This window comes from Fulvimonas soli, from assembly GCF_003148905.1.
GTDB classification, from domain to species: Bacteria; Pseudomonadota; Gammaproteobacteria; order Xanthomonadales; family Rhodanobacteraceae; genus Fulvimonas; species Fulvimonas soli.
The window spans coordinates 112,405-170,075 of the sequence record NZ_QGHC01000005.1 but is presented as its reverse complement, the minus strand read 5'-3'; the positions used below and the strand labels follow the sequence as shown (position 1 = coordinate 170,075).

Below are 57,671 nucleotides of genomic sequence, written 5' to 3'. Positions count from 1 at the left end.
TGGCGCGCGGCGAGCTGCGCGCGATCGGCGCGGGCCGGCTGGACGTGCCGCTGTACTGGCAGCACTGGTCGATCCGCTCGGCCGCGCTCGCGCAGCTGACCGCGGCGCTGCGGGCGGCCGCCGCGCAGGGCGGCCTGCGCGCGGCGCGCGCTCAGTCCTGAGCGGCGCGGCGCACCCGCCCGCCGTGGCGCTCCATCCACTGCGCCAGCCCGGCCAGCGGGTCGCGCAGCGTGGCGCCCAGCGCGGTGATGCGGTACTCCACCCGCGGCGGCACCTCCGGGTAGACCGTGCGCGAGACCAGGCCATTGGCCTCGAAGGCGCGCAGCTGGCGGGTCAGCTCCTTCTGCGTGATCGGCGCCACCGCGCGCTGCAGCTCGCTGAAGCGCACCGACTCGCCGATCAGGATCAGCCGGTACAGGATCGGGATCGCCCACTTGCCGGCGATCAGGTCGACGAAGCGCACCATCGAGCAGCGCTCCGCCGGCCCGGAGCAGCGGATCGCGGCGAGCGCGGCGGCGGCGGGACTGGCGGTGCGGCGCATGGCTTACCTCGTCGTCTCTCGGTATCCTATCGGTGCCTACTATACTTTGGATACTCATGCGACAACCATGGGGTTCCCTCCACGCGCGGGAACATCCCATGGCACGACTGCAAGGCAAGCACACCCTGATCACCGGCGGCAGCACCGGCATCGGCCTGGAGACCGCCAGGCAGTTCCTGGCCGAGGGCGCCCGCGTCGCCATCACCGGGCGCGACCCGGAGCGCCTCGCCGCCGCGCAGGCGCAGCTGGGCCCCGAGGTGCTGGCGATCGCCAGCGACGCCGGCGACCCCGCCGCGCAGCGCGCGCTGGCCGGGCAGCTGGGGCGCGCATGGGGCCGGCTCGACGCCGTGTTCGTCAATGCCGGCGACGTCACGCACGGCCCGTTCGAGGGCTGGGACGAGGCCGCCTACGACCGGCTGATGGCGACCAACCTGAAGGGGCCGTTCTTCCTGCTGCAGGCGCTGCTGCCGCTGCTGGCCGATCCGTCCTCGGTGATCCTGTGCGGCTCGGTCAGCGCGCACATCGGCCTGCCCGGCAGCGCGGCCTACGCGGCCAGCAAGGCGGGGCTGCTGTCGCTGGCGCGCACGCTGTCGGGCGAGCTGCACGGGCGCGGCATCCGCGTCAACGGCCTGAGCCCCGGCCCGGTGCATACGCCGGCCTTCGGCAAGCTCGGCGTGCCGGCCGGGGAACAGGCCGGCCTGCTCGAGCGCATCGCCGCCCTGGTGCCGATCGGCCGCGTGGGCGAGCCGCGCGAGATCGCCGCCGCGGCGGTGTTCCTCGCCTCGGACGAGTCCAGCTTCGTGGTCGGCAGCGAGCTGCTGGTGGACGGCGGCGTCGGCAACATCTGAGCGCGCACAAGGAAAGGGCCGCATCGCTGCGGCCCTTTCGCTGCGCTCGCCGGCCGGCGCTTACTTCCTCATCAGCTTGGCGAGGGTCTTGCCGAGGTCGGCCGGCGACTTCACCGTGGTGACGCCCGCCTTCTCCAGCGCGGCGAACTTCGCCGCCGCGGTGCCCTTGCCGCCGGAGATGATCGCGCCGGCATGGCCCATGCGCTTGCCGGCCGGGGCCGAGGCGCCGGCGATGAAGGAGACCACCGGCTTCTTCACGTACTCGCCGATGAACTCGGCGGCGTCCTCCTCGGCGCTGCCGCCGATCTCGCCGACCATGATGATGCCCTCGGTCTGCGGATCGTCCTGGAACAGCTTCAGGCAGTCGATGAAGTTCAGGCCGTTGATCGGGTCGCCGCCGATGCCGATGCAGGTGGACTGGCCCAGGCCCTCGTTGGTGGTCTGGAACACGGCTTCGTAGGTGAGCGTGCCCGAGCGCGACACGATGCCGACCTTGCCCGGCTGGTGGATGTGGCCCGGCATGATGCCGATCTTGCACTCGCCCGGGGTGATGATGCCGGGGCAGTTCGGGCCGATCAGCACGGTCTCCGGGTGCTGCGCCAGCACGTTCTTCACGCGCAGCATGTCCAGCACCGGGATGCCCTCGGTGATCGCCACGATCACGCGGATGCCGGCGTCGATGGCCTCCAGGATGGAGTCGGCCGCGAACGGCGGCGGCACGAAGATGACCGAGGCGTCGGCGCCGGTCTCGTCGACCGCTTCCGCCACGCTGTTGAAGACCGGCAGGCCGATGTGCTCGCTGCCGCCCTTGCCCGGGGTGACGCCGCCGACGACCTTGGTGCCGTAGTCCAGCGCCTGCTGCGCGTGGAAGGTGCCCTGCTGGCCGGTGAAGCCCTGCACGAGGACCTTGGTGTTCTTGTTGACCAGAACGCTCATGTCTTATTCGCTCCTCACTTCGCGGCGGCCACGGCCTTCTGCGCCGCGTCGTTGAGATCGTCGGCCGGCGTGATCGCCAGGCCGGAGTTGGCCAGCAGCGCGCGGCCCTGCTCCACGTTGGTGCCCTGCAGGCGCACCACCACCGGGATGGTCAGGCCCACTTCCTTCACCGCGGCGATGATGCCCTCGGCGATCAGGTCGCAGCGCACGATGCCGCCGAAGATGTTGACCAGGATGGCCTTCACCTTGTCGGAGGAGAGGATCAGCTTGAACGCCTCGGTGACGCGCTCCTTGGTGGCGCCGCCGCCCACGTCGAGGAAGTTGGCCGGCTCGCCGCCCGCCAGCTTGATCACGTCCATGGTGGCCATCGCCAGGCCCGCGCCGTTGACCATGCAGCCGATGTTGCCGTCCATGGTCACGTAGTTGAGGTTGTGCTGCACCGCGGCCGCCTCGGCGGCGTCCTCCTGGGTGAGGTCGCGCATGGCGACCAGCTCGGGATGGCGGAAGTCGGCGTTGTCGTCGGAGTTGACCTTGCCGTCGAGCGCGGCGAGGTTGCCGTCCTCGAGGATGGCCAGCGGGTTCAGCTCGACCAGCGAGAGGTCCTTCTCGTTGAACAGCTTGTACAGGCCCAGCATGATCTTGGTCAGCTGCGCCACCTGCTTGGCGTTGAGCCCCATCGCGAAGCCGAGCTGGCGGCACTGGTAGGGCTGCAGGCCCTCGACGAAGTCCACCACGATGGTGTGGATGTCCTCCGGCGTCTCCCTGGCGACCTGCTCGATGTCCATGCCGCCGTGCTGCGAGGCGATGAAGGTGACCGCCTTGGCGTCGCGGTCGACCAGCACCGACAGGTACAGCTCCTTGGCGATGTCGGTGGCGTCGGTGACCAGCACCAGGTTCACCGGCAGCGCGCGGCCGGCCGACTGGTAGGTCGCCATGCGGGTGCCGAGCATGCCCTTGGCGGCCTCGCGCACCTCGTCGAAGCTCTTGCAGAACTTCACGCCGCCGGCCTTGCCGCGGCCGCCTGCGTGGATCTGCGCCTTGACCATCCACTGGCTGCCGCCCAGCGCCTTGGCGGCGTCGACGGCGGCGTCGGGGGAATTGGCGACCTTGCCCGGCGGCACGGCGATGCCGTACTGCGCGAACAGCTCTTTGGCCTGGTACTCGTGGAAATTCATTCGATACCTCGAGTGAACGGGAGAACGTGACAGCCGCACGCGAGTAGGGAACCGTGCGTGGGCGGAGGGAGTCGGACGGCGGTCCGGGACGCGCTGCCGGCGTGCAGTGCGCCGCCGCCATGACCGTGCATGGCAGAAACCGCGCAATACGGCCGCCTATTTTCGCGGAAGCGGCCTTCGTTGGAAAGGGGAGCGGCCGGGAACGCCGCGTTCCGGCCCCGATGGCGGGCGCCGCGCGGCTGTCTATACTGGGCCCGATCCCGCCGTGGAGAGCCCAGTCCGTGGCCAACAGCGCTGCCTCCAACCCTTCCGGCCATCGCCCGGCGCCGATGCCCGCGGCCGTCCGCCACGAGCTGTACTTCCTCAACTACTTCCGCATGGCCCAGGCGCTGGTCTACCTGGGCCTGGCCTTCAGCCCGCCGGGGCTGGAGTGGCCCAAGCTGACCCGGCCGGACTTCGCGCACGGGCTCACCCTGCTCTACCTGCTGTTCGCGCTGGTCCTGCTGCTGCTCACCCGCAGCCTGATGCCGCGGGCCAAGCTGGTGGTGTCGGCCAGCCTGGTGGCGGACATCGGCGCCGCCGTGCTGGCGGCCAGCGCGATGCACGACGCGCGCATCGGCATCGCGATGATGCTGGCGGTGAACCTGTCCGCCGGCGCGCTGCTGCTGCCGCTCAGGCTGTCGTGCTTCTTCGCCGCGCTGGCCACGCTGGGCATGCTGGCGCACACCCTGGTGGACCCGCGCGGCGCGGACGACTCGCACGAGCTGCTCGAGTCGGGCCTGTTCGGCCTGGCCTACTTCGCCAGCACCACGCTGTGCCACGTGCTCGGCCGCCAGCTGCGCGCCACCGAGGCGCTGGCCGAGCAGCGCGGCGTGGACCTGGCCAACCTGGCGCAGGTCAACGAGCTGATCATCCGCCGCATGAAGACCGGCGTGCTGCTGGTGGACGACGCCAACCGCATCCACCAGATGAACGAGTCGGCCTGGATGCTGCTGGGCAGCCCGCCGGCCGACCAGCGCGACCTGGGCCGGCTGGCGCCGGAGCTGTCGCGCCGGCTGTACCACTGGATCACCTCCGGCAAGCTGGACGAGACCGCCACCCAGCTCGCCGACGGCGTGCCCGAGGTGGTGCCGCGCTTCTCGCGGCTGGCGCCCAACGACGACTCGCTGGTGCTGATCTTCCTCGACGACACCTCGCTGGTCTCGCGCCGCGCGGAGGAGCTGACGCTGTCCTCGCTGGGCCGGCTGTCGGCCTCGATCGCGCACGAGATCCGCAACCCGCTGGCAGCGATCCGCTACTCGGCGCAGCTGCTGGCCGAGTCGCGCGACCTCAGCCCCAGCGACGAGCGCATGGTGGAGATCATCAACAACCACTGCGTGCGGCTCAACGAGATCATCGAGAACATCCTGCAGCTGTCGCGGCGCGAGCGCTCGCGCCCGGAGACGCTGGACCTGGGCCGCTGGGCGCACGCCTTCGTCGAGGACTACAAGCTCGGCAACGACCTGGGCAACGACTCGCTGCGCGTGATCGCCAACGGCCACGTGCCGGTGGCGGCGCTGGCCGACCCGCAGCAGCTGCAGCAGGTGGTGTGGAACCTGGTGCAGAACGCGCTGCGCTACGGCCGCCTGCCCGGCGAGCCGGCGCGGGTGATGGTGGTGGTGCGCCACGGCGAGCACGGCGTGCCGATCCTGGAGGTGATCGACCGCGGCCCCGGCATCGCGCCCAAGGTGGCCGCGCAGATCTTCGAGCCGTTCTACACCACCCACGAGTACGGCACCGGGCTGGGGCTGTACCTGGCGCGGCAGATGGCCGAGGCCAACCAGGCCTCGCTGGAGTACGTGCGCGTGGCCGGCGGCGGCAGCTGCTTCCGGCTCACCCTCACCCCCGCGCAGATGGCGCGCGTGGCCGGCGAGGAAGCCGACGCCGGCGACCCGCTCAGGTGGAGCGAACGACCAGGCTGACCGGCAGCATCTCCGAGCGCGCCGGCTCGCCGCGGATCAGCGCCAGCATCTTCCGCGCCAGCCGCACGCCGCCCTCCTGCCAGTCCTGGTGCACCGAGCTCAGCGGCGGCAGGAAGCTCGCCGCCAGCGGCATGTCGTCGTAGCCCACCACCGCCACGTCGCCGGGCACCTCGCGGCCCAGACCCTGCAGGGCGCGGATCGCGCCCATCGCCAACAGGTCGTTGCAGGCGAACAGCGCGTCGAACGGCACCTTGCGCGCGGCCAGCGAGTGCACCGCGTCGGTGCCGGAGGCCAGGGTGAACTCGTCGCGGCGGATCAGCAGCGGCTTCACCCCGTGCTCGGCCAGCGCGTCGACGAAGCCGCTGAGCCGCTCGTAGATCTCCGGGTGGCTGGGATTGCCCACGAACACCGGCAGCCGGCGGCCCAGCCGGATGAAGTGCCCGGCCACCAGCGCGCCGCCCAGGCGGTTGTCGCTGCCGATCACCACGTGCGCGTCGGACCCGCCCTGCGCGCCCCACACCACCATCGGCAGGCCCAGCTTGTCGAAGCGGCGCACCGCGTCCTGGCGCGCGCCCTGGCCGAGCAGGATCAGCCCGTCCGCCGCCTGCACCGCCGCCGCGCTGGCGCCCTGGCGGGTGGTCAGCAGCACGCTGTAGCCGGCCGCGGTGAGCTCCTGCGAGATGCCGCCGAGCAGGGTCAGCGGGTACGGGTCGAGCATGGTGCGGTCGCTGGTCGGCTTCATCTCGACGATCACCGCCACCGTGTGGCTGCGGCGCAGGCGCAGGTTGCGCGCGCTCACGTTGAGCTTGTAGCCGTGCTCGCGCGCCAGCTCCTGGATGCGCCCGCGGGTCTGCGGGTTGACCAGCGGGCTGTCGGCCAGCGCGCGCGACACGGTGATCTTCGAGACCCCGGCCAGCCGCGCCAGGTCGGCCATGGTCATGTTCGGGTTCGAGGCCGCGCCGGCGCGTTGCTGCTTGTCTGGGCGGGAGCGACTCAAAAGCGGGCCTCGTGGCTGCGTGGGGACGGAACGGCGCCGGCGCGGCCGGGCCGCGGCGCCCGGGCAAGTGTGTCGGTTTGGCGCCCCGGCGTCTAACCCCGGCCGGCCGGCGCCCGCCCTTCCGCGCCTGGCCCGCCGGAAGGCCGGCGCCGCGGCGGCCCGGCGGCGGCAGGGCCGCCGCCGGGCTCCGTGAACGCGCGCCACACGAATTGTTATCGATATCTTGATATCGATAACAATTGCTGCAATGCTCGCGCCCCATCCGAACGGCGCCGGTATCCGCCATGCCTGACGGAAACAGAGAAAACATCCTGATTCTCGGGGGGAATCCGTTGGACAAGCACGTGGCGGCGCCGGCCCGCATGCCGGCGGCAGAAGCAGGCTGCGCGCCGGAGCCGGCCGCCGCGGTCGACCCGTGGTCGATCGTCCGCCGCGGCACCGCGCCGGCCGGCTTCGCGCAGGACGAGAGCCTGTTCGCGCTGGCCAACGGCGCGCTCGGCGTGCGCGGCGGCCTGGAGGAGGACCCCAGCCCCAGCCAGGGCAGCTTCCTCGCCGCCGCCTGGGAGCGCACGCCGATCGAGTACCACGAGCGCTTCCCCGGCTTCGCCAGCCATACCGACACGCGCATCCCGGTCGCCGACGCCACCCGCATCGAGCTGCGCCTGGGCGACGCGCCGCTGCGCCTGGCCGAGGGCGAATGGCTGGACTTCGAGCGGCGGCTGGACCTGCGCGAGGGCTGCTACCGCCGCCGCCTGCGCTGGCGCTCGCCGGACGGGGCCACGCTGGAGATCCGCGCCGAGCGCATCGTCTCGCTCGACGATCCCGGCCTGCTGGCGATCCGCTACGAGGTGCACTCGGTGGACTACGCCGGGCCGGTCACCCTGGAATCCTCCATCGACACCGCCCGCGACGCCGCCGAGCAGGGCGCCGACCCGCGCATCGGCGTCCGCGTCGACGGCGGCTTCAGCACGCAGGACGCGGCCGCCGACGAGCGTCTGGCCTGGCTGCGCCAGCAGACCGCGCGCAGCGGCATCCGCGTGGTCTGCGCGCAGCGCCACCGCCACGCGCCCTCGCTCGCGCCCCGCTACGCCGGGCGCAGCACCCACGGCGTGCTGCAGGCCTACGACGGCACGCTGGCGCCGGGCCGGTCGCTGGTGCTGGAGAAGTTCGTCGCCTACGCCTGGAGCCGCCCGCACGGCGAGGAGCCCGACGCGGCGCTGCTCGACCGCGCCGCGCGCAGCCTCGGGCGCGCCGCCGCCGCCGGCTACGACGCGCTGCTGGACGGCCAGCGCCGCGCGCTGGCGCCGCTGTGGGAGCACGCCGACCTCGCCATCGACGGCGATCCGGCGGCCGAGCAGGCGCTGCGCTTCAACCTGTTCCACGTGTTCCAGTCCTGCTCGCGCGACGGCCACGGCAGCGCCGCCGCCAAGGGGCTCACCGGCGAGGGCTACGAGGGCCACTACTTCTGGGACGCCGAGGTGTTCATGCTGCCGGCGCTGGTCAACGTGGCGCCGGCGCTGGCGCGCAACATGCTGGAGTACCGCTACCGCACGCTCGACCGCGCCCGCGCGCACGCGCGCGAGATGAACCACGGGCGCGGCGCGCTGTACGCCTGGCGCACCATCGGCGGCGACGAGTGCTCGGCCTACTTCCCCAGCGGCTCGGCGCAGTACCACATCAACGCCGCGGTGGCCTGGGCGATCCGGCTGTACGTGGACGCCAGCGGCGACCACGCCTTCCTGCGCGACCGCGGCGCCGAGATGCTGTTCGAGACCGCGCGCATCTGGCTCGACGTCGGCCACTTCAGCCCGCGCCGCGGCGGCGCCTTCTGCATCCACGCGGTGACCGGCCCGGACGAGTACTCGGCGCTCGTCGACAACAACCACTACACCAACCGCATGGCGCAGCGGCACCTGCGCGACGCGGCGGCGGTGGCGGACTGGATGGCGCAGGCCGAGCCGGCGGCCTACGCGGCGCTGGCCGCGCGCCTGGACCTGCACCCGCGCGAGATCGACGACTGGCGGCGCGCGGCGGACGCGATGCACCTGCCGGTGGACGGCGCGCTCGGCATCTTCCCGCAGGACGACGGCTTCCTCGACAAGCCGCGCCTGCCCGCGCACGCGGGCGGCGAGGGCAAGCGCCCGCTGCTGCTGCGCCTGCACCCGCTGACCCTCTACCGCTACCAGGTGTGCAAGCAGGCCGACACCCTGCTCGCGCTGATGCTGGCCGGCGAGTCGGTGGACCGCGCCGGCAAGCGGCGCAACTTCGACTACTACGAAGGCGTGACGGTGCACGACTCCACCCTGTCGGCCTCCACCTTCAGCGTGATGGCCGCCGAGGTGGGGCTGGACGACAAGGCCTGGCGCTATTTCCTGGACACCCTGCGGGTGGACCTGGACGACCTGCACGGCAACGCCGCCCACGGCGTGCACATGGCCGCGATGGCCGGCAGCTGGCTGGCGCTGACCTGGGGCTTCGGCGGGCTGCGCGTGGTCGGCGGCCTGCCCTCGCTCGACCCGCGCCTGCCGGCGGCCTGGCGCGGCTACCGCTTCGGCCTGCGCTGGCGCGACGCGCGCCTGCGCGTGCAGGTGGACGCGCGCGGCGTGCGCTACGAGCTGGCCGCCGGCGACGGGCTGGCCTTCCTGCACGGCGGCCGGCCGCAGCGGCTGCGCGCCGGGCAGGCGCTCGAGCTGCCGCACGGCGGCCGCGAGGCCGCGGTCTACCGCCTGCCGCGGCCGATCCGGGCGGTGATCTTCGACCTCGACGGGGTGATCGCCGACACCGCGGTGGTGCACCACGCCGCCTGGCGGCGGCTGGCCGTGCAGCTCGGCGTGCCGTTCGACGAGGCGGTGGGCGAGCGGATGAAGGGCGTGGACCGCCGCGGCTCGCTGGAGATCCTGCTGGAGCGCGCGCCGCGCGCCTACAGCGAGGCCGAGAAGGAGGAGCTGGCCGCGCGCAAGAACGACTACTACCGCGAGCAGATCCAGCGCTTCGGCCCCGGCGACCTCCTGCCCGGCGCGCGCGAGGCGATCGAGGCGGTGCGCCGCGCCGGCCTCAAGACCGGGCTGGCCTCGGCCAGCCGCAACGCCCCGCTGCTGCTGGAGCGGCTGGGCATCGCCGGGCTGTTCGACCACGTGGTCGACGCGAACCGGATCGCGCGCTCCAAGCCCGACCCGGAGATCTTCCTGGCCGCGGCGAGCGGCCTGGGCGTGGCCCCGGAGGAATGCCTCGGCGTGGAGGACGCCGCGGCCGGCATCGCCGCCCTGCGCGCGGCGGGCATGACGGCCGTCGGGGTGGGCCGGGCTCCGGCCCTGGCCGACGCGGACGTGCTGCTGCCGAGCGTCGCCGCGTTCGACATCGGCAGCTTCATTGCAGTCTGAAAGAAGGCGGGCCGGCCCGGTCCGCCGATCGAAAACGGCTACGACACAAAACTATCTCGACTGGTGGGGAGTGACGGAAATGAAGACCAAGCAGCTGACCCGGTTGACCCTGTCGGCGGCGATCGCCGCCGTCCTGTTCTGCGGCGCCGCGATGGCCCAGGACGCCGCCCCGGCGCAGGACGCGCAGAAGACCCAGCCGCCGCCGGCGAAGAGGACGCCGGCGCAGCAGCAGCAGGCCAATCCCGAAAGCGCCAAGAACCTGGAGCAGGTGGTGGTGACCGGCAACACCGCCACCGGCGGCCTGAAGAAGATCGACACCAGCTACTCGGTGGTCACCGCGACCTCCGAGCAGATCAAGATGGCCAACCCCAAGAGCACGGCGGACCTCCTGAAGATCTCGCCGGGCCTGTGGCCGGAATCCACCGGCGGCCAGACCGGCGCCAACATCGAGATCGCCGGCTTCCCCGGCGGCGGCGACGCGCCGTTCAACACGGTGCAGCTGATGGGCTCGCCGCTGTACGGCATGCCCTCGCTGTCGTTCTTCGAGCAGACCTCGATGTTCCGCCTGGACGACACCATCGACCGCGTGGAGATCGTGCAGGGCGGCCCGTCGGTGGTGTTCGCCGACGGCCAGATCGGCGCCACCGAGAACTACATGCTCAAGACCGGCACCGACAAGCCCTCCGGCAGCATCGGCGTCACCTACGGCAACGAGAACCTGCGCCGCGTCGACGGCTTCCTCGGCTTCCCGATCGCCAACAACTGGTACGGCAGCATCGGCGGCTTCTACCGCGACTCCGACGGCGTGCGCGACCCGCAGTTCGCCGCCGACAAGGGCGGCCAGTTCACCGCCACGCTGAGCCACGACAGCGACAACGGCACGATGACGCTGTACGGGCGCTACCTCAACGACCGCAACCAGTTCATCACGCCGATCCCGCTGATCCAGTCCGGCACCGACGACTTCCATCCGTACCCGGGCTTCGACCCGCTGAAGGACACCTACTACGGCAAGGAGATCCAGCACGTGCACCTGGCCGGCTACCCCGGCGGCGGCACCGACGCCAACCTGGCCAACGGCCGCGGCGCCAAGATGGGCTTCTTCGGCGGCAACTTCGACTACGACCTGGGCGACGGCTGGAACCTCTCGGACAAGTTCCTGTTCGACGGCGGCGACATGAACACCAACGCGCTGTTCTCGGGCACCAACCCGGCCAGCCTGTACGACGAGCTGTACACCGTGCCGAAGGACCAGGGCGGCTTCGAGCTGCCGGCCGGCTCGGCCACCGCCACCTACGTCAAGGGCGGCGGCGCGGTGGACCCCAACCAGAGCGTGATCCACCAGGGCTGGTGGTTCATCCACAAGCACCTGAAGAACGTCAACAACGACTTCCGCCTCAGCAAGGAGATCTTCGACGGCAACACGCTGACCGCCGGCATCTACCTGGCGCACTACACCGAGGACGACAAGTGGGCGCTGGGCAACCAGATGCTGATGACCAACACGCCGCACGCGCGGCCGATCCAGGTCAGCTACGTCGACGGTGGCCAGACCTACTACCTGACCGACGGCCAGGGCCTGCTCGACAACGGCACCTTCAACATCACCAACCACGGCACCGCCACCAACAAGGCGTTCTACCTGTCCGACATCTGGCGCGTCGGGCCGTGGCTGTTCGACCTGTCCGGCCGCATCGAGAACCAGAACGCCTCCACCACCGTGTGCAACACCTCCAACGTCGACACGGACGGCAACCCGTACACGCTGTACAACAACGCCGTGTCCACCTGCAACGGCACGTTCACGCACACCAAGTACGACAAGAGCCATCCCTCGTGGACCTTCGGCGTGAACTACGAGCTGGCCGACAACATGAGCGTGTACGTCCGCGTCAACAAGGGCGCGCACTTCCCCGACTTCGACAACGGCATCCGCGGCCAGCCCTCGGACAACACCGCGCCGATGCAGCGCGTCTTCAACTTCGAGGGCGGCTTCAAGTACCAGTCGCAGTACCTGTACGCGGACATCAGCGCCTACCACAAGCAGTTCGACGGCCTGCTGTTCCAGCCCACCGACGGCGCCGGCACGCCGGTCGGCTCGCCGCGCCTGTACGGCTCGGACTCCAAGGGCATCAACCTGACCGGCGCGGTCACCCCGACCGAGAACCTGCGCATCCAGGTGGTGGCCAACTACCTCGACGGCCACTACTCGCACAACGAGTCCTGCCTGCCGTACACCAACCTGGTCACCGGCGAGACCGCCTGCGCCAGCATCAACGGCGTGCGCCTGCAGCGCCAGCCGCGCTTCCGCTACATGCTGACGCCCAGCTACAAGTTCCCGTTCTCGTGGGGCGACATCCTGGCCTTCGTCACCTACACCCACGTGGGCCCGCACACGCAGGACCAGTCCGGCCTGCAGCAGCTGGGCACCTACAACACCTGGGACTTCGGCGTGGTGGCGGACGTGCTGGACAGCTGGGAGCTGCGCCTGCAGGGCACCAACATGACCAACGAGCTGGGCCTGACCGAGAGCAACTCGCGCATCTTCGGCACCGCCGCGGGCACCAACGGCGTGATCCTGGCCCGCCCGCTGGAAGGGCGTGAAGTCAACTTCCAGGTGAAGTACAAGTTCTGACCTGCGGTTCCTCTCCCCGCAGGCCGGCCGGCCCGGACCGCCACCCGACGGTCCGGGCCCTCTTTGTCCGATCCACCGCCGAGGCGCCCGTGAACCGACTCCGCATGATCGTCGCGCTGGCCCTGATCTACATGGTGTTCGCCGTGCTGCTCAACAGCGTGGGCACGGTGATCCTGCAGTCGATCCACGCCTTCGGCGTGGACAAGCCGCGGGCCAGCCTGCTGGAGCTGTTCAAGGACCTGCCGATCGCCGTCACCTCGTTCCTGGTCGCCTCGTTCCTGCCGCTCCTCGGCTACCGCCGCGCGATGATGCTGGCGCTGGCCATCGTCGGCGCGGCGTGCACGCTGATGCCGCTGCGCCCCGGCTTCCACACCGCCGAATTCCTGTTCGCCTGCATCGGCGTCTCCTTCGCGCTGGCCAAGGTGGCGGTGTACTCCTCCATCGGCCTGCTCACCGCCGACAAGGCCGGGCACACCCGGCTGACCAACACCATCGAGGGCCTGTTCATGCTCGGCGTGCTGGCCGGCGGCTGGCTGTTCAGCGCCTTCGTCGACCACGCCGACCCGGCCAACCCGTCGTGGCTGCGCGTGTACTGGCTGCTCGCCGGCGTCTGCGCGCTGGTGATCGGCCTGCTCGCCGCCTCGCCGATGGACGAGTCGGCCGCGCGCGAGGACGGCATGGGCTCGATGGTCGGCTCGCTGCTGCAGATGCGCGCGCTGTTCCTGCGCCCGCTGGTGTACGTGTTCCTGCTCTCGGCCTTCCTCTACGTGCTGATCGAGCAGAGCTTCGGCACCTGGCTGCCCACCTTCAACAACGAGATCCTGCACCTGCCCAACGCGGTCAGCATCCAGCTCGCCAGCATGCTCGCCGGCGCCACCGCGGCCGGCCGCCTGCTGGCCGGCCAGGTGCTGCGCCGCCTGCACTGGCACCGCCTGCTCAACCTGTGCGTGCTGGGCATGGCCGCGCTGATCGTGCTGGCGCTGCCGCTGGCCCGCCACGCGGCCGCGCCGGCCGGCGCCGGCTGGCTCGACGCGCCGGCGGCGGCCTACCTGATCCCGCTGATCGGCCTGCTGATGGCGCCGATCTACCCGGTGATCAACTCGGTGGCGCTGGGCGCGCTGCCCAAGCCCGCGCACGCGGCGATGACCGGGCTGATCGTGATCTTCTCGGCGCTGGGCGGCACGCTGGGCTCGCGCATCACCGCGCTGGTGTTCGCCCGCGCCGGCGGCATCCACGCCTTCTATTTCTCGCTGCTGCCGATGACGCTGATCCTGGTCACGCTGTTCTTCTTCCGCCGCGAGTCCGACCGCGCCGGCGCCGTCGCGCCGGTGGCGGCGGGCGCCGCCGCGGAGTAGCGCGGCGCGGCCGCCCCCACGGAGTCGCCATGTCCACGCTGCCACGCCGCCTGCTCGCCGCCCTCGCCCTGCTCGCCGCCGCCGGCCCCGCGGCGGCGGCCACCGACCCGAGCTTCCTGCTCACCGCCACCGCGGCGGACTTCGACCGCTATTTCCCGAGCTACCTCGCCAACGGCTACTTCTCCACCATGACCTCGGTGCGCGGCACCGAGGGCAACCGCGCCTACATGGTCGCGCTGATGGACTACGCCAGGGACGACATCGCGCGCCCGGCGGCGATCCCCGGCTGGAGCGAGATCGACTACAACCCCGGCGGCGGCTGGCTCAACGCCACGCGGGTGGCGCCGCACATCTTCCGGGACTACCGCCAGACGCTGGACATGCACGACGGCACGCTGACCACGCGCTACCGCTTCGCCTACGCCAACAAGGCCACCGACGTGGAGGTCGCCACCTTCGTCAGCCAGGCCGACGGCCACCTCGCCGCCACGCGCATCGCGCTCACCCCGCAGTTCGACGGCGAGGCGCAGGTCACCTTCCCGATCCGCCTGTGGAGCGAGTACCAGCCGCGCTTCCCGATCGCCAGGATGACCGGCGAGGAGATGATCGCCGCGGTGATCGCCAGCGGGCAGACGCTGGACAACAAGCCGGTGCCGATCCCCGACCGCGCGCCGGTGTGGTACCCCGGCTACGTGCGCGTGGCGGCCGCCGACGGCGACGCCGGGGCGCTGACCCTGTGGCTGGACGGCCGCGCCCAGGGCGGCCCGGCGATGGCGCTGGCCGCCGCCGTCGGCCTGCCCGCGGGGCTCAAGGTCGAGAAGGCCGAGCTGGAGAAGACCCCGTACCGGCTCTCGCTCAACCTCACGGTGAAGTTCGAGAAGGGCCGCACCTACGCCTTCACCAAGTACGTCGCCGCCTCGCGCGAGGGCTGGGGCGGCGACGCGCGCGCCGACCGCGCGCTGGCCGAGCAGGCGCGGCGCACCGGCTTCGACGCGCTGCTCGCCCGCCACCGCGAGGCCTGGCACGCGCTGTGGCGCAGCGACATCGTGGTCGAGGGCGACCCGCAGGTGCAGAAGGCGCTGCACTCGGACCTGTACTACCTGCTGTCCAACACCACCGTCGGCACCGCCTGGCCGATGGGCGCCTGCGCGCTGACGCCCGGCTACGCCGGCCACGCCTTCTGGGATTCCGACTCGTGGGTGTTCCCCGCGCTGCTGCTGCTGCACCCGGAGCGCGCCAGGCCGATCGTGATGTTCCGCAGCCGCACCATGCAGCCGGCGCGCGAGCGCGCGCGGCAGTACGGCGCCGCCGGCCTGATGTACCCGTGGGAGGCCGACCCGGAGACCGGCGTGGACCACACGCCGCACTTCGCCTACGAGGTGTACCGCGAGATCCACGTCAACGCCGACATCGCCATCGCGCAGTGGCAGTACTGGCTCGCCAGCGGCGACGAGGCCTGGCTGAAGGAGCACGGCTGGCCGGTGATCCGCGGCATCGCCGAGTTCTGGGCCAGCCGCGTCAGCTACGACGCCGCGCACGACCGCTACGAGATCCACCACGTCACCTCGCCCGACGAGGCCTACAACGACGTGCCGAACGACTCCTTCACCAACGCCGCCGCGCGCAAGGCGCTGCAGATCGCGGTGAAGGCCGCCGGGCAGGTCGGCGCCGCGCCCGACCCGAAGTGGGGCGAGATCGCGGCCAAGATGTACATCCCCTTCGACCCCAAGGCGCAGCGGCACCTCGACTTCGACGCCTCGGTGCCGCACGACAAGATCACCTGGATGGGCTCCTCGCTGATCTGGCTGATGTATCCCAACCTGGACCTGCCGATGTCGCCGCAGGTGCGCCGCAACGACTTCGAGTTCCAGCTGCACGAGCTGAAGGAGCACGGCGACGACCCCAACGAGATGATGATGGTGATGCTGGCCGTGGGCGCCGCCGAGCTGGGCGACGCCAGGGCCGCGGGCGAGTGGATCCGGCGCAACCTGCCGGGCTTCCTGAAGGCCCCGTTCAACGTGCGCACCGAGACGGTGGCCAACAACGCCGGCTACATCCTCTCCACCTCGGCCGGCTTCGTGCAGAGCTTCGTCTACGGCCTCACCGGCCTGCGCATCGACGACGACGGCCTGCGCGAGGCCTACGCGCCGGTGCTGCCGCCGGGCTGGCGGCGGCTCACGCTCAAGGGCGTCAGCTTCCGCGGCCGGCGCTACGACATCGCGGTGGAACGCGGCGCGGACGGCCAGGCCCGGCTGACGCGCAGGGCGCTGTGATGGCCGCGGCCCGGCCCGGCCGCTTCCCGCCGCCGGCCACGGCCGGCGCGCGCGGGCACCGCGCCGCGCGGTGACGCCGATGGCCGCGCCGTCGCCCGCCCTGCTCGACGCCATGCGGCGGATCGACGCGCTGCTGCGGGCCGGCGATTTCCGCGCCGCGCGCGAGCGGCTGGCGGCACTCGTGCAGGAACATCCGGACTTCGTCGAGGCGCTGCGCCTGCTCGCCGGCGTCGCGCAGGCGCTCGGCGATCCCGAGGACGCGGAACGGCTGCTGCGCCGCGCCGTCGCGCTCGATCCCGGCTGGGCGCCGAGCGTGGCCGCGCTCGGCGAGCTGCTGCTGGCCTGGGGCCGCGCGGAGGAGGCCGAGCCGCTGCTGCGCCGCGCGGCGCCGCGCTACCCGCGCGCGGCGCTGGTGCTGGCGCGCCACTGCAACGACACGCAGCGCCCGGCCGAGGCCTACGCCGTCGCCGCGCCGCTGTGCGCGGCCGGCCCGCCCGACGCCGAGCTGGCCGCCCAGCACGTGGCCGCGGCGGCGGCCCTGGGCCGGCTCGGCGAGGCGCTGGCGGTGCACCGCCGGCGCGCCGAGGAAGCGCCGGACGACGCCGCGGCGGCGGAGGCGCTGGCGATCGCGCTGGACGCCGCGCAGCAGCCCGCCGAGGCCGCGCGCCTCGCCGGACAGGCGCTCGCGCGCGGCCGGCGCTGCGCGGCGCTGCACCAGGTGCAGGCACGCAGCCTGGTCGCGCAAGGCGAATACGCGCGCGCCGAGGAGGCGCTGCGCGCCTGCCTGCGCCTGGAGCCGCGGCGAGTGGAGGCGCACGACCACCTGGCCCGGCTGGTGTGGATGCGCAGCGGCGACGCCGCGCAGGCCACCGCGGCGCTGGACGAGGCGCTGCGCGCCTTCCCCGACGACGACGCGCTGCGGGCCGCCAAGGCCGCCATCCTGCAGGGCGCCGGCGACCCGCGCGGCGCCTATGCCTGCCTCGCCGGGCGCGCCGCGCGGCCGCAGGCGCCGCCCGCGCTGCTGGTGCGCGCGGGCCTGGCCGCGCTCGACTTCGACCCGGCGCTCGCCCTGCCGCTGGCCGAGCGCGCGCTGCGCCTGGCGCCGGCCCATGCGGCCGCGCGTAGCCTGCTCGCCGCCGCGCTGCTCGGCGCGGGCGACGCGCGGGCGGCGCTGCCGCACTGCGAGGCGCTGCGCGCCGCCGCGCCCGACGACCAGTATCTGATCGCGCTGCAGGCCACCGCCTGGCGGCTGCTCGGCGACGCGCGCTACCGCGAGCTGTACGACTACGAGCGGCTGGTGTTGCCGCAGCGGCTGGAGGCGCCGGCGCCGTGGACCGACCTCGCCGCCTTCCTCGCCGACCTGCGGCGCAGCCTGGAGCGCCTGCACGACCCGCACGGCCACCCGCTGCTGTTCCAGTCGCTGCGCCACGGCACCGAGACCACCGCCGACCTGGCGCGCAGCGACGACCCGGCGCTCCGCGCGCTGTTCCGCGCCTTCGACGCGCCGATCCGGCGCTACCTGGAGCACATCGGCCGCGGCGACGACCCGCTGCGCCGGCGCAACCGCGGCGGCTACCGCATCAACGGCAGCTGGTCGGTACGGCTGCGCCGCGCGGGCTACCACGCCAGCCACGTGCACCCGCGCGGCTGGATCTCCTCGGCCTGCTACGTCGCGCTGCCCGGCGACCTCGACCCGCGCGGCGAGGAAGGCAGCCTGGGCTTCGGCGCGCCCGGCATCCTCACCCGGCCCGCGCTGCCCGCCGAATACCGCGTGCGGCCCGCGCCGGGGATGCTGGTGCTGTTCCCTTCCTACCTCTGGCACGGTACCGCGCCCTTCGCCAGCGACGAGGCGCGGCTCACGGTGGCATTCGATGTCGTTCCCGCGCCTTGAACGGTTCTTCGCGGCCGAAGGCCGCGATCCCGGCGATGACGCACGCGCCACGCCAGCCAGCCCACCGCGAGGTACGCGCATGAACGCCCTCCGCCCGCTGCTCCTGCTCTGCCTGGCCCTGCCCCTCGCGCCCGCGCTGGCCGCGGACGACCCGGGCTTCACGCTCACCGCGACCGCGCAGGACTTCGCCCGCTACTTCCCCGGCCAGCTCGCCAACGGCCACCTCTCCACCTTCACCGGCCCGCGCGGCACCGAGGGCAACCTCGCCTACATGGCCGCGCTGATGGACTACGCCGAGGGCGACATCGCGCGCCCCGCCGCGGTGCCCGGCTGGAGCCAGATCGACTACAGCGCCGGCAGCTCGGCCGCCGGCCATTTCTGGCTCAACCAGGTGCCGCTCTCGCCCGCCGTGTTCGAGGACTACCGCCAGGACCTCGACCTGCACGGCGCCACCCTCGCCACCCGCTACCGCTACCGCGACCACGGCCGCGACACCCGCGTCGAGGTGGTCTCGCTGGTCAGCCAGGCCGACCCGCACCTGGCCGCCACGCAGCTGTCGATCACCCCGGAGTTCGACGGCGAGGTGGAGCTGTCCTTCGTGTTCGACCTGTGGGCGCCGCAGCAGCCGCGCTTCCCGCTGGCGCGCCTCACCGGCGACCAGATGCAGGAGGCGGTGGCGGCGCACGGCCTGAAGCTGGAGCCGCTGCCGCCCGCCACGCCGGACCGCGCGCCGCTGTGGTACCACGGCGACGTGCACGTGCGCGCCGCCGGCGGCGACGCGCGCGACCTCACGCTGTGGCTGGACGGCCGCGCCGAGCGCGGCGCGGCGATGGCCGAGGCCGCCGCGATCGCCGTGCCCACGGGCCTGGAGATCGCCGCTGCCAGGGTGCGCCGCAGCGACTACCGCCTGGCGCTCGACCTCAGGGCGCGCGTGCGCAAGGGCCGCACCTACGCCTTCGCCAAGTTCGTCGCCGCCTCGCGCGAGGGCTGGGGCGGCGACGCCCAAGCCGACCTCGCGCTGGCCCGCGCCGCGCGCGATCGCGGCTTCGCCCGCCTGCGCGCGGCGCACGAGGCGGCATGGGCCGACCTGTGGCGCGCCGACGTGCGCATCGACGGCGACCCGCAGGCGCAGCGCGTGGTGCACGCGGACCTGTACTACCTGCTGGCCAACACCGCGCCGGACGCGGCGCTGCCGGCGGGTGCCTGCGGCCTCACCCCCGGCTACGCCGGCCACGTGTTCTGGGACAGCGACGCCTGGGTGCTGCCCGCGCTGCTGCTGCTGCACCCCGAGCGCGCCAAGTCGCTGGCCGACTTCCGCAGCCGCACGCTGCCGGCCGCGCAGGCGCGCGCCCGCGCGCGCGGCCTGCGCGGCGCGATGTACCCGTGGGAGGCCGACCCGGCCGCCGGCACCGAGCAGACGCCGCACTTCGCCTACGTGCTGGGCGAGCGCGAGATCCACGTCAACGCCGACATCGCCATCGCGCAGTGGCAGTACTGGCTCGCCAGCGGCGACCGCGACTGGCTGCGCGCGCACGGCTGGCCGGTGATCCGCGCGGTGGCCGACTTCTGGGCCAGCCGCGCCGCCCGCGTGCCGGAGCGACGGCGCTACGAGATCCTCCACGTCACCTCGGTGGACGAGGACTACAACGACGTGCCCAACGACACCTTCACCAACGTCGCCGCGCGCAAGGCCTTGCGGATCGCCGCGCGCGCGGCCGCGGTGCTGGGCGAGCAAGCCGACCCGCGCTGGACCGAGGTGGCCGACGGCCTGTACGTCCCCTTCGACGAGCGCGCCGGGCACCACCTGGAGTTCGACCCCGCCGTGCCGCACGACCAGGACACCTGGGGCGGCAGCTCGCTGCCGCTGCTGGCCTACCCGTCGCTGGACCTGCCGATGGACCCCGGCCTGCGCCGCCGCGACTACGACTACGCGCTGCGGGGGATCACCCGTTCGAGCCGCGACCCCAACAGCATGGGCCTGGCGCCGCTGTCGATCGCCGCCGCGGCGATGGGCGACGCCGCGCAGGCCGGCGACTGGTTCCGGCGCAACCTCACCGCGCGCGTGCTGCAGCCGCCGTTCGACGTGCGCACCGAGACCGCGAACAACAACACCGGCTATTTCCTCACCGCCGCCGGCGGCCTGCTGCAGAACATCGTGTTCGGCTTCACCGGCCTGCGCCTGGCCGAGTCCGGCCTGGCGCAGGCCTACCCGCCGCTGCTGCCGCCGGCGTGGCGCGGCTTCACGCTGCGCCACGTCGCGCTCCGCGGCCGGCACTACGACATCGCCGTGCGCCGCGGCGCCGACGGCCGCGCGGTGCTGTCCCGCACCGCCGAATGAGCGCCGGCATCCGCCGTCGCCTTCCATCGCCCCGGAGGTCACCATGCACGCCACCATCCGCCTCTCCCGCCCGCTCGCCGCGCTGGCGCTCTGCGCCGGCCTCGCCCTGCCGGCCACCGGACGCGCCGCCGAGAACGCGGCGCCGGCCGTGAAGCCCGACGGCAGCATCGCCGCGCCCGCCGCCGCGCTGCCCTATTCCGCCCTCGCCTCGCCCGAGGCGCGCGCGTTCTTCCCGAAGATGCTCGCCGAGGGCGCCAAGGCGCCGCCGATCACCGCGATCGGGCCGAGCCGCGCCTTCTACGACCGCATGAACGGCGACCGCGTCGCGCGCATGCGCAGGCTGTTCGCGGTAGACATCCGCAGCGAGAGCATCGCCGGCGTGCGCGCCGACGTGGTGCGGCCGGCGCAGGGCGTGGCGCCGGCCAACCGCCGCCGCGTGCTGCTGAACCTGCACGGCGGCGCCTTCCTGTGGGGCGCGCACAGCGGCGGCCTGGTGGAGTCGATCCCGGTCGCCGCGCTGGGCCGCATCGAGGTGATCAGCCTGGACTACCGGCAGGGCCCGGAGCACGTGTTCCCCGCCGCCAGCGAGGACGTGGAGGCGGTCTACCGCGAGCTGCTCAAGACGCACGCGCCCGGCCAGATCGGCATCTACGGCTGCTCGGCCGGCGGCATCCTCACCGCCGAGGCGACCGCGCGCATCCTGCGCGACGGCCTGCCGGCGCCGGGCGCGATCGGCACCTTCTGCGGTTCGCTGGTCACGCTGGACGGCGACTCCGCCTACGTCGCGCCGCTGCTCAACGGCCAGGGCGTGCCGGCGCGGCCGCTGCGGCTGGCCGACCTGCCCTACTTCCGCGGCGCCGACCCGGACGACCCGATGGTGCAGCCGGGCCGCTCGCCCGCGCTGCTGGCGAAGTTCCCGCCCGTCCTGCTGATCAGCGGCACGCGCGACATGGCGCTGAGCTCGGTGGTGCGCAGCCAGGCGCTGCTCACGCAGGCCGGCGTGCCGGCCGAGCTGCACGTGTGGGAGGGCATGTGGCACTCGTTCTTCTCCGACCCGGAGCTGCCCGAGTCGCGGCAGGCCTACCGCGTGATGGCGGAATTCTTCGACCGCCGCCTGGGCCACTGAACGGAGGACGGCGGGACGCCCGCCGCGGCGCGCTTTGCCGCCCGCCGGCCCGGCGAGTATCCTGACCGGCAATCCACCATCGCCCGAGACCATGAGCCAACAGACCGTCCTGGTCGTCGACGACGAGCGCGACATCCGCGAGCTGCTGACCATCACGCTCGGCCGCATGGACCTGGCCGTCCACGCGGTCGGCACGGTCAGCGAGGCGCGCCGCGCGCTCGCCGAGCGCAGCTTCGACCTGTGCTTCACCGACATGCGCCTGCCCGACGGCACCGGCCACGAGGTGGTCGAGCTGATCGCCGCGCAGTACCCGGACACGCCGGTGGCGATGATCACCGCCTATGGCAACGTGGACGCCGCGGTGAGCGCGCTCAAGGCCGGCGCCTTCGACTTCGTCTCCAAGCCGGTGGACATCCAGATGCTGCGCCGGCTGGTGCGCACCGCGCTGAAGCTGGCCGAGGAGCGCCGCAGCGGCGCCGCCGCGGCCGGCCGCGCGGGCGACCGCCTGGTCGGCGACTCGCCGGCGATGCAGCAGGTGCGCGCCACCATCGCCAAGCTGGCGCGCAACCAGGCGCCGGTGTACATCGCCGGCGAGTCCGGCGTGGGCAAGGAGCTGGTGGCGCGGCTGATCCACGAGCAGGGCCCGCGCTCGGCCGGCCCGTTCGTGCCGGTCAACTGCGGCGCGATCCCCTCCGAGCTGATGGAGAGCGAGTTCTTCGGCCACCGCAAGGGCAGCTTCACCGGCGCGCACGCCGACAAGGAGGGCCTGTTCCAGGCCGCGCACGGCGGCACGCTGTTCCTCGACGAGGTGGCCGAGCTGCCGCTGCACATGCAGGTGAAGCTGCTGCGCGCGATCCAGGAGAAGGCGGTGCGCCCGATCGGCGCGCGCGAGGAGGTGCCGGTGGACGTGCGCATCCTCTCGGCCACGCACAAGAACCTGGCCGGGCTGGTCGAGCAGGGCCAGTTCCGCCAGGACCTGTTCTACCGCATCAACGTGATCGAGCTGCGCGTGCCGCCGCTGCGCGAGCGCCGCGGCGACGTGCCGCTGCTGGCCGAGCACATCCTGCGCCAGCTCGCCGCCAAGAGCGGCGGCGCGGTGGGCCGGCTCACCGCCGAGGCGAAGCAGGCGCTGGACGACTACGACTTCCCCGGCAACGTGCGCGAGCTGGAGAACATCCTCGAGCGCGCGATGGCGATGTGCGAGGGCGACACCATCACCCCGGCCGACCTGATGCTGCCGCAGCGCGCGCCGCGCCAGCCGGCCGCGGCGCCCTTCGCCGCCGGCCCGGCGCCGGCCGCCGCCGAGGCGCCGGCTTCTCCCGGCAGCGTGCCGCTGGACGACTACATCAGCAACCTGGAGCGCAGCGCCATCATCAAGGCGCTGGAAGAGTCGCGCTACAACAAGACCGCCGCGGCGCGGAAGCTCGGCATCACCTTCCGCGCGCTGCGCTACAAGCTGAAGAAGCTCGGCATCGACTGAGGCGGCCCCGCCGGTCCGGCCGGGCCGGGGGCCATCGCGGCCGGAGGCCGCTCCCACAGGCTTGCGGCAGGCGGTGGGAGTGGCCTCCGGCCGCGATCCCTTCATCCCTCAGCCCCCACCCGCGCCCGCAACCGCCCCTCACGAGCGCCCGCGCGTCTCCTGCAACGCCTTGCGCACGTAGCGCAGCAGCGTGCGCGCGGACACCGGCTTGTCCACCACGTACAGGTGTTCCAGCGGGGGCAGCTCGTCCAGGTCCGGCGGTGCCTCGGGACGGGCCAGCAGCAGCACGCCGCGGGTGTAGCCGCGCTCGAGCAGCGCCGCCAGCGTGCGCACGCCGGTCAGCAGGCTCATGTCCGCGTCCAGCACCACCAGCTCCGGCAGGCCGTGCGCCTCGATCCACTGCAGCGCCTCGGCGCCGCTCTGGCTGCCGTGCGGCTGGTAGCCGTAGCTGTCCAGCACGTCGCCGAGCAGGGACAGCAGCGCGGCCTCCTCCACCACCACCAGCACGCGCTCGGCATCGCCGTACAGGCCCTCCTCGGCCTCGGCCTCCTCCGGCGTCTCCGCCGGCAGCTCCAGCGGCAGGTAGAGGTGGAAGCGGGTGCCCTTGCCCTGCTCGCTCTCCACGCGCATCACGCCGCCGTGGTTGGCGACGATGCGCTTGCAGGACAGCAGGCCCAGGCCGGTGCCGGTCTCCTTGGTGGTGAAGAACGGCTCGAACAGCCGCTGCAGCGTGGCCTCGTCCATGCCGGTGCCGTTGTCGGCCACGGTCAGGCGCAGGTAGCGGCCGGGCCGGCACGGCTCCTCCGGCAGGAAGAAGTCGGCGCCCAGGTCGATCTGCCCGCTGCTCACCTCCAGCCGCCCGCCCTGCGGCATCGCCTGCAGCGCGTTGAGGCAGAGGTTGAGCAGGCACTGCTGCAGCTCGGTGTGGTTGCCCTCGAAGGCCAGCTCGGGGTTCTCGGCCTGGATCGCCATGTTCACCGCGCGCGGCACGCTGCCCTGCAGCAGCAGCTCCAGCGCGTCGAGCAGCGCGCCCAGGCGCACCCGCTCGGCGCGGCGCGCCCCGCGCGCGAAGGAGAGCATCGACTGCACCATCTGCAGGCCGCGCCGCCCGCAGTCGCGCACCAGCGCGCCCAGCCGCGCCAGCCGCGGGTCGTCCTGGTAGTCCTGCAGGCTTTCGCCGGCCAGCAGCAGCGGCTGCAGCAGGTTGCGCAGGTCGTGGCTCAGCCCGCTGGCGAGCATCGCCAGGCTCTCGAAGCGCTGCGCGCGGATCAGCTCGGCCTCGGCGCGGCGGCGCGCGCGCTCGGCGGCCGCCTCGGCCAGCGCGCGGCGCACCGCGCTGGCCAGCCGCGCCGGGTTCTGCTTGAGGATGTAGTCGGTGGCGCCGTTGCGCAGCGCCTGGATCGCCGCCTCCTCGCCCAGCGTGGCCGAGACGAAGATGAAGGGGATCTCCTCGTCGTGCTGGCGCAGCAGCTCCAGCGCGCGCTGGCCGGAGAAGCCCGGCAGGCTGAGGTCGGACAGCACGATGTGCGGCCGGAACTCCTGCAGCGCGGCGACGAAGCCGGCCTCGTCGTCGACCACCCGCGCCTCGCAGGCGATGCCGTCCGCCTTCAGCTCGTCCAGCACCAGCTCGGCGTCCAGCGCGCTGTCCTCCACCTGCAGCACGCGCACCGCCGGGGACGGGACTACCGGCCTTTTCGCCATGTTCCCCCCGGATTCCGCATCGGGCCGCCGCCGGGCACCATCGTCGCGCGCATGCTCAGTCGCCGTCCGGCGCCTGGTTGAGCACCGCCCAGAACTGGCCGAGCGTGCGCACCGCGTCGAAGAACTGCGCCACGTCCACCGGCTTGATCACGTAGGCGTTGGCGCCCAGGTCCCAGCTGCGCGCCAGGTCGCGCTCCTCGCGCGAGGAGGACAGGATCACCACCGGGATGCGCCGGAGGTTCTCGTCGTCACGCATCCGGGTGAGCACGTCCAGCCCGCTCATGCGCGGCATCTTGATGTCCAGCAGCACCACCGTCGGGTGGACCGGCTCGCGCCCGGCCCAGGCGCCGCGGCAGTACAGGTAGTCCAGGCAGTCGACGCCGTCCTCCACGTGCACCACCGGGTTGGCCAGCTTGGCCTCGCGCAGCGCGTCCATGGTCATCTCCGCATCGGCCGGGCTGTCCTCGACCAGCAGGATGGTGCGAATGTCTCGGTGCTTCATGCAGTGTCCTGGCTCGCGCCTCTGTGTGGGTTTCAGTTCGCGCCCCTGCCGGTCTGGTCGGCAGGCGGCAGGTAGAAGTAGAAGGTGGCGCCCTGGTCGGGCGCCGCCTCGGCCCAGACCCGGCCGCCGTGGCGCGCGATGATACGCCGCACGTTGGCCAGGCCGATGCCGTGCCCGGGGAATTCCGACGCCTTGTGCAGGCGCTGGAACACGCCGAACAGCTTGTCGGCGTACTCCATGTCGAAGCCGACGCCGTTGTCGGCCACGCTGAAGGTGTAGCCGCCGTCGCTGCCGCGCCGCACCTCCACGGTGATGCGCGCGACCTCGCGCTGGCCGGTGTACTTCACCGCGTTGCCGAGCAGGTTCTGCCACACCGTGCGCAGCATGTTCTCGTCGCCCACCACCACCGGCAGCGGGGCGATCTTCCACACGATGCGGCGGCCGGCGGCCTCCGACTCGGCCAGCGCGCGCGCCTCGTCCGCCAGGGTCTGCATGTCCACCGTCTGCAGGCGCAGCGCGCCGCGGCCCAGCCGCGAGAACACCAGCAGCTCGTCGATCAGCTCGGCCATGCGCTTGGAGGCGTCGCGGATCACGTCCAGGTAGTGCCGCGCGGTCTCGTCCACGCCCTCGCCCAGGTGCCGCTCCAGCTTGCCGGCGAAGCCGGCGATGTGGCGCAGCGGCGCGCGCAGGTCGTGCGAGACCGAGTAGCTGAAGGCCTCCAGCTCGCGGTTGGCGTCGGAGATCTGCTCCACCTTGCCCTCCAGCTGGCGGTTGAGCTCCTTCACCTGGTGCTCCACCAGCGCGCGCGCGGTGATGTCGCTGACGGTGAGCAGCAGCACCGGCGCCTCGCCGTCGTCCTGCTCCAGCCGGCGCGCGTTGACCAGCACGTGGCGCTCCATGCCGTCCACGGTGCGCTGCTTGATCTCGTAGTCCCACAGCTCGCGGTCGTGCAGCAGCACGTCGTGCAGGCGCTGCAGCAGGCCGCTGTCGGACCAGGCGCCCTCGCCCACGTCCTGCAGCAGCTTGAGCGGCCGCTTCTCCCGCTGCGGCAGGCCGTACAGCTCGCTGAAGGCGGTGTTCACCAGCAGCGTGCGCATCTGCTCGTCCAGCAGCGCGATCGGCTCGCGCACCGCCTGCAGGATCATCAGCGCGCGCTGGATCGCGCGGTTCTCGCGCGCCTCGGCCCTGATGCGCCGGCCGATCTGCCACTCGGACACCAGCACGATGATGCCCAGCAGCAGCGCCTGCGCCAGCGCGGTGATCGCCAGCACCACGTCGTTGCGGAACGAGCGCATCTGCGCGTTGGCGCGCCGCTGCCGCAGCACGGCGTCCTCGTTGTCCACGATGGCGCGGATCAGCTCGTCCAGCTTGAACAGCGTGCCCGAGTCGCGCAGCGCGGCGTCGGCGCCGGCGCGGTCGCCCTTGGCGTAGCGCAGCAGCGCCTGCTTCATCAGCGCCAGGCGGCCGTTGACCACCACGCCCAGGGCGTCGATCGCCGGCTGCTGGGCCTTGTTGTCCGCGCTCATCTCGTGCAGCCGCCGGAACAGCAGCGGCGTGTCGCTGGCGCCGAACTCGACGCGGTCGCGCACCGCCGGGTCGTTGTCGCCGTCGAGCATCCGGTACATGGCGGACTCGCTGTCGCGGATCTCGAAGGCGATCTGGTAGGCCAGCGACTTGACCTCGGCCGAATGGGTCACCCAGGTGTCCGCCTCGAGCGCGTCCTCGGTGCTGGCGCGGGTCACCAGGTAGGGCAGCGCCACGATCACCAGCATGGCCGAAAGCAGCCCGAGCACCCGCCAGCGCAACAGGCTCCAGCCGCGCAGTCGGCTGACCAGGGCGGAGACTCGGCGGGGGCTACGATCGGACATGCATGACCTTGGGCTCGTCGCGCGCGGCGCGATGGAGCATACGACACCTCGGCACGCAAAATGGCCATGGAAGCAGGCGTCGCGTCAAGGCCGCGCCAAGGCGCGCGGCGGCGCCGGGGCACCCGGCTTCCGGCGCCGCTGCCGGGCAGCGCGCGGCGGCAGTGCGGAACCCGGCTGGCCGCGGATCGCGCCGGGCTGGCTCCGCATCGGGGCCAGGCGCATCCACGCGCTTTTTTTCTTCAATCCGGCCGGGCTCCCACCGGCCCCGGCCTCGACGGCAATGCGCGTCCCGCGGGCAAAAAGAAGCCCCCGACCGGCAGGGGCTCCTGGCCTTCACATCCGGGCGCTCCGGCGCGTGCGCCGGCTAGAACGGGATGTCGTCGTCGTCGAAGCTGGGATTCTCGGCCGGCGCCGGGGCCGCCGGGCGCGGCTGGCCGTAGTCGTTGCCGCCGCGCGATTGGCCGCCGCCCTGGGCGCGCGGCGCGCCCTGCGGGCGCTCGCGGTAGCCGCCGCCACCGCCCATGCCGCCGCCCTCGCCGCCCGGGCCGCCGAGCATCTGCATGTCGCTGGCGATGATGTCGGTGCTGTAGCGCTCGATGCCGTCCTTGTCGGTGTACTTGTCGGTGCGCAGCGAGCCCTCGATGTAGACCTGGCGGCCCTTCTTCAGGTACTCGCCGGCGATCTCGGCCAGCTTGCCGAACAGCTTCACGCGGTGCCATTCGGTGCGCTCCTGGCGCTCGCCGCTCTGCTTGTCGGTCCACTGCTCGGAAGTGGCGATGCGCAGGCTGGTGATGGCGGTGCCGCTGCCGGTGTAGCGGGTTTCCGGGTCCGCGCCCAGGTTGCCGACGATGATGACTTTGTTGACGCCGCGTGCCATGGGGTTCTTCCTCGTTGGAGCCGGCGGCGAATCAGCGGGCGGTCGCGGCCGGAGTGGTTGGATGTGCCGGCTATCATACCCGTGCCGCCCGCCGGCGCGATGGCCGGGCGGCGGGTCCCGGCGTAGGGGCCGGCCGCGCCGGCCGGTCGGCCGTCAGGCCGCCGGGCCGGCCGCCGGTTCCTCCGCGGCCACGCGCTCCAGCGCCAGCCCGGCCGCGTCCCAGGCGTCCAGGCCGCCCAGCAGCGGGCGCACGCGCCGGTAGCCATGCTCGATCAGCCGCTGCGCCACCCGCGCCGCCGAGATCTCGTTCGGGCAGTTGCAGTACAGCACCAGCTCGCGCTCCGGCGGCACCGCGCGCAGGACCGGCTCCAGGTCGTCCAGGTCCAGCAGCAGCGCGCCGGGGATGACCCGCCCGTCGAGCGCGCGCGCCGCCGCGGTGCGCACGTCCACCACCACCGGCGCCTCGCCGGCGGCCAGCGCCCGGCCCAGTTCCTCCACGCTGATCCGCGCCATCCGCAGCGAGCGCAGCAGCCGCCAGCGCTGCCACCACTTGAGCAGGATGTACGCGGCCAGCAGCGCGCCCAGCAGCCCCAGCGCCAGCGTGCCGGCGCTTTCCAGCGCGTCCAGCACGCGGTCGATCTGGCGCGAGAACGCATAGCCCAGCGCCACCGCCAGGCCGGCCCACAGCAGCGAGCCGGCGCCGTCGAGCAGCACGAAGGCGCCGGGCCCGAGCCCCATCGCGCCGACCAGCGGCGGCGCCACGGTGGACAGGCCCGGCACGAACTTCGCCACCAGCAGCACCTGCCCGCGCCAGCGCTGGAAGCGCAGCTCGGACTGCCGCACGCAGGAATCGGGCGAGAGCGAGATGCGGCACAGCGCGCGCGTCACGCCGTGGCCGAAGCGCCGGCCCGCCGCGTACCAGGCGAAGTCGGCGAGCAGGCAGCCGCCCAGCGCCATCGCCAGCACGCCCGCGGGCGGCAGCTGGCCGTTGGCGGCCAGCGCGCCGGCCACCACCAGCGTCGGCACGGCCGGCACCGGCAGGCCGGCCTGTTCGACCAGCACGTTGAGGAACACCACCAGCAGGCCGTATTCCCCGATCAGCAGGACGATTTCCTGGGCCATGCGCGATTTGCCCGCGGGACGATGGCGCGGATGATTGGGGCGGCCGGAGCCGATTGCAATTTGCGCGCATGGACCGCGGGCTCCCGGCGAGGCGGACGGCCGGGACTCAGGCGCGCTGCGCGTCCGCCGCCACCGCCGGATGGCTGCGCCCGGCGATCCGCCGCGCGCCGGCCAGCACCAGCGGCAGCCACGGCACGGTCAGCGCGGCGGCGCACAGGAACACGCCCTCGGTGCCCAGCCGCCCCAGCGCCACGCCGCCGACCGCGCCGCCGACGAAGGCGCCGACGAACTGGCTGGTCGAGTACGCGCCCATCGCCGCGCCGCGCAGCGCCGGCGGCGCCAGCCGCGAGACCAGGCTGGGCAGCGCCGCCTCCAGCAGGTTGAAGGCGGAGAAGAAGACGGTGGCGGCCACGCCCAGCAGGGCCAGGTGCGCGCCCGACAGCGCGAAGCCCAGCAGCGACAGCCCGATCGCCGCCACGCAGACGGCGACGATGCGCAGGCTCTGCTGCAGCTCCTTCATGCGGTGCAGGCAGGCGCCCATCACGAAGGCGGCGATGGTCATCGCCGGCAGGTACAGCTCCCAGTGCCGGCCCACCGGCAGGCGCAGGCGCTCGGCCAGCAGCAGCGGCAGGCCGACGAAGCTCGCCGTCAGCAGCAGGTGCAGGAAGAACACCGAGCCGTTGAGCACCAGCAGGCGGCCGTCGCGCAGCATCGCCAGCACCTGGCGCAGGCCCGCCGCGGCGGGCGCCCGGGGACGCGCGGGCGTGGGCACCGCCAGCCACAGCAGCAGCAGCGAGGCCAGCGCCAGCGCCGAGGTCGCGGCGAACAGGCCGGACAGGCCGCCGACCACCTCCAGCGGCGGGCCCAGGACCAGGGCGAGCAGGAAGGCCACGCCGATCGACACGCCGATGATGCCCATGGTCTTGCCGCGGTGCTCCTCGCGGGTGAGGTCGGCGGCCAGCGCGGTGCCGGCCCCGGCCACCGCGCCCATGCCCTGCAGCGCGCGGCCCAGCACGATCCCGGCCAGGGTGTGCGACAGCGCGGCGACCAGCCCGCCGGCGGCGAACACCAGCAGGCCCAGGGTGATCGCCGGCTTGCGCCCGATGCGGTCGGACAGGAGGCCCAGCGGGATCTGCAGCAGCACCTGGCCGAGCCCGTACACGCCCAGCGCCAGGCCGATCAGCAGCGGCGTCGCGTCCGGCATGCGCCGCGCGTACAGCGAGAACACCGGCATCACCAGGAACAGCCCGAACAGGCGCAGGCTGATCACGCAGGCCAGGGCCAGCGCGCTGCGCCGCTCGAGGCTGGAGAACTTGCTCACCGGGAATACCGCGGGGACGTAAGGATGCACCGATTATACGGAGCATTCCGCGCCGGCCGGTTGCGGCGGCTTGCCGCGCCGATGGCCGCGCGGCGGCCGCGCCGGGACGCCTGGGGCCGCCGCACCCTATACTTGGCCTGGACGAACGCCCTCCGCTTCCCGCCCCGATTCCATGCACGCCGACGCCCTGAGCCCCACCGACGACTTCCAGCGCGTGCGCGCCCTCGCCGCGGCCGACATGCAGCGGGTGGACGCGCTGATCCGCGGCCGGCTGGCCTCCGACGTGGTGCTGATCAACCAGATCGCCGAGCACATCGTCGCCGGCGGCGGCAAGCGGCTGCGCCCGATGCTGCACGTGCTGGCCGCCGGCGCGGCCGGCTACCGCGGCGAGCAGCACCTCAAGCTGGCCGCGATCATCGAGTTCATCCACACCTCCACCCTGCTGCACGACGACGTGGTGGACGAGTCGGACCTGCGCCGCGGCCGCAAGACCGCCAACGCGCTGTGGGGCAACGCGGCCAGCGTGCTGGTGGGCGACTTCCTCTACTCGCGCTCGTTCCAGCTGATGGTCGAGCTGGACGACATGCGCATCATGCGCATCCTGGCCGACACCACCAACACCATCGCCGAGGGCGAGGTGCTGCAGCTGCTCAACATCGGCAACGCCGACGTGGACGAGGCCGCCTACCTGGCGGTGATCGAGCGCAAGACCGCGGTGCTGTTCGCCGCCGCCACCGAGCTCGGCGGCCTGCTCGGCGGCCTGCCCGCCGGGCAGCAGGCCGCGCTGCGCCGCTACGGCATGGAGCTGGGCTACGCCTTCCAGATCGCCGACGACCTGCTCGACTACGTCAGCGACGCCGACACGCTGGGCAAGAACATCGGCGACGACCTCGCCGAGGGCAAGCCCACGCTGCCGCTGATCTACGCGCTGCAGAGCGCCAGCGAGGAGCAGAAGCGCTCGCTGCGCCACGCCATCGAGCGCGGCGGGCTGGACTCGCTCGACCGCATCGTCGCCGCCATCCGCGACTCCGGCGCGCTGGAGCGCACGCACGAGCGGGCGCGCCAGCACGCCCGCGCCGCGCGCGAGGCGCTGGTCGCGCTGGCGCCCTCGCCGCACCGCGAGGCGCTGCGCACCCTGGCCGACTACGCGGTGGAACGCACCGCCTGAGGGCGCCGCATGAGCCTTCCCGCCCGCCCCGGACAGGCTCCGCGCCCGCGCGCCGCGCGCGCGGGCGGATCGGCGGGCTAGCCGGCGCCGCGATGACCGCCCGGCTCCGCCAAGCGCCATCCGGCCGGCCCGGCGATGCTCCTGCCGCCATGGCGCGGAACGCGCGGGGTCCGCGCCGCCTGGCCCGCGCCGCCGCCGCCCTGCTCGGCCTGCTGCTCGGCGCGGCCGCGGCGGCCGGCCCCGCCCCCTCGGCCTGGGCGCGCTGGAGCAGCGTCGCCTTCCAGCACTTCACCATCCGGCAGGGCCTGCCGCACGCCACCACCACCGCCTTCGCGCAGGACCGCGACGGCCTGCTGTGGGTGGGCACCTTCGGCGGCCTGGTGCGCTACGACGGCTACCGCGCCGAGGTGTTCCGGCAGTCCGCCGCGCCGGGCGAGGGGCCGCCGGACAACTACATCCGCGCCCTGCAGGCGGCGCCGGACGGCAGCCTGCTGGTGGGCACCTCCAGCGGCGGCCTGGCCCGCTTCGACCCGCGCGAGAACCGCTTCGCTTACTACGACAGCTCGTCCTCGCGCGGCACCGGCACGCGCGTGATGGCGCTGGCGCCGGACCATGCCGGCGGCTTCTGGATCGCCGGCCAGAGCGGCGTCAGCCACCTCGACGCCGACCTGCGCACCCTGCGCCGGCTGCCCGGCGACGCCGGCCTGCCGCGCCAGGACGACGCCGGCGTCTTCGCCGTGCTGGAGGACCGCGACGGCAACCTCTGGGTCGGCGGCAACCGCGGCCTGTACGTGCGCCGCCGCGACGCCGCGCGCTTCCAGCGCTACCTGCCCGACGACGCGGCCGCGCGCGCGGTGCTCGGGAGCGACGTGTGGGCGATCCGGCAGGACCGCGCCGGCAACCTGTGGGTGGGCAGCGGCGCCGCCGGCGTGGCGCTGATCGACGCGCATGGCCGCGCGCGCGTGCCCGCCGGCCTGGGCGGGGCCGACCCGGCGATCGCGCACCGCACCGTGCGCGACATCCTGGCGACGCCGGACGGCCGCATCTGGATCGCCACCGACGGCGTCGGCATCGCCGTCTACGACCCGGCGCGCGGCGACGCCGCCCTGCTGCGCCACGACAAGGCGCGGCCCGGCTCGCTCGGCGGCAACATCGTGCGCGCGCTGTTCCTGGACCGCTCCGACGGCCTGTGGGCCGCCACCGAGTCGGACGCCTCGCGCTGCGACACGCGCCACTCCATCGTCCACACGCTGGACGGCGCGGCGATCTTCGGCGCCGACAACGCCGGCATCGACGAGAACGTGCGCAGCGTGTACACGGACCGGCGCGGCATCGTCTGGCTGGGCTTCAACCGCGGCCGCGTCGCCGCGGTGGACCCCGTGCGCGGCAGCATCCGCACGCTGCAGCTGGGCGGCACGCAGCAGGGCCAGGACGTGCGCGCGATCGACGCGCTGGACGACGGCCGCATCGTCGCCGGCTCGCGCGGGCTGGTGACGATCGACCCCGGCACGCTGGAGGTGCGCCCGTACCCGGTGACGGCCGAGCTGGACCAGCGCCCGATCCTGGCGCTGCGCGCCTGGCGCGGCGACCTGCTGGCCGGCACCTACGACGGCCTGTTCCGCATCGCGCCCGACCGCAGCGCGCGGCGCTACCAGCACGCCGCCGACGATCCGCGCAGCCTGGCCGACAACCAGGTGCGCAACATCGCCACCCTGCCCGACGGCAACGCCTGGATCGCCACCACCGGCGGCATCAGCATCCTGCGCCCGCAGGGCGAGGGCTTCGACAACCTGGTGCACGTCGCCGGCGACCCGGCCAGCCTGCCGCAGAACTACGTCGGCTCGATCGTGCCCTCCGGCGGGCGGATCTGGGTGGGCACCTACGGCGGCCTGGCCTCGACCGCCGCCGCGCCGGGGCCGGACGGCTACCGCTTCCGCACCGTGCACGGCAGCGACGGCCTGGGCAGCGACAACGTCGCCGCCGTGCTGGCCGACCGCCGCGGCCGCCTCTGGACCGCCACCGCCAACGGCCTGGCCATCTACGACCCGGCCAGCCGCGGCGTCGTCACGCTGGGCGAGCGCGACGGCCTCGACGCCCGCTTCTACAACCACCGCACGGCGACGCTCGGGCCCGGCGGCGAGCTGCTGTTCGGCGGCCTGGACGGCCTGACCGTGATCGAGCCCGTGCCGGAAACGCGCCCGCAGCAGCCGGCCGTGCCGCTGGCCGTCACCAGCGTGTCGGTCGACATGCGGCGCCTGCCGTTCGCGCAGCTGCCGCGCGCGGACCGCCCGCTGCGCGTGCCGGCGGGCGCGCGCTCGCTGCGCATCGCCTTCGCCCTGCTCGACTACACCGCGACGGAGGACGTGCGCTACAGCTACCGGCTGGAAGGCTTCGACGAGCAGTGGCTGCCGATCGACCCCGGCCAGCCGCCGTCGACCAAGTACACCAACCTGCCCGGCGGCGACTACCGCCTGCGGCTGCGCGCGGCGATCCCGGGCCTGCACGCGCGCACGGTGGAGACGGCGATCCCGCTGTCGATCGCGCTGCGCTGGTACGAGCGCGCCTGGGTGCGCGCCGCGCTCGCCCTGCTCGCGCTGGCCGCGGTGTACCTGCTGGTGCTGCTGCGCACCAGCTACCTGCGCCGGCGCGCGGCCAAGCTGGCGCGGCTGGTGCAGGAGCGCACCGGCGAGCTGCAGCGCGCCAACGAGCGGCTCGACCGCCTGGCCCACGTCGACGAGCTGACCGGGCTGCTCAACCGCCGCGCGCTGATGGAGCAGCTGGAGCGGGCGATCGCGCAGGCCGCGCGGCAGGGCGGGTCGCTGTCGATCCTGATGCTCGACATGGACGCCTTCAAGGCGCTCAACGACCGCCACGGCCACCTCGCCGGCGACGTCGCGCTGCGCGCGGTGGCGGCGATGGTCTCCGGCCATTGCCGCGAGGTCGACCGCCTGGGCCGCTACGGCGGCGAGGAACTGCTGCTGATGCTGCCCGGCGCCGGCCTCGACGAGGCGGGCCTGATCGCCGAGCGGATCCGCCGCGCGATCGCCGCCACCGAGGTGCCCTTCGGCGACGCCCGGCTGCGGCTCACCGCCAGCATCGGCGTGGCCACGCTGTGCCGCGGCGAGCGCATGGAGTCGCTGATCGCGCGCGCCGACGCCGCGCTGTACCGCGCCAAGAACGCCGGCCGCAACGCCGTGCGGGCCGCGGCCGACTAGGCCGCGGCCCGGCCGGGTTCAGGGCGTGCCGGCGAAGGCGCCGCGCAGCCAGTCGCGCATCAGCCGGTAGCTGCGCTGCGCGGCGCGCTCGTCGTAGGCGCAGCCGGGCGAGTGCTGGTCGGTCTCGGTGAAGCAGTGCACCGCGTTGCCCAGCACCACGAACTGCCAGTCGGCCTTGCTGCCGCGCATCTCGTCCATGAACCTGCCGGCGTCGGGCATGGTGCCCCGGTCGTCCGCGCCGTTCATCGCCAGCACGCGCGCCTTGATGTTTTTCGCTAGCGCGGGATCGTCGGTCTGCAGCGCGCCGTGGAAGGACACCACCGCGGCCACGTCGGCGCCGCTGCGGGCGAGGTCGAGCACCGCCGAGCCGCCGAAGCAGAAGCCAATCGCGGCGAGCCGGGCCAGGTCGACCGGCGTGTCCCTGGCCTGCGCCTTCAGCTGCGCCAGCGCCAGGTTCACCCGCTTGCGCATCAGCGCGCGGTCGGCGTAGAGCGGCTTCACCGCGGCCTGGGCCTGGTCGTTGTTGGCGGGGCGGACCGCCTGGCCGTACATGTCGGTGACCAGGATCACGTAGTCCCTGCCGGCGATGCCCTCGGCCTTCTTCACCGCGGCGTCGTTGACGCCGTACCAGTTGGGCACCATCACCAGGCCCGGGCGTTTGGCCGTGCTCGCGTCGTCGTAGACCAGCACGCTATGGAACGTGGTGCCGCCGTCGCTCCACTCGACGGCCTTGTGCACCATCTTCGCCTGCGCGGCGAAGGCGGCGAGGGAGAGCAACAGGGTGGTGCAGGTGCGGGCGATGGTGGTCGGCATGGCGGGTTCCTCCGGGTGGCGGAGCAAGAGAGTAACCGTCCCCCGGCAAAGCCGTGGGAACTCCCTCTATGGTTTTAGTCCTGACCCTCATCCATGAAAATTGCTGGCCATCCGCAGGACCGGCTCCGCATGGGGCTTGTATTGCATCATGGCTCGGGTCAGACACCGCAGCATCTCGCGCAGGCGGAACCACCGGTTGAACCGGTAAGCCGCCTCGGTCAAATAGTGCCGCGCGTACTTGCTCCGGTGGATGGCGTAATAGCTTCCGCTGATCGCGCGTTTGGCATTGCCCGGCAGTACGTTGACCCGGCGCGAGCCGCGCAGGCCGCTCGCCCGCCGGCCGCTTCCAATCACGCACGGCAATGAATCGAGTGCAGTTCCAGGCTAGCCTGTCGATGGTGGAGCTCATGCAGCAGTACGGCACGGCGGATTCAACCGCGAAGTGCACCGCGTTTGAAGGATGCCTCGAACCTCACCTGAGGCGTTCGATAGCGTAAACGCTTTCGTGGCCGCTGATTGAGCTGGTCCGCGACATGCTGAAGCGCTTGATCGGTGATCGCGGCAAGATCGCAGCCCTTGGGAAAGTATTGTCTGAGCAGACCATTGAGGTTCTCGTTGCTGCCGCGTTGCCAGGAAGCGAACGCATCGGCATCGGTGCGCATGACCCGATTCGTAGGTGCCGTCTGCCTTCGCGTTGCGTCGGCGTTCCCGTCCGACCGTCGATGCACTGCGTCCGATCCGTTCGGCGATCGCACGATCGGACCAGCCGCCCTCGAAAAGCACTTCAATCTGATACCGTTCGGTTCGGCTCAGGTGCGTGTAGTTCATCGTTGCTCCACTTGGCGGTGAAGCGGCGCAGGCTAGCGCGCCTGGGCCTCTTCACGCGATCGGGTGGTGCACTTCAGAGTTGAATCCGCGCCCGGCAAAGCCGGGGGGGAAATTCCCTCTATGGTTTCTCGGCAGGATGCGTAGTGAGTAGCGAGGGCGCAACCATGGCATGCTGCGTCGCCCACGGCCCAAAGGCCCGCGAATGCGGGCGGGTCTACGCCCTCGCTACTTGTCCCTCGCCCCTTCGCGGTCATCCCGCCGCGTGCGCGGCCAGCGCGCGCTTCAGCGGCAGGCAGCGGTCGAGCAGGCGCACGCCCAGCGCGCGCGCGGCCACCAGCGGCGGCGCCTGCCAGGCGTAGATGCGCGCCAGCGCGTCGAAGCCGCGCGCGTCCAGCGTGTCGGCGCTGCGCCGGCGGCGCGCGTAGCGGCGCAGCACGTGCCCGGCGGCGATGTCGCGGCCGGCGGCGCGCGCCCCGGCCAGCACGTCGCGCAGCTCGGCCACGTCGCGCAGCCCCAGGTTCACGCCCTGCCCGGCCAGCGGATGCACCGCGTGAGCGGCGTCGCCCAGCAGCACGAAGCGTTCGGCCTGGTAGCGTTCGGCCAATTGCAGCCGGAGCGGGAACGCGGCGCGCTTCGTCGTGCCGACGATGCGGCCGAGGCGGAAGTCGCTCGCCAGCCCGAGCGCGTCGCGGAACGCTTCGTCGGCCAGCGCCAGCACGCGCGCGGCCTCGTCGTCCGGCAGCGACCACACGATCGAGCTGCGCCCGTCGGCCAGCGGCAGGAAGGCCAGCGGCCCACCGGGCAGGAAGCGTTGCCAGGCGGTGCGCCCGTGCGGCCGCTCGGTCGCCACGTGCGCGACCACCGCGCGCTGGCCGTAGTCGCGGCCCGAGGTGGCGATGCCGGCCTGCGCGCGCAGCGGCGAGCCGGCGCCGTCGGCGGCCACCAGCAGCCGCGCGGCGAGCACGGCGCCGTCGGCCAGCTCGATCTGCACGCGGTCCCCGCGCGCCTCGAAGCGCGCCACCTCGGCGGGGCACAGGCGCTGCACGCCCGCGCCTTCCAGCGCCTGCCACAGCCGCCACTGCACCAGGTTGTTCTCGACGATGCAGCCGAGCAGGTCGCGGCCCTCGTCCGCCGCGTCGAAATGGATGGCGGCGCCGCTTTCCGCGTCCCACACGTGCATCTGCGCGTAGGGGCCGGCGCGCGAGTCGCGGATGGACGTCCAGACGCCCAGCCCGTCGAGCAGAGCGATGGACGACGGCGCCAGGCCGACCACGCGCAGGTCCACCTCGTCCTCCGCGCGCCACGGCGCCGGCGCGCGCGCCTCCAGCAGCGCCACGGCGAAGCCCGCGCGCGCCAGCGCCAGCGCGGCGGCGGCGCCGACCATGCCGCCGCCGACCACCGCCGCGTCCAGCGCCGGGCCGCGCCGGCGCGCGGGCTCCTCGCGCGGCGCGCTCACGGCAGCTTCTCCAGCACCGCGCGCGGCGGCGCGCCGCGGAAGCCCATGCCGCGCCGGGCCAGCGCGCGGCGCAACGGCGGCACGCGGTCGAAGGCGAGCAGGGCCAGCGAGCGCAGCGGCGCCAGCAGCGGCTGTTCCAGGCAGGCCAGGCGGACCAGGCCATGGCTCATCGCCATGGTGCCCTCGCGGTCCGGCGCGCGGCGCGCGGCGTAGCGTTCCAGCAGCGCCGCGTCGCCGGGATCGGCGGCGGCGGCGACCAGCTCGGCCAGGGTCAGCGCGTCGCGCAGGCCGAGGTTGAAGCCCTGCGCGCCGACCGGGTGCACGGTCTGCGCGGCGTTGCCCACCAGCACGGCGCGCGGCGCGACCAGCGCGCGCGCCGCCACGCGGCGGATCGGGTAGGCGTGCCGCCGGCCCGGCCGCGACAGCCGGCCCAGCCGCCAGCCGAAGCGCCGCTGCGCCAGCGCGAGGAAGGCCGCGTCGTCCAGCGCCGCCACCGCCCCGGCCTCGTCCGCCGGCACGGTGAGCACCAGCCCGCAGCGGCCTTCCGCCAGCGGCAGCAGCGCCACCGGGCCGCCGTCGGCGAAGCGCTCGTAGGCGCGCCCCTCGTGGGCGCGCTCCGGGGTCACGGTGCAGACGAACAGGCTCTGCGCGTAGTCGTGCACGTCGGCGCCGATGCCAAGGCGCGCGCGCACGAAGGAATCGGTGCCGTCGGCGCCGACCAGCAGCGGCGTCCGCAGCTCGCGCGCGCCCCCGGCCGTGCGGACGCGCGCGCGCCAGCCGCCGGGCAGCGGCTCGATCGCCTCCAGCTGCGCGGGCGCAAGCCGCTGCAGCCGCTTGCAGGCGTCCAGCCGGCGCAGCAGCGCGGCGCCCAGCTCGCGCGCGGGCAGCGTCCAGCCCAGCGCGTCGACGCCCTCCGCGCGCGCGTCCAGCCGCGCGCTGCCGAACTCGCCGGCGCGGCTGACGTGGATGCGGCGGATCGGCGTGGCCTTCGCCGCGGCGTGCGGCCACACGCCGATCGCGGCCAGGCCGTTGACGGTGGCGCGGGCCAGCGCGAGGTTGCGCTCGTCGTGGCTGGGCTGCGCGTCCGCGCGCGGCGCGGCGGCCTCGACCAGGGTGGCGGCCACGCCGGCCGCGTCCAGCGCGATGGCGAGGCTGGCGCCGACCAGGCCGCCGCCGACGACCAGCACGCCGGCGTCGCTCGCGGCCCCTGCGGCGAGGGGGGAATCGGGGGCAGTCATGCGCCGATGATACGCGCTCGCCGCACCGCCGCCGCATGCGCGCGCCGGCGTTGGGCTAAACTGGGCAGCCCGATCCACCGCCAGTTTCCCAGGGAGCCCGTCCATGGCCACCACGCAGACCCAGCGCCTCGGCATCTTCGCCGCCCTCGCCCTGGTGATGGCAGTCACCCGCCTGCACCACTTCGACGCCCTGCCCGACGCCTCGATGGCGGTGTTCTTCCTCGCCGGCTTCTGGCTGCGCGGCAGCGGCCGCTGGGCCTTCCCGCTGCTGATGGCGCTGGCGGTGCTGGTGGACTTCCTCGTCATCACCGGCGCCGGGCTGGATTTCTGGTCGCACTACTGCGTCTCGGCCGCCTACTGGTTCCTGCTGCCCGCCTACGGCGCGCTGTGGCTGGGCGGCAGCTGGCTGGCCAGGCACCAGCTCGGCCTGCGCCTGCCCACGCTGGGCCTGGCCGCGGTGGTGCTGCTGGTCAGCGAGAGCGCGAGCTACCTGGTCTCCAACGGCAGCTTCTACTGGCTGAGCGCCAGCGTGCCGGCGCCGCGCAGCTTCGCCGCCTGGTTCGTCAACCTGGGCGACTGGTACCTGCCGTTCCTGCTGACCACCGCCGAGTACGTCGCGCTGGGCGCCGTGCTGCACGTGGCGACGGCGCTGCTGGCGCGCACGCTGCGCCAGGCCGGCGCGCGCCCGCTGTCGCACTGAGCGGCCGATGGGCAACCGCCTCTCGAAGATCTACACCCGCACCGGCGACGACGGCTCCACCGGCCTGGGCGACGGCTCGCGCGTGCCGAAGGACTCCCCGCGCGTGGCCGCCTACGGCACGGTGGACGAGCTCAACAGCGCGGTCGGCATGGTGCTGGCCAGCGCGGGCGTGCCGGCCGACGTGGCCGAGGCGCTGACCCAGGTGCAGCACGAGCTGTTCGACCTGGGCGGCGAGCTGTGCATCCCCGGCATGGGCATGATCCAGGACGCCGACGTCGAGCGGCTGGAGCGCGTGCTGGACGGCTTCAACGAGCCGCTGCCGCCGCTGAAGGACTTCATCCTGCCCGGCGGCGGCATGGCCGCGGCCTGCTGCCACCTGGCGCGCACCGTGTGCCGCCGCGCCGAGCGCGAGGTGATCGCGCTGGCGCGGGTGGAGGAAGTGCGGCCGCAGGCGCAGCGCTACCTCAACCGGCTGTCCGACCTGCTGTTCGTGCTGTGCCGCGTGCTCGCGCGCGCCAGCGGCCACGGCGAGGTGCTGTGGCAGCACGAGCGGCGCCGCAAGCCGCAGGGCTGAGCGCCCGGCCCGCATGCTGCGGCTGTACACCCACCCCGCCTGCCTCGCGCACGATCCTGGCGAAGGCCACGTCGAGACGCCGGCGCGCCTGCGCGCGGTGCTGCGGGCGCTGGACCGCGACCGCTTCGCCGCCCTCGACCGCGTCGAGGCGCCGCGCGCCACGCCCGAGCAGCTGCGCCGCGTGCACACCGCCGCGCACGTCGAGCGCATCCTCGGCCTCGCCCCGGCCGAAGGCACCGTGCGCCTGGACGAGGACACGCTGATGTCGCCCGGCTCGGCCGAGGCGGCGCTGCGCGCGGCCGGCGCCGCCGTCGCCGCGGTGGACGCGGCGATGGCCGGCCACGGCGTGCGCGCCTTCTGCGCGGTGCGCCCGCCCGGCCACCACGCCACCGCCGACCGCGCGATGGGCTTCTGCCTGTTCAACAACGTGGCGGTGGCCGCCGCGCACGCGATCGCCGCGCACGGGCTGCGGCGCGTGGCGATCGCCGACTTCGACGTGCACCACGGCAACGGCACGCAGGCGATCTTCGAGCGCGAGCCGCGCGTGCTGTTCGTCTCCAGCCACCAGTCGCCGCTGTATCCCGGCACCGGCGGCGAGGACGAGCGCGGCGTGGACAACGTGGTCAACGCGCCGCTGGCGCCGGGCGAGGGCTCCCACGCCTTCCGCGAGCTGTGGGAGGGCGCGCTGCTGCCGCGGCTGCATGCGTTCAGGCCGCAGCTGGTGCTGGTCTCGGCCGGCTTCGACGCGCACCGCGACGACCCGCTGGCCGACCTGCGGCTGAACGGCGAGGACTACGCCTGGATCACCGCGCGGCTGGTCCGGCTCGCCGACGCCCATGCGGACGGGCGGCTGGTCTCCACGCTGGAAGGCGGCTACGACCTCGCCGCGCTGGCCGCCTCGGCGGCGGCGCACGTCGAGGCGCTGATGGGCTGAGGCGCCCGGCCGCGGGGGCTTTCTGCTAGTTTTACCCGCCTTCGCAGCCGGTAGAACGCCCTCGTGACGACTACGCTCTTTCCCCTGCCCTTCCGCCTGCCGTCCCGGCGCCTGCTGGCCGTCGCCACCGCCTTCGCCCTGGCCGCCCCGGCGGCCGCCCTGGCCGGCCAGGACCAGGACGCCCCCGCGCCGGCGGCATCCGCCCCGGCACCGGCGACGTCCGCCGCCAGCCCCGTCTCCACGAACGCCGCGGGCACCGCGGAAAGCTGCCCGCTCGGCGCGTTCCGCTGCCCGCCGCGGCCGGTCAGCTTCGCGATGTGCCGGCCCAACGCGCTGCTGGAGTTCTACGACCCCACCCTGACCAAGGACAGCTCGCTGCGCGACACCGCCGTCACCGACGTCAAGGCGGTGCACGTGGACGGCTCCGAGCAGACGCTCTACCGGCTCACCGACAAGGTGCGCATCGAGCGCGCCGACCAGCTGCTGCAGGCCGACTTCGCCACCTACAACGACCAGACCACCGACTACGACGCGCGCGGCAACGTGCGCTACCAGGACGCCGGCCAGCTGCTGTCGGCCGACCGCATGCGGGGCAACACCAGCGCCAACCGCGGCGTGGCCGAGAACGTGCGCTACCAGCTGCTGCAGTCGCACGGCAACGGCACCGCCGCGCGCGGCGAGGAGTTCGACGCCACGCACAGCCGCTACACCCGGGTCACCTATTCCACCTGCGACGTGGGCCACCACCTGTGGGAAGTGCGCTCGAAGGACCTGAAGATCGACAAGGACACCGGCGTGGGCGCCGCGCGCAGCGCGACCATGCGCTTCGCCGGGGTGCCGTTCCTGTACCTGCCGTACTTCACCTTCCCGATCGACGACCGGCGCAAGAGCGGCTTCCTGTACCCGATGATCGGCCACAACAGCCACACCGGGCTGATGCTGAGCCTGCCCTACTACCTGAACCTGGCGCCCAACTACGACGCCACGCTCGACCCGCGCGTCTACACCTCGCGCGGCGACATGCTGGCCGGCGAGTTCCGCTACCTGTTCCCGGGCACCACCGGCCAGCTCAACTTCGAGTACCTGCCCAACGACCGCGGCACCTTCCGCGAGGGCGACCCGGCGGTGCAGAACACCAAGGGCGACGACCGCTGGCTGCTCAAGTTCGCCGACACCACCCGCCTGTGGGGGCCGTGGTCGCTCAGCGCCAGCGTCAACCGCGCCTCCGACAAGAACTACCTGCACGACTTCGGCAACGACCTGTACACCTCCTCGGTCAGCATGCTCACCTCCAGCACCTACGTGCGCGGCGGCGGCACCTGGTGGAACGCCTCGCTGGGCGTGGACAGCTACCAGAACGTGGACCCCTACCTGCCCGACAGCGTGGAGCAGTACAAGCGCTGGCCGCGCGCCACCTTCGGCATGGACGTGCCGCTGACGCGCTGGCTGGAGTTCGGCATGGACACCGAGGCGGTGGCCTTCCGCAAGGACGACAACGTGGAAGGCGAGCGCGCCGACCTGTACCCCTACCTGGCCGCCGACTTCCGCGGCGCGGCCTGGTTCGTGCGGCCCAAGCTGGCCTACCGCTACACCGCCTACCAGCTCGACGGCGACTACCAGCGCTACGGCTACTACGGCCCGGCCGCTGGCGCCTCCCCGTTCAACGACCGCACGCCCAGCCGCTCGCTGCCGATCGCCAGCCTGGACACCGGGCTGGTGTTCGACCGCGGCACCTCGCTGTTCGGCAAGGCCTACACGCAGACCCTGGAGCCGCGGCTGTACTACCTGTACGTGCCGTACCGCAACCAGGACAACCTGCCGCTGTTCGACAGCCGCATCATGTCGTTCGACTACTGGCAGCTGTTCTCGCCGAACCGCTTCTCCGGCGCCGACCGCCAGATGGACGCCAACAACCTCACCACCGCGCTGACCACCCGCCTGCTCGACGACAACGGCGTGGAGCGGCTGTCCGCCAGCATCGGCCAGATCCACTACTTCAGCCCGCAGAAGGTGCAGCTGACCGGCCAGCAGCCCACCGACTGGTCGCACTCCAACTACGTGGTCCAGCTGGACCTGCAGCTCGACGACCGCTGGCGCCTGGGCAGCTCCTACCAGTGGGACCCCAACACCCGCCAGTCCGACCTGGGCGTGCTGGAGCTGCAGCGGCGGATCGGCGCCGACGGCATCGTCAACTTCTCCTACCGCTACCGCCGCGGCCAGCTGGAACAATACGACGCTTCCACGGTCTATCCGATCTCCGAACGCTGGCGCGCCGTGGCGCGCTGGACCTATTCGGAGAAGGACCGCCGCACGGTGGAGGCGCTGGCCGGCGTGGAGTACGAGAGCTGCTGCGTCGCCGTGCGGGTGGTCGGCCGCCACTACGTGGACAGCTACAACTACACCGTGAGCCAGGCGCATACCAACAACGCGGTGATGTTCGAGCTGGTGTTCAAGGGCCTGGGCGCCTTCAACGGCCAGGTCGAGGACACCCTGCGCCGTGGTATCCTCGGATATCAATAACTTCCCTTGCCGCCCGCGTCGGGCGGCCGAAGGTACAAGACCGATGAAGCAACCCCTCGCGCTGATCCTGCTGGCGATGGCCGCGACCGCCGCCCTGCCCGCCCAAGCCCAGCTGTTGCCGCAGGCCGCGGGCGCGTCCGAGCGCTCGCTGGACCGCATCGTGGCGGTGGTCAACGACGACGTGATCCTGCAGAGCGAGCTGGACGACGCCGTGCGCTCGATCCAGCAGCAGTACGCCAGCAACCCCGGCCAGCTGCCGCCGATGGACGTGCTGCGCCGCCAGGTGCTCGACCGCCTGGTGCTGATGCGCCTGCAGGTGCAGAAGGCCGACGAGCAGGGCATCCGCGTCGCCGACGCCGACGTCGACCAGGCCGTGGCCGGCGTGGCGCAGCAGAACCAGATGTCGCCGGACCAGCTGCGCGCCGCGGTGGAGCAGCAGGGCGGCTCGTTCGCCGCCTTCCGCGCCCAGCTCGCCGACCAGCTCGTGGTGCAGCGCCTGCACGACAGCGTGGTGCGCGACTCGGTGAGCATCACCGACAGCGAGATCAACAACCTGCTGGCCAGCCCCACCTACAAGGCCGGCGAGGTGCACCTGGCGCACATCCAGGTCAGCATCCCCGCCGGCGGCGGCGCCGCCGACATCCAGGCCGCGCAGGCCAAGGCCGAGCAGGCGCTCAACGCGATCAAGGGCGGCATGGACTTCAACGCCGCGGCGATCCGCTACTCCGACGCGCAGGACGCCCTCGACGGCGGCGACCTGGGCTGGCGCCGGCTGGACGAGATCCCGCCGGCCTTCGCCGACACCGTCGCCGCGATGAAGCCGGGCGACGTCACCCCGGCGCTGCGCGGCCCCACCGGCTTCCACATCCTCAAGCTGGTCGGCCAGCGCCAGCCGGACCGCCAGGTGGTCACCGAGTTCCACGCGCGGCAGATCCTGATCAAGCCCAGCGAGCTGGTCACTCCCGCGCAGGCCGAGCAGCAGGCGCGCGACCTGTACAACCGCATCGTCAACAAGCACGAGGACTTCGCCAAGCTGGCGAAGGACTACTCCAAGGACCCGACCACCGCCAACGCCGGCGGCGACATGGGCTGGTTCGCCCAGAACGACTGGGGCTCGGTGATCGCCCAGCAGGTCGGCCAGCTCAAGGAAGGCCAGGTCTCGCAGCCGTTCCAGACCGAGGCCGGCTGGCACATCCTGCAGCTGGAGGGCACCCGCCAGCAGGACCGCACCGAGGACATCGAGCGCAACCAGGCGCGCCAGGCGATCGGCAACCGCAAGGCCGAGCAGGCCTACGACGACTTCCTGCGCCAGCTCCGCGCCGACGCCTACGTCGACATCCTGGTGCCCGAGCTGCGCGAGCCCGGCAACGCGGGCAAGTCCTCCTGAGGCCCGCTTGGACGCCGCGCTGCCCCGGCTCGCCGTCACCGCGGGGGAGCCGGCGGGCGTCGGCCCCGAGCTGCTGATCCGCCTGGCCGCCGGCCCGCTGGCGGCCGACCTGGTGGCGATCACCGACCGCGACCTGCTGCGCCGCGCCGCCGCGCGCTGCGGCGCCGCCGTCGCCTTGTCCGACGACGACGGCGCGCGCGTCCGCGCGCGCGCGCCGGGCGCGCTGCGCGTGCATCACGTGCCGCTCGGCGCGGAGGAACGGCCCGGCCATCCCGACCCGCGCAACGCCGCCCACGTGCTCGCCACCCTCGCCGAGGCCGCCGACGGCTGCCTGGCCGGCCGCTACGACGCGGTGGTCACCGCGCCGCTGCAGAAGTCCTCGATCAACGAGGCCGGCATCCGCTTCAGCGGCCACACCGAGTTCTTCGCCGCGCGCGCGCGCGCCGGGGTGGTGATGATGCTGGCCAGCCCCGAGCTGCGCGTGGCGCTGGCCACCACCCACCTGCCGCTGGCCGCGGTGCCGGCGGCGATCACCGCCGCGTCGCTGGAGCGCACGCTGCGCATCGTGCACGCGGAGCTCGGGGCCAAGTTCGGCCTGGCGCGGCCGCGCATCGCCGTGCTCGGCCTCAACCCGCATGCCGGCGAGGGCGGCCACCTGGGGCGGGAGGAGATCGACACCATCGTCCCACTGCTGGACCGGCTGCGCGCCGAGGGCATGCAGCTGCTCGGCCCGCTGCCCGCCGACACCGCCTTCGTGCCCGCGCAGCGCGCGCGCTACGACGCGGTGCTGGCGATGTACCACGACCAGGCGCTGCCGGTGCTCAAGAGCGAGGCCTTCGACCGCACCGTCAACCTCACCCTGGGCCTGCCCTTCGTCCGCACCTCGGTCGACCACGGCACCGCGCTGGACCTGGCCGGCACGGGGCGCGCCGATCCGTCCAGCATGCTGGCTGCGGCGAGGCTGGCGCTGGAGCTGGCCGCGCGTGCCCCAGGGGCGAGGGACGAGTAGCGAGGGCGCGGACCCGACTACTCGTGCAGGCCACCCATGCCGCGACAGGCTCACGCACGAACACCATCCACGACACCCGGCGCACCTGCGCCCTCGCTACTTGCCCCTCATCCCTCGTTCTTCCACCGCCCCCATCCGGCCGCCCCCCCATGGACCATCCCGCCCGCCCCAAGAAAAGCTTCGGCCAGCACTTCCTGCACGAGCAGCGCTACATCGAGCGCATCGTCGCCGCGATCGCGCCGCGCGCCGGCGACTTCGTGGTCGAGATCGGCCCCGGCGAGGGCGCGCTCACCCTGCCGCTGCTCGCCGCCGCCGGCCGGCTCACCGCGATCGAGCTGGACACCGACCTGATCCCGGACCTCAAGGCGCGCGCCGCCGCCGTGGGCGAGCTGGCGGTGATCCACGCCGACGTGCTCAAGGTGGACTTCACCGCGCTGGCGCACCGCCACGGCGCGGAGCGCCTGCGCCTGGCCGGCAACCTGCCCTACTACATCTCCAGCCCGATCCTGTTCCATTGCGTCGAGCACGCCGCGGCGATCGAGGACATGCACTTCATGCTGCAGAAGGAGGTGGTCGACCGCATGGCCGCCGAGCCGGGCAGCAAGGTCTACGGCCGGCTCTCGGTGATGCTGCAGCTGGCCTGCCGCGTCGAGCCGCTGTTCACCGTGCCGCCGGGCGCGTTCCGCCCGCCGCCGAAGGTGGACTCGGCGGCGGTGCGGCTGGTGCCGCTGGCCGCCCACGAGCGCCACGGCGCCGACCCGCAGCGCGTGCACGCCCTCGTGAAGGCGGCCTTTGCGCAGCGGCGCAAGACGCTCGCCAACGGGCTGAAGGGCCTGCTCGACGCCGAGGCGATCGCGCGCGCCGGCGTCGACCCCAGGGCGCGCGCCGAAACGCTCTCGCCGCTGGACTTCGTCCGCCTGGCCGAACTCGAGGCCGGCGCGCCGGGCGACTGAACGCCGTGCGCCCCAGCCGCGGCGGCAGGCCTTACAATCCGCCCATGAACGACAAGTCCTCCTACACGATCGACGTGCAGGTCGAGACGCGCTTCGTCCCCGACCAATCGAAGCCCGACGACAACCGCTATGTGTTCGCCTACACCGTGACCCTGCGCAACGCGGGCGCGGTGCCCGCGCGCCTGCTCACGCGGCACTGGATCATCACCGACGCCAACGGCAAGGTGGAGGAAGTGCGCGGCGACGGCGTGGTCGGCGAGCAGCCGTGGATGCGCCCCGGCGACGACTACCAGTACACCTCCGGCGCGGTGCTGGAGACCGCGGTGGGCACCATGCGCGGCAGCTACCAGATGCTGGCCGACGACGGCACGCGCTTCGAGGCGCCGATCCCGCCGTTCACCCTGTCGATCCCGCGAACCCTGCACTGATGGCCACCTATGCGATCGGCGACGTGCAGGGTTGCCTTCCCGAACTCCAGCGCCTGCTCGACAAGCTGCGCTTCGATCCCGCGCAGGACCGCCTGTGGTTCTGCGGCGACCTGGTCAACCGCGGCGGGCAGTCGCTGGAGACGCTCAGGCTGATCCACGCGCTGCGCGACCACGTCGTCGTCACCCTGGGCAACCACGACCTCAGCCTGCTCGCCATCGCCGAGCGCCGGCCCGACGCGCAGGCCAAGGTGAACCCCGAGCTGCGCGCGGTGCTGTTCGCCGACGACGCCCCCCCGCTGCTGGACTGGCTGCGCGGGCAGAAGCTGCTGCACCACGACGAGGCGCTGGGCTGGACCATGGTGCACGCCGGGCTGGCGCCCTCGTGGACGCTGCGCCAGGCGCAGCGCGTCGCGCAGGACGTCGAGCGCGAGCTGGCCGGGCCGCACCACGCGAGGCTGCTGAAGAACCTGTTCGGCAACCGCCCCGCCGGCTGGTCGAACCGCCTGCAGGGCATCGAGCGCCAGCGCGCTGCGATCAACACGCTGACCCGCATGCGCTACTGCGACGTCAACGGCCGCATCGACTTCGAGAGCAAGGGCATCCCCGGCACGCAGAAGCCGGGCATGTATCCCTGGTTCGAGGTGCCGGGCATGCGCCGCCGCGAGACGCGCATCGTCTGCGGCCACTGGTCGGCGCTGGGCCGCTTCGCGGGCCTGGGCGTCTACGCCATCGACACCGGCTGCGTGTGGGGCGGCCAGCTCACCGCGCTGCGGCTGGATGCCGAGGAGCCGCAGTACGTCGCGGTGGACGCCGAGCCGCACCGCACGCGGCCGCCCGGCGGCGGCGATTGAGCCGAAGAGGGATGAGGGGCGAGTAGCGAGGGCGCAAAAAGCGCGGCGCCCCGAGTGGCCGCCTGCGCGAGGAATGCCTGCCGCATCGCCAACGGCGCCGCGCAGGGCAGCGAGAGCCCCCGGCCGAAGCGCGCCCTCGCTACCCGCTACTCGCCCCAGGCTGGCCCCGCCCCGTCAGCTCAGCTGGCCGTGGCAGTGCTTGTACTTCTTGCCCGACCCGCACGGGCAGGGATCGTTGCGGCCGATCTTCAGCAGGCCCTCGCGCGGGACCGGCCGCGGCGCCTGCATGGCGCCGGCGGCGAGCGCCTCGGCGTCCGCGTCGAGCGCGCCGGTCGGCGCGCCGCCGCCGCTGGCCAGCATCTGCTGCTGCAGGCGCTGGGCCAGGCGCTGCTGCTCGGCCTCCATCGCGGCGACCTCCTCCTCGCTGCGGATGCGGATGCGCGCCAGCATCTGCACCACCTCCAGCTTGATCCGCTCCAGCATCGCCGAGAACAGCTCGAAGGACTCGCGCTTGAACTCCTGCTTGGGCTGCTTCTGCGCGTAGCCGCGCAGGTAGATGCCCTGGCGCAGGTAGTCCATGCTGGCCAGGTGCTCCTTCCAGGCGTTGTCGAGCACGCTCAGCATCACGTGCTTCTCCAGCTGGCGCATGGTCTCGGCGCCGACCTGCGCCTCCTTGCCCTGGAACAGCTGGCGCATGCCCTCGCGCACGTGCGCGAGAATCGCCGCGTCGTCCAGCTCGTGCTGCTGCTCGACCCAGTGCCTGAGGTCCAGCGCCAGGCCGAACTCGCTCTCCAGCTCGCGGTCGAGGCCGGGGATGTCCCACTGCTCGTCGATGCTGTGCGGCGGCACGTAGCGGCGCACCACCTGCTCGACCACGTCGTCGCGGATGTCGGCGATCGCCTCGGCGATGTCCTCGCCCTCCAGCAGCTCGTCGCGCTGGGCGTAGATCACCTTGCGCTGGTCGTTGGCGACGTCGTCGAACTCCAGCAGGTGCTTGCGGATGTCGAAGTTGTGCTGCTCGACCTTGCGCTGCGCCTTCTCGATCTGCCGGCTGATCATGCGATCCTCCAGCGCGTCGTGCTCCTTCATGCCGAACATGCGCATCCAGCGGCCGACCCAGTCGCCGGCGAAGATGCGCAGCAGGTTGTCCTCCAGCGACAGGTAGAAGCGCGAGGAGCCCGGGTCGCCCTGGCGGCCGGAACGGCCGCGCAGCTGGTTGTCGATGCGGCGGGACTCGTGCCGCTCGGTGCCGATGATGTGCAGGCCGCCGGCGGCCACCACCTGCTCGTGGCGCTTCTTCCAATCGGCCTTGACGCGGGCGCGGTCGGTCTCGCTGGCGTCCTCCGGCAGCGCGGCCAGCGCCGCCTCCAGGCTGCCGCCCAGCACGATGTCGGTGCCGCGGCCGGCCATGTTGGTGGCGATGGTCACCGCGCCCGGCGCGCCGGCCTGCGCCACGATGTGCGCCTCGCGCTCGTGCTGCTTGGCGTTGAGCACCTCGTGCGGGATCCTGTGCGCCTTGAGCAGGCCCGACAGCAGCTCGGACACCTCGATCGAGGTGGTGCCCACCAGCACCGGCTGGCCGCGCTTGTGGCAGTCCTTGATGTCGTCGATCACCGCGTCGTACTTGGCCTTCTGGCCGAGGAAGACCATGTCCGGGTTGTCCTTGCGGATCATCGGCTTGTGGGTGGGGATCACCACCACCTCCAGGCCGTAGATCTGCTGGAACTCGTAGGCTTCCGTGTCCGCCGTGCCGGTCATGCCGGCCAGCTTCTTGTACATGCGGAACAGGTTCTGGAAGGTGATCGTGGCCAGCGTCTGGTTCTCGCGCTGGATCGGCACGCCCTCCTTCGCCTCCACCGCCTGGTGCAGGCCGTCGGACCAGCGCCGGCCCGGCAGCGTGCGGCCGGTGAACTCGTCGACGATGATCACCTCGCCGTCGCGCACGATGTAGTCCACGTCGCGGTGGTAGATCGCGTGCGCGCGCAGCGCGGCGTTGAGGTGGTGCACCACCGCCAGGTTCTTGGAGTCGTACAGGCCGCTGTCCGGCTCGATCACGCCGGCCTGGTGCAGCAGCTCATCGGCGTGCGACATGCCCTCCTCGGACAGGTGCACCTGCTTCTGCTTCTCGTCGACCCAGTAGTCGCCGGGACCGTCCTCCTGCTCCTGGCGGACCATGCGCGGCACGATCTTGTTCACCGCCAGGTACAGCTGCGGCGAGTCCTCGGCCGGGCCGGAGATGATCAGCGGCGTGCGCGCCTCGTCGATCAGGATCGAGTCCACCTCGTCGACGATGGCGTAGTGGAGGCCGCGCTGGTAGCGCTGCTCCTTGCTGAGCGCCATGTTGTCGCGCAGGTAGTCGAAGCCGAACTCGTTGTTGGTGCCGTAGGTGATGTCGGCGGCGTAGGCGGCGTGCTTGTCGGCGTGGTCCATGCCCGGGTACACCACGCCCACCGACAGGCCCAGGAAGTTGTACAGCTTGCCCATCTGCGCGGCGTCGCGGCGGGCCAGGTAGTCGTTCACGGTGACCACGTGCACGCCCTTGCCTTCCAGCGCGTTGAGGTACACCGGCAGCGTGGCCACCAGGGTCTTGCCCTCGCCGGTGCGCATCTCGGCGATCTTGCCCATGTGCAGCACCATGCCGCCGATCAGCTGCACGTCGTAGTGGCGCAGGCCGAGCGCGCGCTTGGACGCCTCGCGCACCACGGCGAAGGCCTCCGGCAGCAGCTTGTCCAGCGGCTCGCCCGCGGCGACGCGCTGCCTGTACTCGTCGGTCTTGCCGCGCAGGGCGTCGTCGCTGAGCTTCTCGAACTCGGGTTCCAGCGCGTTGATGCGCGCGACGGTCTTGGAGAGCTGGCGCAGCACGCGCTCGTTGCGGCTGCCAAACAGGCTCGTCAGGGCACGATTGAGCATCGGTGTTCCGGATTGGGGAAACGGGGCGCCGCGCCCGGGCGCGGCCAAACGGGCATGGTACTACACCCGGCCCGGACTCCCCGGATGGCGGCGCGGCGGGGCCGATTCAAGAGTCCCGCGGCCGGGCCGCGGCCCGGCGGTCAGCGGTGGCTGCGCACGTAGGCCAGCGGGTTCACCACGCGGCCCCCGTACCAGACCTCGAAATGCACGTGCGGGCCGGTGGAGCGGCCGGTGGAGCCCACCCTGGCGATGGCGTCGCCGATGTGCACGCGCTGGCCCGGATGCACCAGCAGGGCGCTGTTGTGCGCGTAGCGGGTCATGTAGCCGTTGCCGTGGTCGATCTCCACCACGTTGCCGTAGCCGCTGCGCACGCCGGCGTAGGTGACCATGCCCTCGGCCACCGCATGCACCTGCATGCCCGCGTCGGCGGCGATGTCGATGCCGGTGTGGCGGGCGCTGTGCCCGCTGAACGGGTCCGGCCGGCCGCCGAAGTAGGAGGAGATGTAGCCCTGCACCGGCATCCCGGTGGGCTTGAGGCCGGACTCGATCTTGGCGTCCAGCAGCAGGCTCTGCAGCGCGCTCAGCTGGGCCTGCTGGGCGTCGAACTGGCGGGCGAGCTGGTCGATGCCCGCCTCCAGCGACTGCGGCAGCGTGTAGGCGGTGCTGTCGGCGGTGTCCTCGACGCCGCCGACCGGCGGGTCGCGGTCGAAGTTGAACTCGCTCTCGTCGAGCTTGCCGGCCTGGACCAGGCGCTCGCCGAGCGCGTTGAGGCGGGTCGACTGCGACTGCAGCTGGCCGAGCTTCATCGCCAGGGCGTCGAGGCTGCGCTGCGCGTCCTGCTTCACCGCCGCCAGCTGCGCGTCCTGCTGGCGCACCTGGCGCTTCAGCTCGCCGATCTCGGCCAGCGCGCGGTCGCGCGGGCTGGCCACGGTCAGCGCCAGCGCCGCACCCAGGCCCGCGCAGCCCAGGACGGCCGCCGCCAGCATCGCGCCGACCCGCCAGCGCATGCGCCGGCTGGCCAGGTCCAGCGTTCGTGGCACCGTCTTGGTGCGGGAGACGAGTATGATTTGCATGCCTGCTCAACTTCGAAGATGCCGGCCCATGCAGCGCGCCGATCCACCCGCCCCTCGCCGCACCGCCCCGGGCCCCAGGCCCTTGGGCGAATGCGGCTCCTTCGCCTCGCTGGCCCGGAAGGCCGGCGAGCGGGATGCGTTGGACCGCGCCCTGCGCCAGACGCTGCCGACGCCGCTGCGCGAGCAGGTGCAATTCGCCGACCTGCGCAACGACCGCCTCGTCTTCCTGGCTTCCTCACCGGCCTGGGCGTCGCGCCTGCGCCTGCTGCAGGCGCAGATTCTCGCCACCGCGCGCGCCCTCGGCGCACGCGCCAGTTCGGTCACCGTGAAAGTGGTCCCCCGGCCGCCGGCGGCAACGTCGCCGGAACGGCCCAAACCGCTTTCGCCTGCCGCGGCCATCCATCTCAAAGCCGCCGCAGCTTCAGTCACAGACCCCGAGATGCGGGCACTGTTCCTTCAGCTGGCGTCCCTCGCCGAAACTGCTGATTCCCCCTGATGCCGAGGACGCGGATGGGCGGCATCCGGTCCTGCCGGCGGCATGGGCCTCACTGCCCCCGGCGCGCCGGCGAGTGTTTATAGCACGTGAAGGTTAAGGGAAAGTTGGGCCTTTCCCCGGGGCGTGCGGCAAGTCCGGCCGGGGCGTGATGTCGTCCGCAAATTGCTCGCGCCGTCTCCGCACCGGGCCTGTCCGGTTGGACGGACCGGCCTGCCGGGCAGGCCATCGCCCGGCCTGCCGCGGCCCCAAAGCAAAGCGGCCGCATCCCGGAGGATGCGGCCGCCAAGCCGTCGTCGCAGCGGGCGCGGCGCGTCAGATCGCCTGGGCCGGATGCGCGTAGGAAATCGGCGCCGTGGCCGGGTCGTCCTGGTAGCTGACCTCTTCCCACGCGGTGGCGTCGGCCATCAGCGTGCGCAGCAGCTTGTTGTTGAGCTCGTGGCCGGACTTGTGCGCGTAGTAGGCGCCGACCAGGCTGTGGCCGAGCAGGTAGAGGTCGCCGATGGCGTCGAGGATCTTGTGCTTGACGAACTCGTCCTCGTAGCGCAGGCCGTCCTCGTTCAGCACGCGGTAGTCGTCCAGCACCACGGCGTTGTCCATCGAGCCGCCCAGCGCCAGGTTGTGCTCGCGCAGCATCTCGATGTCGCGCATGAAGCCGAAGGTGCGTGCGCGGCTGACTTCCTTCACGAACGAGGTGGTGGAGAAGTCGATCTCCGCCTGCGAGGTGCGCTTGGAGATGATCGGGTGGTTGAACTCGATCGAGAAGCCGACCTTGAAGCCCTCGAACGGCTCGAAGCGGGCCCACTTGTCGCCGTCCTGCACCTTCACCGGCTTCTTGATGCGGATGAAGCGCTTGGCCGCGTTCTGCTCCTCGATGCCCGCCGACTGCAGCAGGAACACGAAGGGGCCGGCGCTGCCGTCCATGATCGGCACCTCCGGCGCGGACAGGTCGACGTAGGCGTTGTCGATCCCTAGGCCGGCCATCGCCGAGAGCAGGTGCTCGACCGTGGAGACGCGCACGTCGCCGTTGACGAGGGTGGTGGACAGGCGCGTGTCGCCGACGTTGTCGGGCCGCGCGTGGATCTCCACCGGCGGGTTGAGGTCGGTGCGGCGGAACACGATGCCGGTGTTCGGCGCCGCCGGACGCAGCGTCATGTAGACCTTGTCACCGGTGTGCAAGCCCACGCCGGTCGCCCGGATGATGTTCTTGAGCGTACGCTGCTTGATCATTTCGGTAGGTACTCGTTGAGAGGCAGCAGCCAACAGGGGACGGATGCTAACACAGTCTTAACCTGAGAAAAAAGCAAACCGTACCGTACAGTCTGTCCACGCTTTCATGTTTCCTTCATCCGTGAAGGGCGTCACATCTCACGAACAAGCCCTTTTCCATCAATTGCTTGCAAGAAAACACCCCCGCCGCCGGGACGGGAAGCCGGCGCGGGGGGAGCCTTTCCGGCTGGCGTTCCTGCCAGCCGGTCGCGTGGCCGGAAGCCCGGCACGCAGCCTGCCATGGGCCGATCGACGACCGCCCCGGCCGGGCCTTGCGGGCCCGACCGCACCGGCGTGTCCTCACACTGACACGCCGACCGGGCGATTCGTTCAATCGGTTTTTACACTTTTCACCTTCCGCCGGACGGCGCCGCTCAGTCGGCCTGGCGGCGCAGGAAGGCCGGGATGTCCAGGTAGTCCAGGTTCGGGTCGACCGGCTTGGCGCCGCCGTCGCCGCGCGCGGTGCTGGCCACCACCTCCGGCTGGGCGTAATCCACCACCTCGTTGCCGGTGCCGGTGCGCAGCACCACCGGACGCGGGCGCTGGCGCATCTCCACCTGCTGGGTGGCGACCGGACGCACCGGCTGGCGGCCGGCGGCGCGGTTGAGGCCGGTGGCCACCACGGTGACGCGCACGTCGTCCTGCATCTCCGGGTCGAGCGAGGTGCCGATCACCACGGTGGCGTCCTCGCTGGCGAAGTCGTGGATCACCCGGCCGATCTCGTCGAACTCGCGCATGGTGAGGTTGGGGCCGGCGGTGACGTTGACCAGGATGCCGCAGGCGCCGTTGAGGTTGACGTCCTCCAGCAGCGGGTTGTTGATCGCCGCCTCGGCCGCGGCCTGCGCGCGGTCGTCGCCGCGGGCGGTGCCCGAGCCCATCATCGCCATGCCCATCTCGCTCATCACCGTGCGCACGTCGGCGAAGTCGACGTTGATCAGGCCCGGCGCGGTGATCAGGTCGGCGATGCCCTGCACCGCGCCCTGCAGCACGTCGTTGGCGGCCTTGAAGGCGTTGAGCAGGGTGACCTCGCGGCCGAGCACGGACAGCAGCTTCTCGTTCGGCACGGTGATCAGCGAGTCCACGTGCTGGGACAGGTCCTCGATGCCCTTCAGCGCCACCTGCATGCGCCGGCGCCCCTCGAACGGGAACGGCTTGGTGACCACCGCCACGGTGAGGATGCCCTTCTCCTTGGCCAGCTGCGCCACCACCGGCGCCGCGCCGGTGCCGGTGCCGCCGCCCATGCCGGCGGTGATGAACACCATGTCGGCGCCGTCGAGCACCTCCTCGATGCGCTCGCGGTCCTCCAGCGCGGCCTGGCGGCCGACCTCGGGGTTCGCGCCCGCGCCCAGGCCCTTGGTGACGTTGGCGCCCAGCTGCAGGTGGGTGGTGCGCCCGGCGCAGCTCTTCATCGCCTGCGCGTCGGTGTTGGCGACGACGAACTCGACGCCCTCGATGTTGGCGTTGAGCATGTGCGCCACGGCGTTGCCGCCGCCGCCGCCCACGCCGATGACCTTGATGACCGCGTTTGGTGCCAGTTTTTCGATCAGTTCGAACATTTCCCGTCCTCCGTAGAGCGCTACGTTGTCGTTGTATCCCCGGGCGCGGCTCCTGCCGGACCGGGGCGGTGGGCGAACCTCCATTCGCCCGTGGCGGCGCTCCCTGCCGCCGGAAGCCTTGCGGCCTGGAACGGGGTCCGCGCCCCGTCCCGGCCTAGAAATTCCGGGTGACCCAGTTGCGCAGCTTGCCGACCAGCCCGCCCACGCTGCCGCCGGCCGGGCCGCTCACGCGCATGCCGCCGGCGCGCGCGCCGTGCAGCAGCAGGCCCACGCCGGTGGAGTGCAGCGGGTTGGCGACCACCTCGCCCAGGCCGGTGACGTGCTGCGGCACGCCGACGCGCACCATCTTGTGGAAGATCTCCTCGGCCAGCTCCAGCGCGCCTTCCATCCGCGCGGCGCCGCCGGTGAGCACCACGCCGGCCGCCACCAGGCTCTCGTAGCCGGAGCGGCGCAGCTCGTCCTGCACCATCTCGAAGATCTCCTCGTAGCGCGCCTGCACGCTCTGCGCGAGCGACTGGCGGGCCAGCCGGCGCGGCGGGCGGTCGCCCACGCTGGGCACCTGGATGGTCTCCTCCGCGTGCGCCAGCTGGGCCAGCGCGCAGGCGTACTTGATCTTGATCTCCTCGGCGTGCGCGGTCGGCGTGTGCACGCCGTAGGCGATGTCGTTGGTGACCTGGTCGCCGCCCACCGGCAGCGACTTGGTGTAGCGGATCGCGCCCTGGGTGTAGATGGCGATGTCGGTGGTGCCGGCGCCGATGTCGACCAGGCACACGCCCAGCTCGCGCTCGTCGTCGGTGAGCACCGACTTGCTGCTGGCCACCGCCGAGGGCACCAGCTCGTCCACCGACAGCCCGCAGCGCTGGATGCACTTGGTGATGTTCTGCACCGCCGCCGCGGCGCCGGTGACCAGGTGCACGCTGGCCTCCAGGCGCACGCCGCTCATGCCCACCGGCGAGCGGATGCCGTCCTGGCCGTCGATGCGGTACTCCTGCGACTCCTTGTAGAGCACCTTGCGGTCGGCCGGGATCGCCACCGCGCTGGCCGCCTCCAGCACCTGCTCCAAATCGCCGGGGGTGACCTCGCGGTCGCGGATCGCCGCGGTGCCGTGCGAGTTCTTGGTCTCCAGGTGGCTGCCGGAGATCGAGGCGTACACCGAGCGGATGTCGCAGCCGGCCATCAGCTCGGCCTCCTCCACCGCGCGCTGGATCGAGTGCACGGTGGACTCGATGTCCACCACCGAGCCGCGCTTCATGCCGCGCGAGACGTGCGAGCCCAGCCCGATCACCTCGATCGGCTCGCCCGGCTCGTACTCGCCCACGATCGCCGTCACCTTGGAGGTGCCGATGTCCAGGCCGACCACGAGTTGCTTGTCGTTGCGGGTCTTCATGTGCGGGGCGTGCCTCCGGAGGGTGCGGCGGCCGGCGCCTGCGGCGGCCACCGCACGGCGAAACCGTTGGTGTAGCGAAGGTCGGCGTAGAGGAAGTTGTCCGCGTGGCCGGCCATCAGCTGCGGGTAGACGTCGAGGAAGCGGCGCAGCCGGCGGCCGGCCTGCTCGCGGTCGCCGAGCACGATCTGCGCGCCGTCGGCGGTGGCCAGGCTCCAGCTGCCGCGCTCGGTGAGCGCCACGCCGGTGATCCTCAGGCGGGTGCCGGCGAAGGCCTTCTGCGCCTCGGCGTAGAAGCTCACCACCTCGGCCAGGCGCGCGTCGGGGCCGCGCAGCGCCGGCAGGCCGGCGGCCTCGGCGTCCTGCGGGGCGTCGAACACCTGGCCCTGGCGGCTGATCAGCTGCTTGTCGTTCCAGCGCGCGAACGGCTGGCGCTCGTACACGCGCAGGATCAGCGTGTCCGGCCAGCGCTTGCGCGCCTCCACCGACTCCACCCACGGCAGCGCGGCGACCGCCTTCTGCACGGCATCCAGGTCCAGCGCGAAGAAGCCCCGGCCCAGCCGCGGCAGGATCGCGGCGCGGATC

At 72.8% G+C, this 57,671-nt stretch carries 42 protein-coding genes and 3 pseudogenes (2 of these 45 only partly in view); 23 read left to right on the top strand and 22 right to left on the bottom strand.

The window, feature by feature from the left end:
• Positions 1-161, top strand: partial view of a LysR family transcriptional regulator ArgP gene (locus tag C7456_RS08000; RefSeq protein WP_109723223.1) — the 3' end only. Its footprint begins 742 nt before the window's first position; the window shows 161 of its 903 coding nt (coding positions 743-903); the start codon falls outside the window, past its left edge; its stop codon occupies positions 159-161.
• Here the strand turns inward: C7456_RS08000 and C7456_RS07995 are convergent.
• On the bottom strand, positions 152-541 hold the full coding sequence (locus tag C7456_RS07995; RefSeq protein WP_109723222.1) for a winged helix-turn-helix transcriptional regulator: 390 nt from the start codon (positions 539-541) through the stop codon (positions 152-154). The genes C7456_RS08000 and C7456_RS07995 overlap by 10 nt on opposite strands.
• 98 nt (positions 542-639) lie before the next feature.
• On the opposite strand from C7456_RS07995, the gene C7456_RS07990 reads away from it, so the two are divergent.
• Entirely contained in the window at positions 640-1,389 is a 750-nt protein-coding gene (locus tag C7456_RS07990) for an SDR family oxidoreductase (protein ID WP_109723221.1), read from the top strand.
• A 60-nt stretch (positions 1,390-1,449) separates the two neighbouring features.
• On the opposite strand, the gene sucD is transcribed toward C7456_RS07990, so the two are convergent.
• The gene (sucD, locus tag C7456_RS07985; RefSeq protein ID WP_109723220.1) at positions 1,450-2,325 is read right to left on the bottom strand and encodes a succinate--CoA ligase subunit alpha; all 876 of its coding nucleotides are present in this window, start codon (positions 2,323-2,325) and stop codon (positions 1,450-1,452) included.
• 14 nt (positions 2,326-2,339) lie between these two features.
• Positions 2,340-3,500 (bottom strand): ADP-forming succinate--CoA ligase subunit beta, encoded by a 1,161-nt coding sequence (gene sucC / locus C7456_RS07980; RefSeq protein WP_109723219.1) that lies wholly within the window; start codon positions 3,498-3,500, stop codon positions 2,340-2,342.
• A gap of 329 nt (positions 3,501-3,829) precedes the next feature.
• Between sucC and C7456_RS07975 the strand changes: the two genes are divergently transcribed.
• Positions 3,830-5,461 carry a sensor histidine kinase gene (locus C7456_RS07975; RefSeq protein ID WP_109723218.1) on the top strand — a complete coding sequence of 544 codons (1,632 nt, stop codon included), beginning with the start codon at positions 3,830-3,832 and terminating at the stop codon, positions 5,459-5,461.
• Here the strand turns inward: C7456_RS07975 and C7456_RS07970 are convergent.
• Complete coding sequence (locus C7456_RS07970; protein ID WP_211306296.1) at positions 5,436-6,395, bottom strand: LacI family DNA-binding transcriptional regulator; 960 nt, start codon at positions 6,393-6,395, stop codon at positions 5,436-5,438. The two genes, C7456_RS07975 and C7456_RS07970, sit on opposite strands and share 26 nt — an antisense overlap.
• Positions 6,396-6,790: 395 nt before the next feature.
• Between C7456_RS07970 and pgmB the strand changes: the two genes are divergently transcribed.
• The 8 genes from pgmB to C7456_RS07930 all read left to right on the top strand — a co-directional run bounded on the left by pgmB (position 6,791) and on the right by C7456_RS07930 (position 22,936).
• Entirely contained in the window at positions 6,791-9,838 is a 3,048-nt protein-coding gene (pgmB, locus tag C7456_RS07965) for a beta-phosphoglucomutase (protein WP_245889803.1), read from the top strand.
• A gap of 79 nt (positions 9,839-9,917) precedes the next feature.
• Positions 9,918-12,473: a TonB-dependent receptor gene (locus C7456_RS07960; RefSeq protein WP_109723216.1), complete on the top strand. Its 2,556-nt coding sequence runs from the start codon at positions 9,918-9,920 to the stop codon at positions 12,471-12,473.
• Between the two features lie 104 nt (positions 12,474-12,577).
• Positions 12,578-13,828 carry an MFS transporter gene (locus C7456_RS07955; protein WP_109723215.1) on the top strand — a complete coding sequence of 417 codons (1,251 nt, stop codon included), beginning with the start codon at positions 12,578-12,580 and terminating at the stop codon, positions 13,826-13,828.
• Between the two features lie 29 nt (positions 13,829-13,857).
• A complete protein-coding gene (locus C7456_RS07950; RefSeq protein WP_109723214.1) occupies positions 13,858-16,101 on the top strand; it encodes a glycosyl hydrolase family 95 catalytic domain-containing protein in 2,244 nt (747 codons plus the stop codon).
• A 79-nt stretch (positions 16,102-16,180) separates the two neighbouring features.
• Positions 16,181-17,992, top strand: a complete 1,812-nt coding sequence (locus C7456_RS07945; RefSeq protein WP_109723213.1) for a tetratricopeptide repeat protein — start codon at positions 16,181-16,183, stop codon at positions 17,990-17,992.
• Between the two features lie 79 nt (positions 17,993-18,071).
• A complete protein-coding gene (locus C7456_RS07940) occupies positions 18,072-20,330 on the top strand; it encodes a glycoside hydrolase family 65 protein (RefSeq protein WP_109723212.1) in 2,259 nt (752 codons plus the stop codon).
• 43 nt (positions 20,331-20,373) lie between these two features.
• The gene (locus C7456_RS07935; RefSeq protein ID WP_109723211.1) at positions 20,374-21,456 is read left to right on the top strand and encodes an alpha/beta hydrolase; all 1,083 of its coding nucleotides are present in this window, start codon (positions 20,374-20,376) and stop codon (positions 21,454-21,456) included.
• Positions 21,457-21,547: 91 nt separating this feature from the next.
• Positions 21,548-22,936, top strand: coding sequence for a sigma-54-dependent transcriptional regulator (locus C7456_RS07930; RefSeq protein ID WP_109723210.1), 1,389 nt, complete (start codon positions 21,548-21,550; stop codon positions 22,934-22,936).
• 138 nt (positions 22,937-23,074) lie between these two features.
• On the opposite strand, the gene C7456_RS07925 is transcribed toward C7456_RS07930, so the two are convergent.
• The 6 genes from C7456_RS07925 to C7456_RS07900 all read right to left on the bottom strand — a co-directional run bounded on the left by C7456_RS07925 (position 23,075) and on the right by C7456_RS07900 (position 30,327).
• Complete coding sequence (locus C7456_RS07925) at positions 23,075-24,637, bottom strand: response regulator (protein ID WP_109723209.1); 1,563 nt, start codon at positions 24,635-24,637, stop codon at positions 23,075-23,077.
• Positions 24,638-24,692: 55 nt separating this feature from the next.
• Positions 24,693-25,139 carry a response regulator gene (locus tag C7456_RS07920; protein ID WP_109723208.1) on the bottom strand — a complete coding sequence of 149 codons (447 nt, stop codon included), beginning with the start codon at positions 25,137-25,139 and terminating at the stop codon, positions 24,693-24,695.
• A gap of 32 nt (positions 25,140-25,171) precedes the next feature.
• On the bottom strand, positions 25,172-27,007 hold the full coding sequence (locus C7456_RS07915; RefSeq protein ID WP_109723207.1) for a sensor histidine kinase: 1,836 nt from the start codon (positions 27,005-27,007) through the stop codon (positions 25,172-25,174).
• A gap of 364 nt (positions 27,008-27,371) precedes the next feature.
• Positions 27,372-27,884, bottom strand: coding sequence for a single-stranded DNA-binding protein (gene ssb, locus C7456_RS07910; RefSeq protein WP_109723206.1), 513 nt, complete (start codon positions 27,882-27,884; stop codon positions 27,372-27,374).
• A 153-nt stretch (positions 27,885-28,037) separates the two neighbouring features.
• Positions 28,038-29,006 carry a DedA family protein/thiosulfate sulfurtransferase GlpE gene (locus C7456_RS07905; protein ID WP_109723205.1) on the bottom strand — a complete coding sequence of 323 codons (969 nt, stop codon included), beginning with the start codon at positions 29,004-29,006 and terminating at the stop codon, positions 28,038-28,040.
• Between the two features lie 106 nt (positions 29,007-29,112).
• Positions 29,113-30,327: an MFS transporter gene (locus C7456_RS07900; RefSeq protein WP_109723204.1), complete on the bottom strand. Its 1,215-nt coding sequence runs from the start codon at positions 30,325-30,327 to the stop codon at positions 29,113-29,115.
• A gap of 172 nt (positions 30,328-30,499) precedes the next feature.
• Here C7456_RS07900 and C7456_RS07895 point away from each other — a divergent pair, with 172 nt between their 5' ends.
• Entirely contained in the window at positions 30,500-31,495 is a 996-nt protein-coding gene (locus tag C7456_RS07895) for a polyprenyl synthetase family protein (RefSeq protein WP_109723203.1), read from the top strand.
• 149 nt (positions 31,496-31,644) lie between these two features.
• Positions 31,645-34,710 carry a ligand-binding sensor domain-containing protein gene (locus tag C7456_RS07890; RefSeq protein ID WP_170120195.1) on the top strand — a complete coding sequence of 1,022 codons (3,066 nt, stop codon included), beginning with the start codon at positions 31,645-31,647 and terminating at the stop codon, positions 34,708-34,710.
• A gap of 18 nt (positions 34,711-34,728) precedes the next feature.
• Here the strand turns inward: C7456_RS07890 and C7456_RS07885 are convergent, their stop codons facing one another.
• From C7456_RS07885 to ubiH, 6 genes and pseudogenes are all read right to left on the bottom strand, one after another.
• Positions 34,729-35,523 (bottom strand): dienelactone hydrolase family protein, encoded by a 795-nt coding sequence (locus C7456_RS07885; protein WP_109723201.1) that lies wholly within the window; start codon positions 35,521-35,523, stop codon positions 34,729-34,731.
• Positions 35,524-35,610: 87 nt separating this feature from the next.
• Positions 35,611-35,865: pseudogene (locus tag C7456_RS16825) on the bottom strand (IS1595 family transposase); the annotation flags it as partial.
• 89 nt (positions 35,866-35,954) lie between these two features.
• Positions 35,955-36,170, bottom strand: a pseudogene (locus tag C7456_RS07880) (transposase); the annotation flags it as partial.
• A 58-nt stretch (positions 36,171-36,228) separates the two neighbouring features.
• Positions 36,229-36,351, bottom strand: a pseudogene (locus C7456_RS17730) (helix-turn-helix domain-containing protein); the annotation flags it as partial.
• Between the two features lie 250 nt (positions 36,352-36,601).
• The gene (locus C7456_RS07870) at positions 36,602-37,807 is read right to left on the bottom strand and encodes a UbiH/UbiF/VisC/COQ6 family ubiquinone biosynthesis hydroxylase (RefSeq protein WP_109723200.1); all 1,206 of its coding nucleotides are present in this window, start codon (positions 37,805-37,807) and stop codon (positions 36,602-36,604) included.
• Entirely contained in the window at positions 37,804-39,045 is a 1,242-nt protein-coding gene (ubiH, locus tag C7456_RS07865; protein ID WP_109723199.1) for a 2-octaprenyl-6-methoxyphenyl hydroxylase, read from the bottom strand. The genes C7456_RS07870 and ubiH overlap by 4 nt, the downstream gene beginning before the upstream one ends.
• A 103-nt stretch (positions 39,046-39,148) precedes the next feature.
• Here ubiH and C7456_RS07860 point away from each other — a divergent pair, with 103 nt between their 5' ends.
• The 9 genes from C7456_RS07860 to C7456_RS07820 all read left to right on the top strand — a co-directional run bounded on the left by C7456_RS07860 (position 39,149) and on the right by C7456_RS07820 (position 48,401).
• The gene (locus C7456_RS07860; protein WP_109723198.1) at positions 39,149-39,745 is read left to right on the top strand and encodes a hypothetical protein; all 597 of its coding nucleotides are present in this window, start codon (positions 39,149-39,151) and stop codon (positions 39,743-39,745) included.
• Positions 39,746-39,752: 7 nt separating this feature from the next.
• The gene (locus C7456_RS07855; RefSeq protein WP_109723197.1) at positions 39,753-40,319 is read left to right on the top strand and encodes a cob(I)yrinic acid a,c-diamide adenosyltransferase; all 567 of its coding nucleotides are present in this window, start codon (positions 39,753-39,755) and stop codon (positions 40,317-40,319) included.
• Positions 40,320-40,335: 16 nt separating this feature from the next.
• Positions 40,336-41,253, top strand: a complete 918-nt coding sequence (locus tag C7456_RS07850) for a histone deacetylase family protein (protein WP_211306295.1) — start codon at positions 40,336-40,338, stop codon at positions 41,251-41,253.
• A gap of 63 nt (positions 41,254-41,316) precedes the next feature.
• Positions 41,317-43,773 (top strand): LPS-assembly protein LptD, encoded by a 2,457-nt coding sequence (locus tag C7456_RS07845; protein WP_245889802.1) that lies wholly within the window; start codon positions 41,317-41,319, stop codon positions 43,771-43,773.
• A 43-nt stretch (positions 43,774-43,816) separates the two neighbouring features.
• Positions 43,817-45,160: a peptidylprolyl isomerase gene (locus C7456_RS07840; RefSeq protein ID WP_109723195.1), complete on the top strand. Its 1,344-nt coding sequence runs from the start codon at positions 43,817-43,819 to the stop codon at positions 45,158-45,160.
• A 7-nt stretch (positions 45,161-45,167) separates the two neighbouring features.
• Positions 45,168-46,169, top strand: coding sequence for a 4-hydroxythreonine-4-phosphate dehydrogenase PdxA (gene pdxA, locus C7456_RS07835; protein WP_109723194.1), 1,002 nt, complete (start codon positions 45,168-45,170; stop codon positions 46,167-46,169).
• Between the two features lie 149 nt (positions 46,170-46,318).
• Positions 46,319-47,122 (top strand): 16S rRNA (adenine(1518)-N(6)/adenine(1519)-N(6))-dimethyltransferase RsmA, encoded by an 804-nt coding sequence (gene rsmA / locus C7456_RS07830; RefSeq protein ID WP_109723193.1) that lies wholly within the window; start codon positions 46,319-46,321, stop codon positions 47,120-47,122.
• A 44-nt stretch (positions 47,123-47,166) separates the two neighbouring features.
• Positions 47,167-47,550, top strand: coding sequence for a Co2+/Mg2+ efflux protein ApaG (apaG, locus tag C7456_RS07825; protein ID WP_109723192.1), 384 nt, complete (start codon positions 47,167-47,169; stop codon positions 47,548-47,550).
• Entirely contained in the window at positions 47,550-48,401 is an 852-nt protein-coding gene (locus C7456_RS07820; protein ID WP_109723191.1) for a symmetrical bis(5'-nucleosyl)-tetraphosphatase, read from the top strand. The genes apaG and C7456_RS07820 overlap by 1 nt, the downstream gene beginning before the upstream one ends.
• Before the next feature lie 174 nt (positions 48,402-48,575).
• On the opposite strand, the gene secA is transcribed toward C7456_RS07820, so the two are convergent.
• Positions 48,576-51,311 (bottom strand): preprotein translocase subunit SecA, encoded by a 2,736-nt coding sequence (gene secA / locus C7456_RS07815; protein WP_109723190.1) that lies wholly within the window; start codon positions 51,309-51,311, stop codon positions 48,576-48,578.
• A gap of 140 nt (positions 51,312-51,451) precedes the next feature.
• Positions 51,452-52,384 (bottom strand): M23 family metallopeptidase, encoded by a 933-nt coding sequence (locus C7456_RS07810; protein WP_109723189.1) that lies wholly within the window; start codon positions 52,382-52,384, stop codon positions 51,452-51,454.
• Positions 52,385-52,412: 28 nt separating this feature from the next.
• On the opposite strand from C7456_RS07810, the gene C7456_RS07805 reads away from it, so the two are divergent.
• Positions 52,413-52,880, top strand: coding sequence for a DciA family protein (locus C7456_RS07805; protein WP_109723188.1), 468 nt, complete (start codon positions 52,413-52,415; stop codon positions 52,878-52,880).
• Between the two features lie 312 nt (positions 52,881-53,192).
• Here the strand turns inward: C7456_RS07805 and lpxC are convergent, their stop codons facing one another.
• The 4 genes from lpxC to C7456_RS07785 all read right to left on the bottom strand — a co-directional run.
• Complete coding sequence (gene lpxC, locus C7456_RS07800) at positions 53,193-54,107, bottom strand: UDP-3-O-acyl-N-acetylglucosamine deacetylase (protein ID WP_109723187.1); 915 nt, start codon at positions 54,105-54,107, stop codon at positions 53,193-53,195.
• Positions 54,108-54,520: 413 nt separating this feature from the next.
• Positions 54,521-55,702, bottom strand: a complete 1,182-nt coding sequence (ftsZ, locus tag C7456_RS07795) for a cell division protein FtsZ (protein ID WP_109723186.1) — start codon at positions 55,700-55,702, stop codon at positions 54,521-54,523.
• Positions 55,703-55,856: 154 nt separating this feature from the next.
• Complete coding sequence (gene ftsA, locus C7456_RS07790; protein WP_109723330.1) at positions 55,857-57,089, bottom strand: cell division protein FtsA; 1,233 nt, start codon at positions 57,087-57,089, stop codon at positions 55,857-55,859.
• A protein-coding gene (locus C7456_RS07785) for a cell division protein FtsQ/DivIB (protein WP_109723185.1) crosses the window boundary here: on the bottom strand, positions 57,086-57,671 show its 3' portion. It continues 155 nt past the right edge of the window; 586 of the gene's 741 nt are visible here — the last part of the coding sequence; its start codon lies beyond the right edge, outside the window; it ends in the stop codon at positions 57,086-57,088. Before C7456_RS07785 ends, ftsA begins: the two co-directional genes overlap by 4 nt.

Coding starts and splice junctions, on each gene's coding strand:
- C7456_RS07995 (WP_109723222.1), bottom strand. CDS start 541: ATGCGCCGCACCGCCAGTCCCGCCGCCGCCGCGCTCGCCGCGATCCGC.
- C7456_RS07990 (WP_109723221.1), top strand. CDS start 640: ATGGCACGACTGCAAGGCAAGCACACCCTGATCACCGGCGGCAGCACC.
- sucD (WP_109723220.1), bottom strand. CDS start 2,325: ATGAGCGTTCTGGTCAACAAGAACACCAAGGTCCTCGTGCAGGGCTTC.
- sucC (WP_109723219.1), bottom strand. CDS start 3,500: ATGAATTTCCACGAGTACCAGGCCAAAGAGCTGTTCGCGCAGTACGGC.
- C7456_RS07975 (WP_109723218.1), top strand. CDS start 3,830: ATGCCCGCGGCCGTCCGCCACGAGCTGTACTTCCTCAACTACTTCCGC.
- C7456_RS07970 (WP_211306296.1), bottom strand. CDS start 6,395: ATGGCCGACCTGGCGCGGCTGGCCGGGGTCTCGAAGATCACCGTGTCG.
- C7456_RS07960 (WP_109723216.1), top strand. CDS start 9,918: ATGAAGACCAAGCAGCTGACCCGGTTGACCCTGTCGGCGGCGATCGCC.
- C7456_RS07955 (WP_109723215.1), top strand. CDS start 12,578: ATGATCGTCGCGCTGGCCCTGATCTACATGGTGTTCGCCGTGCTGCTC.
- C7456_RS07950 (WP_109723214.1), top strand. CDS start 13,858: ATGTCCACGCTGCCACGCCGCCTGCTCGCCGCCCTCGCCCTGCTCGCC.
- C7456_RS07945 (WP_109723213.1), top strand. CDS start 16,181: ATGGCCGCGCCGTCGCCCGCCCTGCTCGACGCCATGCGGCGGATCGAC.
- C7456_RS07940 (WP_109723212.1), top strand. CDS start 18,072: ATGAACGCCCTCCGCCCGCTGCTCCTGCTCTGCCTGGCCCTGCCCCTC.
- C7456_RS07935 (WP_109723211.1), top strand. CDS start 20,374: ATGCACGCCACCATCCGCCTCTCCCGCCCGCTCGCCGCGCTGGCGCTC.
- C7456_RS07930 (WP_109723210.1), top strand. CDS start 21,548: ATGAGCCAACAGACCGTCCTGGTCGTCGACGACGAGCGCGACATCCGC.
- C7456_RS07925 (WP_109723209.1), bottom strand. CDS start 24,637: ATGGCGAAAAGGCCGGTAGTCCCGTCCCCGGCGGTGCGCGTGCTGCAG.
- C7456_RS07920 (WP_109723208.1), bottom strand. CDS start 25,139: ATGAAGCACCGAGACATTCGCACCATCCTGCTGGTCGAGGACAGCCCG.
- C7456_RS07915 (WP_109723207.1), bottom strand. CDS start 27,007: ATGTCCGATCGTAGCCCCCGCCGAGTCTCCGCCCTGGTCAGCCGACTG.
- ssb (WP_109723206.1), bottom strand. CDS start 27,884: ATGGCACGCGGCGTCAACAAAGTCATCATCGTCGGCAACCTGGGCGCG.
- C7456_RS07905 (WP_109723205.1), bottom strand. CDS start 29,006: ATGGCCCAGGAAATCGTCCTGCTGATCGGGGAATACGGCCTGCTGGTG.
- C7456_RS07895 (WP_109723203.1), top strand. CDS start 30,500: ATGCACGCCGACGCCCTGAGCCCCACCGACGACTTCCAGCGCGTGCGC.
- C7456_RS07890 (WP_170120195.1), top strand. CDS start 31,645: ATGGCGCGGAACGCGCGGGGTCCGCGCCGCCTGGCCCGCGCCGCCGCC.
- C7456_RS07885 (WP_109723201.1), bottom strand. CDS start 35,523: ATGCCGACCACCATCGCCCGCACCTGCACCACCCTGTTGCTCTCCCTC.
- ubiH (WP_109723199.1), bottom strand. CDS start 39,045: ATGACTGCCCCCGATTCCCCCCTCGCCGCAGGGGCCGCGAGCGACGCC.
- C7456_RS07860 (WP_109723198.1), top strand. CDS start 39,149: ATGGCCACCACGCAGACCCAGCGCCTCGGCATCTTCGCCGCCCTCGCC.
- C7456_RS07855 (WP_109723197.1), top strand. CDS start 39,753: ATGGGCAACCGCCTCTCGAAGATCTACACCCGCACCGGCGACGACGGC.
- C7456_RS07840 (WP_109723195.1), top strand. CDS start 43,817: ATGAAGCAACCCCTCGCGCTGATCCTGCTGGCGATGGCCGCGACCGCC.
- rsmA (WP_109723193.1), top strand. CDS start 46,319: ATGGACCATCCCGCCCGCCCCAAGAAAAGCTTCGGCCAGCACTTCCTG.
- apaG (WP_109723192.1), top strand. CDS start 47,167: ATGAACGACAAGTCCTCCTACACGATCGACGTGCAGGTCGAGACGCGC.
- C7456_RS07820 (WP_109723191.1), top strand. CDS start 47,550: ATGGCCACCTATGCGATCGGCGACGTGCAGGGTTGCCTTCCCGAACTC.
- secA (WP_109723190.1), bottom strand. CDS start 51,311: ATGCTCAATCGTGCCCTGACGAGCCTGTTTGGCAGCCGCAACGAGCGC.
- C7456_RS07810 (WP_109723189.1), bottom strand. CDS start 52,384: ATGCAAATCATACTCGTCTCCCGCACCAAGACGGTGCCACGAACGCTG.
- C7456_RS07805 (WP_109723188.1), top strand. CDS start 52,413: ATGCAGCGCGCCGATCCACCCGCCCCTCGCCGCACCGCCCCGGGCCCC.
- lpxC (WP_109723187.1), bottom strand. CDS start 54,107: ATGATCAAGCAGCGTACGCTCAAGAACATCATCCGGGCGACCGGCGTG.
- ftsZ (WP_109723186.1), bottom strand. CDS start 55,702: ATGTTCGAACTGATCGAAAAACTGGCACCAAACGCGGTCATCAAGGTC.
- ftsA (WP_109723330.1), bottom strand. CDS start 57,089: ATGAAGACCCGCAACGACAAGCAACTCGTGGTCGGCCTGGACATCGGC.